General features: G+C 35.8%; 50 protein-coding genes. 39 read left to right on the forward strand and 11 right to left on the reverse strand.

All coding sequences use genetic code 11. From position 1 onward, the window contains the following. Window positions 1–326: 326 nt before the first annotated feature. The 5 genes from IEV85_RS21620 to IEV85_RS21640 all read right to left on the reverse strand — a co-directional run bounded on the left by IEV85_RS21620 (window position 327) and on the right by IEV85_RS21640 (window position 7,851). On the reverse strand, window positions 327–1,562 hold the full coding sequence (locus IEV85_RS21620) for a TraB/GumN family protein (protein WP_188467359.1): 1,236 nt from the start codon (window positions 1,560–1,562) through the stop codon (window positions 327–329). A gap of 444 nt (window positions 1,563–2,006) precedes the next feature. Then, window positions 2,007–2,780: a hypothetical protein gene (locus IEV85_RS21625; RefSeq protein ID WP_188467360.1), complete on the reverse strand. Its 774-nt coding sequence runs from the start codon at window positions 2,778–2,780 to the stop codon at window positions 2,007–2,009. 1,688 nt (window positions 2,781–4,468) lie between these two features. Beyond that, window positions 4,469–6,010 (reverse strand): vanadium-dependent haloperoxidase, encoded by a 1,542-nt coding sequence (locus IEV85_RS21630; protein WP_188467361.1) that lies wholly within the window; start codon window positions 6,008–6,010, stop codon window positions 4,469–4,471. A 7-nt stretch (window positions 6,011–6,017) separates the two neighbouring features. Then, a complete protein-coding gene (locus tag IEV85_RS21635) occupies window positions 6,018–7,031 on the reverse strand; it encodes a transporter (RefSeq protein WP_188467362.1) in 1,014 nt (337 codons plus the stop codon). Between the two features lie 286 nt (window positions 7,032–7,317). Beyond that, complete coding sequence (locus tag IEV85_RS21640; RefSeq protein WP_229712688.1) at window positions 7,318–7,851, reverse strand: hypothetical protein; 534 nt, start codon at window positions 7,849–7,851, stop codon at window positions 7,318–7,320. Between the two features lie 188 nt (window positions 7,852–8,039). Here IEV85_RS21640 and IEV85_RS21645 point away from each other — a divergent pair, with 188 nt between their 5' ends. Together IEV85_RS21645 and lacZ are read left to right on the forward strand one after the other, a co-directional pair. Next, window positions 8,040–8,921, forward strand: a complete 882-nt coding sequence (locus tag IEV85_RS21645) for a DUF808 domain-containing protein (RefSeq protein WP_188467364.1) — start codon at window positions 8,040–8,042, stop codon at window positions 8,919–8,921. 369 nt (window positions 8,922–9,290) lie between these two features. Continuing rightward, a complete protein-coding gene (lacZ, locus tag IEV85_RS21650; protein WP_229712689.1) occupies window positions 9,291–12,392 on the forward strand; it encodes a beta-galactosidase, LacZ type in 3,102 nt (1,033 codons plus the stop codon). 152 nt (window positions 12,393–12,544) lie between these two features. Here the strand turns inward: lacZ and IEV85_RS21655 are convergent, their stop codons facing one another. After that, on the reverse strand, window positions 12,545–13,558 hold the full coding sequence (locus tag IEV85_RS21655) for an LLM class flavin-dependent oxidoreductase (RefSeq protein WP_188467365.1): 1,014 nt from the start codon (window positions 13,556–13,558) through the stop codon (window positions 12,545–12,547). A gap of 533 nt (window positions 13,559–14,091) precedes the next feature. Between IEV85_RS21655 and IEV85_RS21660 the strand changes: the two genes are divergently transcribed. From IEV85_RS21660 to IEV85_RS21690, 7 genes are all read left to right on the forward strand, one after another. Then, the gene (locus tag IEV85_RS21660; RefSeq protein ID WP_188467366.1) at window positions 14,092–16,401 is read left to right on the forward strand and encodes a TonB-dependent receptor plug domain-containing protein; all 2,310 of its coding nucleotides are present in this window, start codon (window positions 14,092–14,094) and stop codon (window positions 16,399–16,401) included. Next, window positions 16,398–17,768, forward strand: coding sequence for an HmuY family protein (locus IEV85_RS21665; protein ID WP_188467367.1), 1,371 nt, complete (start codon window positions 16,398–16,400; stop codon window positions 17,766–17,768). The genes IEV85_RS21660 and IEV85_RS21665 overlap by 4 nt, the downstream gene beginning before the upstream one ends. Continuing rightward, window positions 17,768–18,211, forward strand: coding sequence for a DoxX family protein (locus IEV85_RS21670; protein ID WP_188467368.1), 444 nt, complete (start codon window positions 17,768–17,770; stop codon window positions 18,209–18,211). The genes IEV85_RS21665 and IEV85_RS21670 overlap by 1 nt, the downstream gene beginning before the upstream one ends. After that, window positions 18,208–19,146 carry a DUF6607 family protein gene (locus IEV85_RS21675; RefSeq protein ID WP_188467369.1) on the forward strand — a complete coding sequence of 313 codons (939 nt, stop codon included), beginning with the start codon at window positions 18,208–18,210 and terminating at the stop codon, window positions 19,144–19,146. The genes IEV85_RS21670 and IEV85_RS21675 overlap by 4 nt, the downstream gene beginning before the upstream one ends. Window positions 19,147–19,360: 214 nt before the next feature. Beyond that, window positions 19,361–20,035, forward strand: coding sequence for a DUF7255 family protein (locus IEV85_RS21680; protein WP_188467370.1), 675 nt, complete (start codon window positions 19,361–19,363; stop codon window positions 20,033–20,035). A gap of 143 nt (window positions 20,036–20,178) precedes the next feature. Further along, window positions 20,179–20,880, forward strand: coding sequence for a winged helix-turn-helix domain-containing protein (locus IEV85_RS21685; protein ID WP_188467371.1), 702 nt, complete (start codon window positions 20,179–20,181; stop codon window positions 20,878–20,880). A 136-nt stretch (window positions 20,881–21,016) separates the two neighbouring features. Continuing rightward, window positions 21,017–21,739: an SDR family oxidoreductase gene (locus tag IEV85_RS21690; protein ID WP_188467372.1), complete on the forward strand. Its 723-nt coding sequence runs from the start codon at window positions 21,017–21,019 to the stop codon at window positions 21,737–21,739. 51 nt (window positions 21,740–21,790) lie between these two features. Here IEV85_RS21690 and IEV85_RS21695 read toward each other — a convergent pair whose 3' ends face one another. Then, on the reverse strand, window positions 21,791–22,915 hold the full coding sequence (locus tag IEV85_RS21695) for an AMP-binding protein (RefSeq protein WP_188467373.1): 1,125 nt from the start codon (window positions 22,913–22,915) through the stop codon (window positions 21,791–21,793). 250 nt (window positions 22,916–23,165) lie between these two features. On the opposite strand from IEV85_RS21695, the gene IEV85_RS21700 reads away from it, so the two are divergent. The 15 genes from IEV85_RS21700 to IEV85_RS21770 all read left to right on the forward strand — a co-directional run bounded on the left by IEV85_RS21700 (window position 23,166) and on the right by IEV85_RS21770 (window position 38,371). Beyond that, window positions 23,166–23,642 carry an Lrp/AsnC family transcriptional regulator gene (locus IEV85_RS21700; RefSeq protein WP_188467444.1) on the forward strand — a complete coding sequence of 159 codons (477 nt, stop codon included), beginning with the start codon at window positions 23,166–23,168 and terminating at the stop codon, window positions 23,640–23,642. A gap of 8 nt (window positions 23,643–23,650) precedes the next feature. Next, the gene (locus IEV85_RS21705) at window positions 23,651–24,157 is read left to right on the forward strand and encodes a phosphoribosyltransferase family protein (RefSeq protein WP_188467374.1); all 507 of its coding nucleotides are present in this window, start codon (window positions 23,651–23,653) and stop codon (window positions 24,155–24,157) included. Between the two features lie 105 nt (window positions 24,158–24,262). After that, window positions 24,263–26,017, forward strand: a complete 1,755-nt coding sequence (locus tag IEV85_RS21710) for a hypothetical protein (protein ID WP_188467375.1) — start codon at window positions 24,263–24,265, stop codon at window positions 26,015–26,017. 189 nt (window positions 26,018–26,206) lie between these two features. Beyond that, window positions 26,207–28,162, forward strand: a complete 1,956-nt coding sequence (gene thrS, locus IEV85_RS21715) for a threonine--tRNA ligase (RefSeq protein ID WP_188467376.1) — start codon at window positions 26,207–26,209, stop codon at window positions 28,160–28,162. Window positions 28,163–28,260: 98 nt separating this feature from the next. Beyond that, entirely contained in the window at window positions 28,261–28,812 is a 552-nt protein-coding gene (gene infC, locus IEV85_RS21720) for a translation initiation factor IF-3 (protein ID WP_188467377.1), read from the forward strand. Window positions 28,813–28,840: 28 nt separating this feature from the next. Beyond that, window positions 28,841–29,035 (forward strand): 50S ribosomal protein L35, encoded by a 195-nt coding sequence (gene rpmI, locus IEV85_RS21725; protein ID WP_188467378.1) that lies wholly within the window; start codon window positions 28,841–28,843, stop codon window positions 29,033–29,035. A 109-nt stretch (window positions 29,036–29,144) separates the two neighbouring features. After that, entirely contained in the window at window positions 29,145–29,489 is a 345-nt protein-coding gene (gene rplT / locus IEV85_RS21730; RefSeq protein ID WP_188467379.1) for a 50S ribosomal protein L20, read from the forward strand. A 194-nt stretch (window positions 29,490–29,683) separates the two neighbouring features. Next, a complete protein-coding gene (locus tag IEV85_RS21735; protein ID WP_188467380.1) occupies window positions 29,684–30,094 on the forward strand; it encodes a hypothetical protein in 411 nt (136 codons plus the stop codon). 113 nt (window positions 30,095–30,207) lie between these two features. Then, on the forward strand, window positions 30,208–31,092 hold the full coding sequence (locus tag IEV85_RS21740; protein WP_188467381.1) for a YihY/virulence factor BrkB family protein: 885 nt from the start codon (window positions 30,208–30,210) through the stop codon (window positions 31,090–31,092). 248 nt (window positions 31,093–31,340) lie between these two features. Beyond that, window positions 31,341–31,919 carry a DUF4136 domain-containing protein gene (locus IEV85_RS21745; RefSeq protein ID WP_188467382.1) on the forward strand — a complete coding sequence of 193 codons (579 nt, stop codon included), beginning with the start codon at window positions 31,341–31,343 and terminating at the stop codon, window positions 31,917–31,919. A gap of 195 nt (window positions 31,920–32,114) precedes the next feature. Beyond that, the gene (mnmA, locus tag IEV85_RS21750) at window positions 32,115–33,248 is read left to right on the forward strand and encodes a tRNA 2-thiouridine(34) synthase MnmA (RefSeq protein ID WP_188467383.1); all 1,134 of its coding nucleotides are present in this window, start codon (window positions 32,115–32,117) and stop codon (window positions 33,246–33,248) included. Further along, window positions 33,217–33,897, forward strand: coding sequence for a hypothetical protein (locus IEV85_RS21755; protein WP_188467384.1), 681 nt, complete (start codon window positions 33,217–33,219; stop codon window positions 33,895–33,897). Before mnmA ends, IEV85_RS21755 begins: the two co-directional genes overlap by 32 nt. A gap of 116 nt (window positions 33,898–34,013) precedes the next feature. After that, a complete protein-coding gene (locus IEV85_RS21760) occupies window positions 34,014–34,685 on the forward strand; it encodes a hypothetical protein (RefSeq protein WP_188467385.1) in 672 nt (223 codons plus the stop codon). 205 nt (window positions 34,686–34,890) lie between these two features. Then, complete coding sequence (locus IEV85_RS21765) at window positions 34,891–36,573, forward strand: sodium:solute symporter family protein (RefSeq protein ID WP_188467386.1); 1,683 nt, start codon at window positions 34,891–34,893, stop codon at window positions 36,571–36,573. Between the two features lie 55 nt (window positions 36,574–36,628). Then, a complete protein-coding gene (locus IEV85_RS21770; protein ID WP_188467387.1) occupies window positions 36,629–38,371 on the forward strand; it encodes an OmpA family protein in 1,743 nt (580 codons plus the stop codon). Between the two features lie 68 nt (window positions 38,372–38,439). Here IEV85_RS21770 and IEV85_RS21775 read toward each other — a convergent pair whose 3' ends face one another. Then, entirely contained in the window at window positions 38,440–39,315 is an 876-nt protein-coding gene (locus tag IEV85_RS21775; protein ID WP_188467388.1) for a DUF2911 domain-containing protein, read from the reverse strand. A gap of 59 nt (window positions 39,316–39,374) precedes the next feature. Here IEV85_RS21775 and IEV85_RS21780 point away from each other — a divergent pair, with 59 nt between their 5' ends. The 5 genes from IEV85_RS21780 to IEV85_RS21800 all read left to right on the forward strand — a co-directional run bounded on the left by IEV85_RS21780 (window position 39,375) and on the right by IEV85_RS21800 (window position 44,375). Then, window positions 39,375–39,989, forward strand: a complete 615-nt coding sequence (locus IEV85_RS21780) for a DNA-3-methyladenine glycosylase (RefSeq protein ID WP_188467389.1) — start codon at window positions 39,375–39,377, stop codon at window positions 39,987–39,989. Between the two features lie 43 nt (window positions 39,990–40,032). Then, window positions 40,033–40,860 carry a universal stress protein gene (locus tag IEV85_RS21785; protein ID WP_188467390.1) on the forward strand — a complete coding sequence of 276 codons (828 nt, stop codon included), beginning with the start codon at window positions 40,033–40,035 and terminating at the stop codon, window positions 40,858–40,860. 254 nt (window positions 40,861–41,114) lie between these two features. Further along, a complete protein-coding gene (locus IEV85_RS21790) occupies window positions 41,115–42,701 on the forward strand; it encodes an OmpA family protein (RefSeq protein WP_188467391.1) in 1,587 nt (528 codons plus the stop codon). Beyond that, window positions 42,676–43,347 (forward strand): TetR family transcriptional regulator, encoded by a 672-nt coding sequence (locus IEV85_RS21795; protein WP_188467392.1) that lies wholly within the window; start codon window positions 42,676–42,678, stop codon window positions 43,345–43,347. Before IEV85_RS21790 ends, IEV85_RS21795 begins: the two co-directional genes overlap by 26 nt. Before the next feature lie 62 nt (window positions 43,348–43,409). Continuing rightward, window positions 43,410–44,375, forward strand: coding sequence for a deoxyhypusine synthase family protein (locus IEV85_RS21800; RefSeq protein ID WP_188467393.1), 966 nt, complete (start codon window positions 43,410–43,412; stop codon window positions 44,373–44,375). A gap of 202 nt (window positions 44,376–44,577) precedes the next feature. Here the strand turns inward: IEV85_RS21800 and IEV85_RS21805 are convergent, their stop codons facing one another. After that, window positions 44,578–45,699 (reverse strand): MFS transporter, encoded by a 1,122-nt coding sequence (locus IEV85_RS21805; RefSeq protein WP_229712690.1) that lies wholly within the window; start codon window positions 45,697–45,699, stop codon window positions 44,578–44,580. Window positions 45,700–45,991: 292 nt separating this feature from the next. Here IEV85_RS21805 and IEV85_RS21810 point away from each other — a divergent pair, with 292 nt between their 5' ends. The 5 genes from IEV85_RS21810 (at window position 45,992) to IEV85_RS24950 (ending at window position 50,642) form a co-directional block, all read left to right on the forward strand. Then, the gene (locus IEV85_RS21810; protein ID WP_188467394.1) at window positions 45,992–47,818 is read left to right on the forward strand and encodes a sensor histidine kinase; all 1,827 of its coding nucleotides are present in this window, start codon (window positions 45,992–45,994) and stop codon (window positions 47,816–47,818) included. 489 nt (window positions 47,819–48,307) lie between these two features. Beyond that, window positions 48,308–48,706: an acyl-CoA thioesterase gene (locus IEV85_RS21815; RefSeq protein ID WP_188467395.1), complete on the forward strand. Its 399-nt coding sequence runs from the start codon at window positions 48,308–48,310 to the stop codon at window positions 48,704–48,706. An 88-nt stretch (window positions 48,707–48,794) separates the two neighbouring features. Then, the gene (gene yaaA, locus IEV85_RS21820) at window positions 48,795–49,562 is read left to right on the forward strand and encodes a peroxide stress protein YaaA (protein ID WP_188467396.1); all 768 of its coding nucleotides are present in this window, start codon (window positions 48,795–48,797) and stop codon (window positions 49,560–49,562) included. A gap of 55 nt (window positions 49,563–49,617) precedes the next feature. Further along, window positions 49,618–50,493 (forward strand): alcohol dehydrogenase catalytic domain-containing protein, encoded by an 876-nt coding sequence (locus tag IEV85_RS21825; protein ID WP_229712691.1) that lies wholly within the window; start codon window positions 49,618–49,620, stop codon window positions 50,491–50,493. After that, entirely contained in the window at window positions 50,493–50,642 is a 150-nt protein-coding gene (locus tag IEV85_RS24950) for a hypothetical protein (protein ID WP_229712692.1), read from the forward strand. Before IEV85_RS21825 ends, IEV85_RS24950 begins: the two co-directional genes overlap by 1 nt. 3 nt (window positions 50,643–50,645) lie before the next feature. Here the strand turns inward: IEV85_RS24950 and IEV85_RS21830 are convergent, their stop codons facing one another. Both IEV85_RS21830 and IEV85_RS21835 read right to left on the reverse strand, forming a co-directional pair. After that, window positions 50,646–51,368 (reverse strand): tetratricopeptide repeat protein, encoded by a 723-nt coding sequence (locus IEV85_RS21830; RefSeq protein WP_188467397.1) that lies wholly within the window; start codon window positions 51,366–51,368, stop codon window positions 50,646–50,648. Between the two features lie 134 nt (window positions 51,369–51,502). Beyond that, on the reverse strand, window positions 51,503–52,369 hold the full coding sequence (locus IEV85_RS21835) for an alpha/beta hydrolase (protein WP_188467398.1): 867 nt from the start codon (window positions 52,367–52,369) through the stop codon (window positions 51,503–51,505). Window positions 52,370–52,572: 203 nt separating this feature from the next. Here IEV85_RS21835 and IEV85_RS21840 point away from each other — a divergent pair, with 203 nt between their 5' ends. The 5 genes from IEV85_RS21840 (at window position 52,573) to IEV85_RS21860 (ending at window position 57,654) form a co-directional block, all read left to right on the forward strand. Beyond that, window positions 52,573–52,977, forward strand: a complete 405-nt coding sequence (locus IEV85_RS21840) for a hypothetical protein (RefSeq protein WP_188467399.1) — start codon at window positions 52,573–52,575, stop codon at window positions 52,975–52,977. Between the two features lie 46 nt (window positions 52,978–53,023). Continuing rightward, window positions 53,024–55,528, forward strand: a complete 2,505-nt coding sequence (locus IEV85_RS21845) for a PIG-L family deacetylase (protein ID WP_188467400.1) — start codon at window positions 53,024–53,026, stop codon at window positions 55,526–55,528. 208 nt (window positions 55,529–55,736) lie between these two features. Continuing rightward, entirely contained in the window at window positions 55,737–56,186 is a 450-nt protein-coding gene (locus IEV85_RS21850; RefSeq protein ID WP_188467401.1) for a MarR family winged helix-turn-helix transcriptional regulator, read from the forward strand. 44 nt (window positions 56,187–56,230) lie between these two features. Beyond that, window positions 56,231–56,584 (forward strand): DoxX family protein, encoded by a 354-nt coding sequence (locus tag IEV85_RS21855; protein ID WP_188467402.1) that lies wholly within the window; start codon window positions 56,231–56,233, stop codon window positions 56,582–56,584. A gap of 68 nt (window positions 56,585–56,652) precedes the next feature. After that, window positions 56,653–57,654 (forward strand): alpha/beta fold hydrolase, encoded by a 1,002-nt coding sequence (locus tag IEV85_RS21860; RefSeq protein WP_188467403.1) that lies wholly within the window; start codon window positions 56,653–56,655, stop codon window positions 57,652–57,654. Window positions 57,655–57,671: the final 17 nt, after the last annotated feature.

Genomic DNA, 57,671 nt, shown 5'->3' on the forward strand with positions numbered 1-57,671 from the left:
AAGGGGGCAGGGGGGATTTATTTGGGACTGAATTGTTTAACCTGAATATACACAATAGACCTCGTCACTGCGAGGTTTTCTTCATGGGGAATCCATAGTAAACCGTGGCAGTCTTAAGAAAGACAAGCAAAACGTCTTACATTCCAAATCAAAAGATTGCCACACATGCATTCTGTTCGATTAAGATCGAAAGAATAAAATGTTCGCAATGACTATATATATTGAGATGTTAGCAATTTTCAAATGTCTAACAATTATAAATTGTCACGAGGACGAACTCCCTCTTTTTCTAAGAGAGGGTTGGGGTGAGTTGTTTGAAAAGGTGCCTACATCTCCTCCAAAGGAATTTGCGGTCTCGAGTCACTTATTAAAACAGCATAATCAATAAAATCTGTGGTACCTTTTCCTTTCAATGCCTTTCCATTGCTGCGCTTCAAAAAGAGCTTTACTTCCAGTAAGTCACTTCCTTCATTATAAGGTGAATTTTCCTGGTTTAATCGATAAAGCGTCAAATCTGATAGCTGCGTTTTCTTGAGTCTCTTGATACCTTTAAAGTACTCTTTCCAATAATCTCCAATGCCGTAACCTTTTTCTATAGTGTAGGTCTTGTAATTTCCCTGCTTGTCATACACCTTTTCCCATAGCACTTCGCTTTTGGTCAGGTAGCCCATCACGGTAATTACCTTATTTCTATCATAAACTTTATGCTCAATCAATCTGGTGAAAAATGAAGGGTAGTCTCTTTCACGATCTTTTTCAATATGGAAAAAACCGTATTTGAAAAACTGTTTTTTTTCGCTTAATTGATAGCGATCCTTTAGCTCCATATAATTATCAAAAATAATTTCTTCGCGGCTTTTTTGCCTATCTAAAACGTATTGGATGTTTTTTAATATATGATGAAAGATGACAGTGTCTTTTATTTTAGAAATGTACAGGTTCTTATTTGCTTCATAATCGTTGATAAAGCTTTTTAATAGCTTTTGATTTTCTTCACTTCTTGTACTAAAATTAGCTTCTTTATCTGCCAATTTAGCTTGTAGCGCTGCTCTTTGTTCCCAATTTTGAATGCTCTCTGAAAGGTATAAAATATGTTTAATGGGGAATTTAAACTCAGCAATTACATCAAAACCAATTATCTTAATAGGATTACTAGCGTATTTTTGATTTAATGCCCTTAATTTTTTCCAGTGTTCAAATGTTTCAATTGTGCCCTCCTGACTTACGATGGTCTGAAATCCCATCACCAATTCTTTTAAAAGTGCTTCATCTCCGGTTTCCAGGTATTGTTGAAAGAAAAATGCCTGACTGAAGTTGGTTTCAGGTACGTAATACTCCATAATACCTTGTTGTTTCAAGGTCCGGATCAGCTTCATTTCTGCCTCATAAGTTTTAGCGCTTCCATGGTAAGCCCCAAATCCTATAATTTTAAAGTCCTCCTGGGGAAATTTAAATTCATTTGAAGTTAAGTCAAAGCGATTATCTTTTAGATAGCTTGTTTTAGATTGTCCTAAAGCCTGCAAGCTAAACAGTGTCAGTACAAGAATGAGTAATTTGTGCATGGTAAAGGATTGATAGTTGAGTTGATTTAAATTGTTATTTTACTAAGTACAGACACAATAGTGTGAAAATAAAATTAGAGTTATTTTTAACTATTTTACTCATTTATAACAATTTTATATGCTAATCTATAAGATTTTATTAATTGAAAATTAGCGATAGCCCAATACATAATGCAATTATTATGATAAAACAACAAAACTTACTAAGCAACTTTTAAATTCCGGCTTAGGTGGCCTTTGACTAAACATATTACTTATAGGTTCGTGTTTTCCCTTGAAAATATCATATTAAAATCATCAAAACCTTTATTATTATTATTATTATTGGATGTTCAATTATGAAGGTTCTATATTAGGAAATTCAAAGCTTAAATGCTTTCTCTTATAAATACAAAATAAAAAAAGCGAGCCATAAGCCCGCTTTTCAGTTTAATAATATTTTTTTCAATTGAAGCCACCCGTACCACAAACACCTATCACCCCCCAATCTTCTAGCTCGGTATCAGAGCAAGTTGTACCTGAACTACTTGCTCCATATACGCTAACCTGAACTGTTTCCACCTTATTAGTGCAACTCACAGGAATTATTATTTGCTCATATCCTAAAGAATTAGTGTAGCCAACATGATTGGAAACAGAACCATTCTGATAAGTAACAGTAAAATAACTACCTGTTACAGACCAACCAGAACTAATAGTAGTTGTTGCATAAAAAGCAACCTCATCATCTCCTAAGGCATTTACTTCAAATATACCATTAATGCTAATTCCACAAGTAGGGACTGGTGTAGCACATTTCAGAATATCAAATGTTACTGAACAATTGGGAGCTCCAGCACCTAATACTGTTACAGTGCCACCGGTAAAACCACGTCCAAATCTTAGAGAAACGGTATTTGAGTTTTGTCCACTTACAATTGAAATACTTCCACTATTCACGGTCCAGGTAATATTAGGATTTGATGTGGTAGTTGAATAGGTATAAGTTAAGGTTTGTCCGGAAGATGCACAATCAGGACCTGTAACTCCGCAACCAAATGAATTTGCAGTAAGTCGGCTAGTTGTAGATTGTGATACTTCTCCTGGAAAAAATACTTGCTCACCATCAGTTGATTCAGTTATCTGTGGCTCAAATTCCATATCTAAGACTTCAGAATCACAAGAAAGTAAAAAAGTAAATAATAGAATTGTTAGGGATAAAAATGATAATTTTTTCATGACTTTAATATTTAGGTTTTAGTTAAAATAAAATGAGATAGCTAAAAATTCTTAAAAAAAACAGTTTTAATACATCTTTCATTCTCAATGTAATAGATACTAAAGTAAAATCCTATATAATTATCTAAAAATCAATGTAAAATATCCAATAGAGCATCGCTAAGAAGATAAAGAGGGAAAACCAAAAGATAGCTTCCAAGGCAGTTAGTAAACAAAACTGATTGTCTTTTTAAATTGGCTTACTTGGCTTTACACTCTTAAAAAGAGCACTCATAAATTTTTCCGCTGCTCTTCAAAATTTTCTGGCTTGAATTAGGATTTATTTAAAAGGGAATTCCAATGCTTATTACTAACTTTCAAAATTTCCAAGGTCGTTCTCCCCCTTTCTTAAAGGGGGCAAGGGGGATTTATTTGGGACTGAATTGTTTAACCTGAAAATACACGATAGAACTCGTCACTGCGAGGTTTTCCTCATGGCTTTATGGAAGCCATAGAAAACCGCGTCAGTCTTAAGAAAGACAAGCAAAACGTCTTGCATTCCAAATCAAATCAAAAGATTGCCACACATGCATTCTGTTCGATTAGCATCGAAAGAATAACATGTTCGCAATGACGGGTACGATTTAATACTGAAATCTGAATTAAATTTCATTGAATTTTTAATTTTAAAAGATGCATTTGGTTGACAGAGAGCTTAAAAGTAAGGGGATTCTGGATATTACCCTCGTGCCTCGGTAAATTCCAGAATGACGCACTCTTTTTGGAGATTGTAGGAAAAATTCAAATAAAATATAATTATCAATAATAGTGAGATTGAACTCCCTCTTTTTCTAAGAGAGGGTTGGGGTGAGTTGTTTATAGAATTACAGAATAGTATGTTCGCAACTTCCAGAAAGTTAATGTTTTAACCACTAGCTATTAATTTGCACGTCATTCCCGAGCAGTCGGGAATCTTATGATTTCAACAGTGGTTGAAATATCATATAGTTCATCATACTTACTTGACAACACTGCCTCGCACTGTTAAAGAGATTCCTGATATTTCCCTCATACCTCGTAAAGTTCTGGCCCACCAGCCCTTTGGCTTGAATGACCATTTATATAAAAGGCAATTCCAATGCTTATTACTAACTTTCAAAATTTCCAAGATCGTTCTCCCCCTTTCCTAAAAAGGGGGCTGGGGGGATTTATTTTGGAGTGAATTGCTTAACCTGAGTATACACGATAGAACTCGTCACTGCGAGGTTTTCCTCATGGCTTTGTGGAAGGCATAGAAAACCGCGTCAGTCTTAAGAAAGACAAGCAAAACGTCTTATGTTCCAAATCAAAAGATTGCCACACATGAATTATTTCAATTGACATTGAAATAATAGCATGTTCGCAATGACGATATATATTGACATGGTAGCAATTTTTAAATGTCTAACAATTATAAATTGTCACGAGGACGAACTCCCTCTTTTTCTAAGAGAGGGTTGGGGTGAGTTGTTTATAGAATTACAGAATAGTATGTCCGCAACTACAAGCTCTTTTTCAATATTTGTGGGAATGATTTAGTTTGCTGGTGCGAGTTTTCAAGTCATTGTTCTCTTAAAAGGTAATAATTTTAAACAAACCCACCTGTTGTTGTAAACCGAACAGGTGGGTATGATTGATAGAATATTTTATAATTTGATTAATGGAGGCGTTTAATCTGCTCCGTCATTTCTTGCCTTATTAATGGTATATTCAGCTACATCTTTACCTTGATCCGTCCCTACTGTCGCATCAAAAGTCCAGTGGATTCCACCATAGACCCTGGAAATAGCTGCTTCTTCTGCCCATGCTCTTACTATTGATGCTTCTTGTGGGAAAATGTAAGCAAGCACCTCGGCTCCTGCAGCAGAAAAAACACTATGCCCAGAAGTGTAAGATGGAAAATTCGGAGTTCCCGCAATGGTTTTAAATCCCTCAATCACCTGAATGGGCCTTGGGTAATGATAATAGTACTTGGCATCCCAGCAGCTTATGCCGCCATCCATCATGGCCATATTCAGATAAGCAAAGGTTCTTGCAGACCTCAAGGGGTTAAGTCGGTACTTTACGATGAATTCTTTGGCAAATTCATTCCAGTGTCCGGGAGGAGTATAGGTACCCAAACCGTCTTGCCAGAAGTTGGCAATTCTTCTTCTTTCCTTTGTAACATTATCAGCATAACTCTTGAGCTGAGATACATCTGCTTCATATGCTGCAGAACCTATGGCTGGCGGAGGAATTGGACGTGTTTGCTCAACATTTTCTACACTCCACATCTGAACCCTGCCAAAAAGCGGAGTTAAACCCACCGGCCGCTTAGGGATTTCTACATTAACCCAATGCCATCCAAAACGCGCTTGTGCCGCTGAAGCAAGTGAGTCTGACACTGCTTTAGGTGCCTGGGCATTTTTCATCCCATCACTCGCAGCCCTGGCGAGGGCTATGGTAGAGATGGCATCACCAATCAGCTTTCCTGCTTCAATATCACTTTGAAGGTGTGCACCTGAAAGCAATAAACTTCTTAGATGCTCTGTTTCTTTTTCGGCCAGGTACTTAGCTTCCAAAGGAAACATTTGCGTTAAAACTTTCCTGGAAGCCGTAGCAATCACAGCACCATCTGATGGGTAGGAAATATCGCTATTATCATTATAAGCAGTCACAATGCTTTCATCCTGAATAAAGGGCGCTGACCTATCATAAGTATATTTATAGTGCCATGCCGAAATCAATCCATCATACTGTGCTACAGACAAATAAGCAAGCACACGTACAGCGTACGGTGGATGTGCAAATGGAAATGCCGGTGGGCCATTCGGGTTGGCCGGATTAGGTAGAGTATAGCTTCCATCCTCATTCGGACCCGGAATAAGGTTATATTTGGCAATAAGCTCCAATGCTATTTCATTCCATCGGATAATAGGATTTTGTGTCCAATAAGTTACTGCATTTGCATCAGCCTGAGACATCTGTGCCATTGCTGTTTTTAGATCTTCCAGCTCCTGAAGGTATGAAGCGGAGTTAACAGGGTCTGGTGCAGGAATACTGATTGCATCACCGCTTTCTATCAGGATAGGAGTCCAGTTACCTCCATCAGGTTCTGTGGACGCAAATTCATAACCTTCTATTTTGTAATAATTTGGTAATTCTTTCTCGCAGCCGTAGAGAAAAAGCAATGTCAATCCGCTTAATAAAAGCTGTATAGTTTTATTTTTCATGTCGAGGTTATTTTCGGTAATTAAAGAAATAGGTAGCTCCAAATCCCGTGGTATTCATTTCAGGTACATTTCTGCCGGCTACAATCCGATTATGATATGCTAAAAATCCTAAGCCTTTGAGTTTTGGAAAGAAGTAGTGTGCAAATACTCCCACACGATCCATATGCACCTTGTTAGTGGGTTGCGGAGGGTTATAAGGCCTTATATCGTCTCCGCTTAATGATCGGGAGCCCAGGTAGGACAATTCTATTTGAAGCGCATCGGAAAAGAGCCACTTTCCAATTACTGCTTCTGCAGTAATGGCACTGGGAACATCCATCCACGGGGTATAGTAACTACCGTTATTGTAATAGTATTCTCTTTCCGCCTTGGCATATCCCCTCCATAAATAAGTTCCTGCACCCCTTAAATACCAGTCGCTATTATGTCTGCATTCTAAAATAGCCCTGTAGGATAATTCAGGAGTGCCTAAACCAATACTGTAAGGCATATAGTCAGGCAGATACTGGGAAACAGGGATTGAAAACCCAATAGTGGCGAGTCCGGCAAGCCTTCCATTCCCCAATTGTTTATTCAACCATCTGTATTTTAGCGCAACGGTCAAATCCTGAAAACCACTTGCTCCTGCAAACTTTCCGCCATTTGGGTGAGTGGATTCCGTTTTTATATAAGGTACACCAGCATAAAAATTAAGGTTATCAAGAATGCCGACAGCCACCATTGATAGTATACTGTTGCGCTTAACCATGGCAATGGTTTGGTTCTCGCGCTTCAATTCTCCTTCCCAGTAATTGTCAAAACTTGAGTAGTTATAATCCAGCAAGAAGCATATCTGCTTTGAGTTCATCATTAGCGCATCGCTGGGCGTTTGTGCCTGTAGGGAGATGCTTAGATACATGGCTGCAAAAAGTAGGGAAGCTATTTTTTTCGAAGGTGGGACTAGTGTTAAGAATAACAATTTTTGTTCCTGTACCTGATATATCCGGCACATACTTAGTTTAGATAATAGGAATTTTTTCATACTAATTCGATTTCAAAATGAGAAGAATAAGGAAAGCAGATTAAATAATTTTCATCACATCCTTTAGCTTAATGAAAAACCTTTAAGGGTTCAGAGAATGTCATATATACAATCAAGAGTGGCACGCATGTTGACTACAAAACGGACATCCGGGATGAGTTGATATATGAAAATTTCTCACTGAGATTGAGATAGAAAAAATGTAATTACTTTTCCTGAAAATAAGGTCTTAATTGCCTTTTAGAGGCAGATTACCTAATCTGAAATTAAGTCCTTTTTAAAAGAATTAAACAAAAAATTCAGGAGGAGGAGTAGGTATATCGTTTGGCAGGGTCAATACTAAATCATCATACTTGGGTTGAGTGGATTGATTTAGGGTACCATTCTGGTAAAACTCAAAATCTTCATGAGATTCTATAAAGTTCAAAAATATATGAGAGATGAAGTATCCTAACTTTTTGGAGCTTTCTTTATTGAAATCATTGATCTTAATCTCCCTGATTTGATATTCATATGTAACTTCATTTTGAGCAACCTTAAAATATAGTTCTTCGCCCTCCACCTCATGGGTTACCACAAAAGGAGCCCCATAGCCCATTCTTACATATGAATGAAGACTAATTTCTTCTAATTCAATATCATTAGAAACCCCGAGTGCTGAAGTAACTTTATCCGATAATTTAAGCTTGCGCTCTGAAAGTTTTTGATCCACCCAAACTTGTTCCACTAAATCAATGGTAATAAGTCCAAAGAACCATTGTAAGGATATTAATGAGATTAAAAATATGGAAAATACTTTTTTCAATAGATACGATTTCATATAAATTTATCCAAAAGATTTTGAAAAGCAAACATTCATTCCTCGAAAAGTGAAGTTTTCAGTGATTATTTGAATGAACTTTTTAAGTAATATTGTTTCACTTAACAGCTGCAAAAACGTTTATAACAAATTCATCTTCCGTTTAAACATAAATTATTTAATTTGCCTTTTAAAATAAATGAAATAATATGGCTTCAGGATTTTTTGCCCTCTTAGATGATGTGGCTACGCTGATGGATGATGTGGCAACCATGGGCAAAATTGCGGGAAAGAAAACAGCAGGTCTTTTAGGGGATGATTTGGCGGTGAATGCTGAGAAAGCTTCCGGTTTTATGTCCAAAAGAGAGCTGCCTGTACTTTGGGCTATCACAAAAGGGTCACTGCTCAATAAACTCATCATTTTGCCGATAGCCTTTCTGCTCAGTGCATTTGTTCCTTCAGCCATCACAATTATCTTAATAATTGGTGGATTGTATCTTGCTTATGAAGGCGCTGAAAAGATTTACGAATTTTTGGTGCCGCATGCCCATGAAAAAAAATCGCCATTAGCTAAAGAAATGACTGAAGAGGAAATTCTTGCGGTAGAAAAGGAAAAGGTAAAAGCAGCTATCATTACTGATTTTATACTTTCTGTAGAGATTATTATTGTAGCCTTGGGTACAGTTACAGAAGAACCTATTGGCGTACAAATAGGAGTGGTCTCTGTTATTGCGCTTTTGGCCACTGTAGGTGTGTATGGTCTTGTGGCACTTATTGTGCGTATGGATGAATTTGGTCTTAAGCTGATCAATTTAAATGAAGAGGATAATTCTTTTTCAGACAAGGTAGGAAGAATTTTAGTGGCCGCTTTACCTAAGGTGATAAAGGGACTTTCTATTATCGGAACAATAGCGCTTCTGTTGGTTTCCGGAGGTATATTTGCCCATTATGTACCATTTATCCATCATTGGGAAGAAAGCATCCATATGCCGACCTTATTATTTGAATTTGTGGCAGGCCTTGTTATTGGCGCAGTAGTGCTGCTAGTAGTATTGGCCGGGAAAAAAGTATGGAAGTTAGTGAAGAAGTAGAGGTGCGTTCAACTCATTCAGCCTAAGGCTGACAGGCACTTCAACCACCAAATAGAGGTTGAAACCCTTCTCTTAGAAAAAGAGAGGGGAAAATTTATCGCAGATAAATCAGGAGCCTGCCAGCCTTTGCCTGGATGTGTTAAGTATGAGAGTAAAGCGAAAAGAATTTCATACGAAAAATCAAAGATTCCCGCCTCCCGATAACTGTTCGGGACAAGTTGCGCGGGAATGACGTTCTAATAGCACCAATATTTTCAAAAGATTTGCACTTGTGCATCAAAACCTATCTTTTATAAATGTATTCCGTACGTTTATTGGAATGCTAAAATAAAATCCGCATTTTTGAGTGTAGAGCATCCATAATCAATCATGCAAAATAAGATATTCATCGTTTTAGCTTTATTCATTTTTTGTACCACAATGGCTTTTGCCCAACAGCGGGAATGGCAGGATTTATCTGTCATAAGCATCGGAACGGAAAGGCCTCATGCTACTTTTACCCCTTATTCTAATGAAAAAGATGTGCTGGCAGGTAAGCCATCACCACATGTACAAACTCTAAATGGTGACTGGAAATTTCATTGGAGTAAAAATCCAGCAGGGAGGCCTGCGGACTTTTACAAAGAAGGCTATGACACTAGCGGATGGGAAGAAATTCCGGTACCTGGCGATTGGCAGATGTACGGTTATGGCTATCCGCAGTATACCAATATGGAATATCCCTTTCCTAAAAATCCTCCTTTTATTCCTGCAGAATATAATCCTGTAGGTTCCTATGTAACCACTTTTAGCATTAAAAAATCTGCGTTAGCACAAGAAGTATTGCTACATTTTGGAGGTGTTAACTCAGCTTTTTACTGTTGGATAAACGGGAAGAAAGTAGGCTATAGCGAAGGCAGTAAAACTCCTGCAGAGTTCAATATCACCCCTTTCATTAGAGAAGGAGAGAACATACTGGCAGTTGAAGTGTACCGATGGAGCGATGGTAGTTATCTTGAAGATCAGGATTTCTGGAGGTTGAGTGGAATTGAACGGGATGTTCATATTGTTACTGCTCCAAAAATTCGAATAAGAGATTTTTTTGCTACACCTCACCTGGAAAATAATTATAGAGATGGAAAGCTTTTGGTAGATGTTGAAATCCAAAATAGAAGCAGTCAAAGAAAAGTAAAACAAATTGCAGAAGTTACTCTTTTCGATGCTGAAGGAAAAGAGATAGAGCGTGTGAATAAGCAAGTGATTATTTCCAACGAGGAAAATACCCTTTTGGAACTTCAGGTTCCGAATGTAAAGCCCTGGTCTGCTGAGAAACCTTATTTGTATCAGATGGTGATTAATTTGAAGGATGCTAAAGGCAATGTGCTGCAATCTACAGGAAGTAAAGTTGGTTTCAGGGAAGTGAAGATAGCCAATGGTCAGCTGTTGGTAAACGGTCAGCCGGTGCTATTGAAAGGTGTAAACCGACATGAGCATGATGAGAGATATGGTCACGTTATTTCAAGAGAGTCGATGTTGAAAGATATTGAACTGTTTAAACAAAATAATATCAATGCAGTCAGAACTTCCCATTATCCCAACGATCCGCTCTGGTACCAGCTGTGCGATGAATACGGTATTTATGTAATTGATGAAGCCAATATTGAAACGCACGGCTTTGGTTATGATGAAGATAAAACTCCCGCCAACAAGCCTGAGTTTTTGGAACCCCACCTGGACCGCATGAGGCGCATGGTAGAAAGGGATAAAAATCATCCTTCCATCATCATATGGTCTATGGGAAATGAGGCAGGAGATGGCCCGGCCTTTATTCAGGGTTACGATTGGATTAAACAAAGAGACAGTTCCAGAGTGGTACATTATGAACGAGCAGAAAGGGGCAAGGAGTTTAAAGAGAGGCATTCAGATATTATTTCATGGATGTATGCACGAACCTCTGGCATAGAGAAATACTATATTGGCAAATATCCTGACCGACCTTTTATCTGGTGTGAATATTCCCATGCCATGGGCAACAGCAATGGTAATCTGGTGGATTTGTGGGATTTCGTAAGAAAGCATAAGCAAGTGCAGGGTGGATTCATCTGGGATTGGGTAGATCAGGGATTATTAAAAAAAGATGCAGATGGTAACGAATTTTGGGCTTATGGAGGTGATTTTGAGCCTGAAGATGTATACAATGATGATAATTTTTGCCTGAATGGGTTGGTAAACCCGGATAGAAGTCCGCACCCGGCATTGGAAGAGGTAAAGCATGTGTATCAAAATGTTCATGTAGCTAAAACTGAAGCTGGTGAGATAGAGATTTATAATGAAAATTTCTTTACCAACCTGAGTGAATTTGAAATCAGCTGGGAATTATTAGAAGATGGTGAGGTTATTCAAAAAAGAGAAATTGCAGACTTTAAATTATTGCCACAGCAAAGAAAAACTTTGAATATTGACCTCAATTCCGCTGATTTAAAATCCGAAAGCGAGTATTTTGTCAACTTTTACGTACGCCAAAAGGAGACAGCTCCTTTTCTCGAAAAAGGCTATCTGTTAGCAAGTGATCAAATCCTTTGGCAAAACGGAGAGACAATAGCTGAGTCCAAATCAGCCAAAAAATTAAAGACGAAAGATAGCAAAGAAAGTATCACAGTTTCAGGAGAATCATTTGCCATTGTTTTTGATAAAACTTCAGGTCAACTTACTTCCATTAAAAATGGACAAAGCGAATACCTGAAAGAGCCTTTGTCCTTTAACTTTTGGAGGGCAGCTACTGATAACGACTTTGGAAATCAAATGCCCAAGAGATTAAGCGTTTGGAAAAGCTCCACCCAAAATCAAAAGATCACTTCAGTAAAAGTGTTGGAGAAAACTAAATACATGGTTAAAGTAGAGCAGCAGGTAAGTTTTGATAGCTTACAATCTCTAGGGAGCATTATATATGAGATCTCCGGAGATGGCTCCCTCAAAGTGCAGGTATCTTTTGATTATAAGGACAAGGATTTGCCCGAGCTACCGCGTTTTGGAGTGACAATGATTTTGTCTGATCAGTACAAAAATGCAGAATGGTATGGACGTGGGCCCCACGAGAATTATTGGGACAGAAAAGCATCGGCTTTTGTAGGCACATATCAGATGCCTGTTGAAGATTTAGATTTTGCTTATATAAGACCACAGGAAAACGGCTACAGAACGGATACTCGCTGGCTCAAACTGACTGATGGAAATGGAAAAGGCATGTTGATCAAAGGTCAGCCTGTGTTTAGCTTCAGCGCCCATCATAACCTCACTTCAGATTTTGATGCAGGTATGGAAAAAAAACAAAGACATTATACTGACATTCAACTCAGAGAGTTGATTCAGCTTAATATCGACTACCACCAAATGGGAGTGGGGGGAGATGACAGTTGGGGAGCAAGACCATGGGATAAATACACTTTAAAAGCCCGGAATTATAGTTATAGTTTTGATATTATACTTAAATAAATATAAAGCACTACTTCTGATAACGTCATACCGGAAAATTAAGGCTTGATTTTTAAAAGTCTTAATTTATCCGGTATCTCGTCATAAATTGTATTTAATGAATTTCAGAGATTCTCTCCCTTATTGAAGGTAAAGGGGGGGTAGGTAGATCACTAAACGTTCACACTCTCCAGTTCTTTCATAATGTCAGCAAACATCAGGTAAGATTTTATTCGGTCGCTATGATCATAAATATGCGAAACAACCATTAATTCATTTACCTGAGTAGCTTTCAGAAATTCTTCTGTCTTATTTTTTACATGCTCCTTATCACCTATAAATGCATATTTTAGCATCCTCTGAAAAGCCGGATTCATAGCTAATTCTTTCAGATCAGCAGTCATTTCAGTGGGCGGCTGCATATAATCAATATTATTTGTCATCACTCCCAGCATCATTTTGATTAATGAAGTCGAAACCTTCTCAGCTTCTTCATTGGTATCTGCAGCTATTACATTAACACAGGCTATAGTGTAGGGTTCCTGCAATTGTTCGGAAGGCTGAAATTCATTGTAGTAGATGTTTAGAGCCTCCATGAGTTGCGCAGGTGCAAAATGACTGGCAAAAGCATAAGGTAAACCATTTTTTGCAGCTACATGCGCGCTATCTGTGCTGGAACCTAAAATGTAAAGAGGAACATCAACGCCCTCAGCCACCGTAGCTCTTACTCTGGCGCCTTCATTATTTTTTGCAAAATATTGCTGTATTTGATTTACCTCATCAGGAAATCGGTACACAGACTGCATCCTGTCCGAGCGGATGGCATGTGCGGTTGTTTGGTCTGTGCCTGGCGCTCTCCCAAGGCCTAAATCAATTCGGTTGGGGTAGAGGTTGCCTAATGTACCAAACTGTTCAGCTACAATTAAAGGGGAATGGTTAGGTAGCATTACACCACCGGATCCTACTCTTATTTTTTGCGTGCCACCCGCAATATGGCCTATAAGCACAGAGGTTGCAGAACTGGCAATACTTTTCATGTTATGATGCTCTGCCAGCCAAAAGCGATGGTAACCGGCTTCTTCTGCTTTTTGGGCCAGGTTTAAAGCTTTTCGAAATGATTCTTTAGGTGTTTCTCCTTTTGCGACAGTGGCTAATTCCAAAATGGAATAAGGTATATTTGAATTCATCAGTTTGTCATAAATTTGTATTATAAATCTAAGTTTGATTGGTCTTTGTATTTAAAACTTAGTAGAACATCATCTCTTCCGATACATCAATCCAGGCAAAAAGACTGGTTCTAATAAATTTAAATCTTTAAAGTGCAGGCTTAAACTTTCAATAGGAAGCCGGATTTTTAATCAAACTCAGTTTATAAGTTTTTTAAAATATTGAATACTTATTGATAACCGTTTTACGATCCTGCATCCAAAAAGTTAAAGTATTTTAGTTTACCGATTTTCATTCTAATACTGCTTCAAGTAGTTCTGATCTAAAGTTACTTTGATTGCTGTATAGATCAGGCCTTTTGTCTCAAGCCTTTAATTATTATTTTAAGTTTTATGCTTGGTTTCGTCTTTTATGAATCCTGAATAGTTTAAAATTAACTCAGCCCCATTCACTACTACTAGTTAACGTAATTTTCACTACTAGTAGCTATTGATAAATAATTGGGGAAACTACACCTTTGCAGCATTATTTATATTAAATCTAAATAAAAATAATGAAGAAAGTAGCAAGAATAGTATGTGTAGTAAGTGTGGCACTCTTAATAAGTCGATTGGCTGTCGGACAGATATCTATTCTTGTGGAAGACAATGCAGGTAAGCCGATTCATGATGCTATTGTACAGGTAACTGCTTTCAATCAACCTGCTAACAAGGGTGAAATGCTCTGGACTAACCAGCAGGGAGTTGTTAACACTGGTATTAATCCTTCCTTTATCATTGAAATCTCAAATCTTGGGTACCATACTTTGCGGGATACCATTAGAACAGCCACTTCAACAGTTGTCTATAAACTAGCGCCTAAAAAAAATTACCTCAAGGAAGTGGTTGTAACAGGATTGTATGAAGCCACTTCTGCAAAAAATGCAGTATACCAGGTGCGTACGGTAGATGCTAAAGTTATTGCCTCAATGGGAGCTAATAGCCTGGAGGAAGTGCTTTCCCAGCAATTAAATATCAGGTTTTCAAGAGATAATGCCATTGGAAACGGAAGTATTTCAATGCAGGGCTTAAGTGGTCAATATGTGAAAATCTTAATCGATGGAGTGCCTGTTGTGGGCAGGTCAGGAACGGCCAATGAAATTGATGTGAATCAGATTGATGTACAAATGATTGACAGGGTAGAAATTGTTGAGGGGCCAATGGCTGTAAATTATGGTGCTGATGCTTTAGCAGGAGTAATTAATATAATTACCAAAAAGGGAGGGGATCAATCTCTTTACCTTAAGGCTTCTGTACAGGAAGAAACAGTTGGAAAAGAATACAGCTTATGGGATGAAGGTATCCATAATTATTCCGTAAGTGTAGGTGGTCAGCTGCTTCCAAAGCTCAGTGCAGATGTACAATCCCGCTGGATCAGGTTTGGAGGATGGACAGGGGTAGGAGAAGGACGTGATAAAGAATGGTATCCTAAAAATCAATGGCTGAATAATGCCGGTATTACTTTTACTCAGTCTAACTGGCATCTAAGGTATCAATTAAATCATCTGCAAGAGGAAATCTTCAATCTAGGCACTCCGAATACCAGTAATCCTCTTAAAGATCCTTTCGCTTTAGATCAAAAGTTCTTAGCCAAAAGATGGATGCATCAGTTACAGGGAGAGTTTAACTTAGGCAAATGGAAATTACATTCTGCCAATTCATATACTGAATATGAAAGATTAAGTGCTCAATATAATACTAATCTGATAACCAATACGGAAACGCCTAGTCAGGCAGCTGATCAGGATACTATTTTTTATAATTCCTGGTTTAGTAGAAATACCTTTCAAGGACAATTATTTGCAACAGGCAGGATCATGGCCAATGCTCAGCTAGGTTTGGAGGCAAAGTACGAACAAGGCGGAGGTACAACCTTATCTGATGGTACAAAGGAAATGTACGATGTAGCTCTTTTTGCTTCTTCAGAAATTAAAATTCATGATCGACTGAAGGTGAGGCCCGGAATCCGCTACACTTATAATAGTAGCTTCAAAACATTGCCTACTCCGGCAGTAAATATTAAGTATGATGTAAGTTCGGAACTTCAGCTTCGTATGGGATATGGAAGAGGATTTAGAGCACCTTCAGTGAGAGAAATGTATCATGAATTCATTGATTCCAATCATAACATCATCGGAAATGAAGCACTTACTCCTGAAACTTCTCACAGCTTTACAGCCAATATCGATTATCATCCTTTTAATTATCTAAAATTAAGTATTGGGGGATTTCATAATAACATTAAGGATAAAATAGGCTTTTTTACACCGGAAAGGGCTGATTTGGCAACTACCTATCGAAATATAAGCACTTTTAAGACCCAGGGCATTAATTCCGCACTGCAATACACCTCTGCCAGCTTGAATGCACAAATTGGAGCTTCCTATATTGGAAGGTATCAAAAACTCAATGAAGATGAACCTGCTACAGTTCCTGAATTTATCTATTCGCCTGAGGTCAACTTTTCATTGCAATATGAATTTGAAAAAATAGGCCTTACCCCAGCTGTATATTACAAGTTTACAGGAGCTAATAAGGATTATCGCTTAGTTACCAATGAGGAGGGAGAGAGCGTGCCTGAGTTACAAAAAATTGATCCCTTTCACTGGCTTGATCTAACCATCACGCAGTCTTTTTCCTCCAACCTAAGCATGAGTGCAGGTATAAAAAATATTCTGAATATCGAAACTGTCAATAATAATCTCAGAAGTGGGGGAGTACATGGCGGAAGTCAGACTGCCCAAACTTCAGTGGCTTACGGAAGATCTTTTTTTATAAGAATGCAATATCAATTTTCAAAATCCATAAAATCAATAAACAAATGAATATTAAATTTAACTATTTACTAATTTGCTCACTGATAAGCATGCTATTGCTTGCTTGTGATGATGAGGATGAAAAATTACAGCCATTTTCCGCTAATTTTTCAAACACCGAAATAGGTTTTTCCAGTGAAGAATCAGAGAAAACTGTTGATATAGTGTTTTCGCGCACCACAACAGTGGCAGGAGTGGTAAATATCACTATTAATGCAGGCTCATTAACCTATGGAGAGGATAATGATTTTTACACATCTCCTGCAGCAGAAAATGGCAGTCTTCAGCTTTCTTTTGAAAGTGGAGTAAGTCATGTCAGCTTTACTATTCATAAAGGAACTTCTTTAAATATAGCTGAAAATGTATCAATAAGTTTTGAATTGCAGGAATCAGGCGACCTGTTCCAGATAGGAGCAAATAAGCAAATAACGGCAGAATTTTCAGAAAACTTTGTTGCTAGTTCCGGAACAGCTACGCTGGATGCGGGAGGTGCAGAGTTTCCTGTTGTAGCATTTTTTGACATCAGTAAAAATAAACAAACAAGGGTAGGTAAATACTCATGGGATTTAGGGTTCTATACAGGTGCTGAAAATTATGTAACAGTTAACAACACTGCTAATATAATGGCAAGACCGTTGGATAAAACGGACTTAAACAATGTTACTGCAGAAGATACAGTAGGTTTTGCCAATGTGATGACTGTTGGATTTACAGGTACTTCCGAAGGAGCTTTCTGGATTGATGATCATACAGGAGATTTATCAGCTACAGCATTCGGAGAAATTGCTACTTCTTCAGATCAGGCAAAAGTATTTATTGTGAAACGCGATGGTGAAGGCCGGAGCTGGAAAAAAGTAAGAGTATTTGCCAGCTCTTCAGGTTATACTATTGAATATGCGGATATCTCCTCTGATTCATTTGAGACTGTTGAAGTAAGCAAAGATGAAGCCTTCAATTTCAATTACTTCGATTTAGATAATGGGGAAGTTAATGTAGCTCCGACTAAGGATTCATGGGATTTTATGTACAGTAGCTATGCAGTCAGATACTCAATGGGTGGTTCTGCCACACCTTATGGTTTCAATGATTATATCATAATCAACAGAAACAATACTGAAGTAGCAATGGTGATGACAGAAAATTTAAGCTTCGAAGATCTTGATCTTTCCGATGCAGAAGAATTAGAATATAATTCCAATATCAATGTGATAGGTTCCGATTGGAGGTCAACCTTTGGTGGTGCGGCAGTCTTTGATGATCGTTTCTTTGTAATTAAAGACTCTCAGGATAACTATTTTAAAGTCGATTTTACTAAAATGACCAGCGAGAGCGGTGAAAGAGGTTATACATCGCTAAAATTCAAACTTCTAGATTAATGAAAAAAAGTATCAGCATCTTTTTCATCGTGGTAAACTTATGTTTAGGTGCGCTCTTTGTGTATGCCGGTGTTAGGAAATTTATTCCTAATCCGGCTCGCAAAGCTGCAACTGAACAAAGTGCAGAGCCACCAGCGCACGTAATGCAAATGAAAGCATTTATTGGAGGTTTGAAGGCACCTGAATACTTCTGGCCTATGCTAGGTATAGTAGAAATAGTAGCAGGCCTGCTACTATTGAGCCAGTTTTTTGCATTGGCAGGTGCATTTTTACTTCTTCCGGTTACCTTGAATATTTTCTTATTTCACTTGTATTTAAAGCCGGATGATACTGCGGGCTTATTTATGAGTGGTCTTTATCTCCTGGGTAACCTGTTGATTATATTATCTGATTACAAGAAATTAAAAACTGTTTTTTTTACACCTAAAACACTAATTCAATGAAAAATTTATTTATGCTTTTAGCCTGTATAGTAGCAACTTCTGCTATGGCTCAAAAGAAGAAAAAAGATCAGGACATTCAATCTATCAAGGATATGTGCGGATGTTATGAAGTAGAATTCAACTTTGCTGAAACATTTTCGCCAGACAAGGACTATCAGTTTCATGATAACTACAGATCAGGTGCTTTGGAATATGTATTTCCAATAGAGCAGGACGATGATAAAATTGTTTTACAACATTTACTGATAGTAGGTGACACTATGATTATCAAACACTGGCGTCAGGATTGGCTTTATGAAAACAGAAATCTTTATGCCTTTCATAAAGATAACACCTGGAACTATGTAAAACTCCCTAAATCTGAGGTTGAAGGCCAATGGACTCAAAAGGTTTACCAGGTAGATGATGGTCCACGCTACGAGGCATCAGGCTCGTGGGTACATGTTGATGGTAAAAATTATTGGGAAGCTTCTTCTGATGCTCCATTACCAAGACGGGAATTTTCTAAAAGAAAGGATTATAATGTAATGGCAAGAACCAATCGTCAGGAAATAACTTCTTACGGATGGTTGCATGAGCAGGATAATAAAAAAATTCTTCGCGAAGGTGACGAGGACAAACTTTTAGCCTGGGAAAAAGGCTGGAACACCTATACTAAAACTGAGGATGCTAAGTGTAATGTTGCAAAAGAGTGGTGGGATAAATATGCCGGCTATTGGGCTGATGTAAGATCAGTTTGGGACGAGCTTTTCGCCAGTAAAGAAACGATCTCCATAAAGGGAAAAGTGGACGATAAAGTGTTATTTATGCAACTATTTTCCCTACAAGACGATCTAATAAATGGCAGATCATATGATTCAACCGTAGCCAAAAATAAGATTAGAGAAACTATCCAGAGATACTTGAATACTGATCAAAGACTGGGATTAAAATAATATTTTATAAAGTCCTCACCTGGGACCGGGGATGAACGCTTATTCCGGTCCCTATGAGGCACAATTAGTGTTGTCATAGGAATTATAGCTTTAAAATGTACAAGTATTTTTAATATGTAATACTTAAAACTTAGCTTACTCTTTCATTTTAAATCTCTGATAAGCCTCTTAACTTTGTCAAGAGGTTTTTTATTTTATTTAAATTAAACGAACGTTGGTTAATAGTTTACCTACCCCCACAGAATGGAATGCAATAATGCAGTATTTGGAAGACGCTGAAATACGCAATGAAATCCATACCTATTTAATAGATGTGGACAAATTGACTCAGCATTCCAGGGAACTCATTCGGGAAGCCATCGAAGAAATGGAAGGAATTCAGGCTGACTTTCATTCTCTCAAAATTTCTTTTAATACAATTTACCTCTTTGAGCAAGATAAGCATCTTGTGTATGAGCCGGATTATTTGTTCAATCGCTACAGAATGATCACCTTGAGGTCAGCCTTATATAATAAATTTCAACCTTTGGATGTTCAGAAAGTAAGGAATTACTGCAGAACTAAAGAGGGTGAAGCATTAAAATCGGGCTTAAAAGACGATATTTGGTCGTACTCAAGTGGAGAGAAGGTATTCGGAGTTTCTGAACAGCCAGGCGACTTTACCGGTAAGGGTTCCAGTGGTTGGAAGTTCTTGGCACTTTCTCAACTCATGGCTGATTGCTTTTTTTATGAAAAGGGTATTTTTCTGAGAAGAATTACACCTTATGATAACCTGATGTTTGAAGGGAAGATTATTCAGATTGGCCAACCATTAAAGCTAAAAAATGTACAATATAAAAGACCCTTAATAAATTTTATTGCCCGTCAATTAAAGCATGATTTATCTTAAAGTTACCAATTAACCTATATTTCATATCCTATATTAAGTTTATTTTAAGTCCAGATTATATTCTGTTTAAGTTGACAGTTTCTATTTCCTGAATTACTCAAAACGCACTTTATTAGATAAGTCAAATAATAGTGAATGAAGTAATGCTTACAAGAAAAATGGCAGTGATTGCCGATGATGATAAAGAAACATTAAGAAATTTGGTAAGTACACTGGAGGATGATGGTTTCGAGGTTGCACTGGCATTGGATACTAACCACGCTATACAATTAATAAAAAAAGTTAATCCTGTTCTGGTAATTTCAGAAATAGGGAAGCACAATTACGATGGGCTGTATCTATTTGAATCTTTTAAAAAAGAAGTACGACTTGCTAACCATTTAAAAATGGTTATTCTGACTAACAATGCCGATGAAAAATACGAGATATTAAGCTTTGAGTCAGGCATTGATGACTTCTTGATAAAGCCATTAAGAAAGAATGCTTTTAGAAAGCGTATTACAAGGTATTTCAAAGAAGAAAAAGCACCTCAGAAATCACCCAAAAAGCAGTATCAAATCAGAGATTTATTTTTCAATATCACTAATAAATCAATTCATAAAATACCCAATCAGGAAGTAATTCCGATACAAGCTAAAACATTTGATATTTTATTGTTTCTGGCACTGAACCACGATCACATTTTTTCAAGAGAAGCACTTATCAATGCCATCTGGCCGGTTAATTCTAAAGTAACGGCACGCTCAATTGATGTTCATATCCTAAAAATAAGACAGTTGTTAGGAGAAGGTTATATTAAAACAATCAAAGGTGTAGGCTATATATTTCTAAAAAGTGAGGAATAATGCGCTGAAGAGTAATAATTCATGCAACCCTATGCCCCAAATTCAGTTTTTACCTGAAGTAATCATATAAAATCAGGCTTCTGGCTAATAGAAGTTGCCGGAGTAGCTTGTAATCATTTTAAAATCATTCAAATTAATGGAAAGTATAAAAGATAAAGTTGCGCTTATAACAGGCGGAAGTAAAGGCATCGGTTATGGAATTGCAGAAGCTTTACTGGCGCAGGGAGCAAAAGTAGCTATAACAAGTCGTACGCAGGAAACAGCATTGGAAGCTGCAGAACAACTTAAAAAAACTTCTGGAAATAGTAATGTACTTGGCTTGCAAGCTGATGTAAGAAATTATAAGGACCATAATGCTTGTGTTGATGCAATCGTGCAAAAATGGAGTAAAATAGATATTGTTATTGCAAATGCTGGTTTAGGACACTTTGGTTCAGTAGAAGATATTACACTGGAGCAATGGAGTGAAGTGATTGATACTAATTTAACAGGAGTGTTTTACACCATAAAGTCTACAGTTGAAGAACTGAAAAAACAAAAAGGCTACTTTATTACAATATCCAGCCTTGCAGGAACCAACTTTTTTCCTGGAGGGTCTGCCTATAATGCTTCTAAATTCGGACTTACCGGCTTTACGCAATCAGTGATGTTGGATTTGCGTCAATCAGGAGTAAATGTAAGTACAATTATGCCGGGTTCTGTAGCTACATACTTCAATAATCATGAACCCAATAAAGATGATTACTGGAAAATTCAGAAGGAAGATATGGGACAGATTGTAGTAGATTTATTAGAAATGAACCCACGTACTTTACCAAGCAAAATTGAAGTTAGGCCTAGCCAACCCCCTCAAAAATAATGGCAAATAATGTACTATTAGAATAAATAAACATATTTGAAAGCCTGCACATTAAGCAGGCTTTTGTTTTGTAAAATCAATCCCCGCATTCATTAAAGTTTCATTCCTGTTAATTTTGCCGCTTCCTGTATAGGAAAATTCGGGTATAAAATAAATTTCTTTGGGCTGGTGATAAGGAGCTAAGTTTTCTTTAAACTTTGGCCGGATGCTTTCTTCCTCGACTTTTCCCTCAATAGCTAAGCAGAGACGGCTTCCAAATTTACTATCGGGTTGTCCGAACACAAAAAAAGCATTATTACTATTAATTTGTTTAAAAACCTCACTAAGTGTTTTTTCTACCTGCTCAGGATGAATCTTTATTCCTCCTGAATTGATTACAAAGTCATAACGCCCAAGCCACTCAAATTCTTCTTTGTTGTAAAGTTTTACAATATCATTTGTAACCAGTTGAGGAATACCGGTAATTGCTTCTGCTTCAATAACCAGACAATCTCTTTCATCAGTAGAAATCATTACATTTTGTAGCACTTTAAAATGTGCTTCTGCATTTGCATTAATATGTTTTAGGGCAATGTGCGATACTGTTTCAGTCATACCATAGGTACTGTAAACAGGAGCATTGATGTGTTCTTTTATTTGATGAGCGAGTGCATCCGACACAGGAGCTCCCCCTAAAATAATTGCTTTTGACTGGTTTAGCAGGTTTATACCTTCAGGGAAATGGTTAATTATCTGATCTATTTGATAGGGTACAAAAGAGAAAAAATCGATTTTTTCTTCATTAGAAATGTCTTTTAAAGGATTACCGGATACCTCACCAATAATTAAATTAAGGGAACCTAATAAAGCCCTCACAACCATCATTTTGCCACCAATGTATTTCGGACTAATGCTTAGCAATGCAGTGTCTCCGGCATTTAAAGCTAAAGTTTGTAAGGTTGCCTTTGCACTCGCTTCCATTTGTGCCCTTTTAATCTTGATTTCTTTAGGCTTTCCGGTAGAGCCTGAACTGTGCTGAGAAAACTCCTCTTCGCCATTCAACCACTTATTGGCTAATTCGAAGACTAGCTCTTCAGTATTATTAATGAGGGGCAGTTTAGCTAAGTCTTGAATTGCTGAAACGGCTAACTTTCGTTCTTCAAATTTAATCCAGTGCTGTAAATCTATATGCGTCACGTATCTATTTTATACTTCCGGTTTTATTTAATATTGATGTGTTTCTATTCAAGCAAAATTCTCAAAAAAACCAATAGGAAAGATAATTACATGGTAATAATTTAAAAGAATTAAGATTTTTTCTAAAAATTACGTCTCTTTTGGTCATTTTCAGTTAAAAGAAGAGTAAACTTTACGTTTTTGATATCTAAAATGAAGTTTTTGTTGATAAAATGCTTTATTTTTGCGGAAAATAAATAGTAATAAATACATGCAACCCTTCAAGTTAGACAAAATCGACAGAAAAATCTTAGATATTCTGCAAGCAGATGGCAGAATTACAAATTCTCAACTTTCTAAAGATATTGGCCTCTCCCCAGCCCCGACACTGGAACGTGTTAAAAAGTTAGAAAACACAGGAATAATCAAAAGCTACCATGCAAAATTAGACACTGAAAAAATCAACCTTGGTGTAAGTACTTATGTAATGGTTTCTCTTAAAGCACATAATAAGTCTAATATAGATAAATTTATTGAAGCAATTGATTTGGTGAATGAAATTATTGAGTGTCATCATGTTACTGGTTCAAGCGATTTTATTCTTAAAGTGATTACTCAGGATATTCCTTCATATCAGAAATTAATGTTAGAAAGAGTAAGTGAAATTGAAGTGGTAGATAGTATGCAATCAATGGTAATTTTATCTACATTTAAGGATAGCAAAGTGATGCCAATTCCAACAAACTAATTATTTCCATGCCAGATAAGAATAACCGAATTTTAGCGCATCAGCAGATTGAGAGTAAGATAAAAAGAATGGCTTACCAAATTCTGGAAGATAATTTTCGTGAGCAAAAAATTTATTTGGCAGGCATTAAGGGAGGTGGCTATAAGCTTGCAGAATTATTGCAGTTAGAATTGAATCATATTAGTTCAATGGATACCATTTTGGTTGAAGTAGCTATCGATAAGGAAAAGCCCTTGTCATCTCCCGTAACTTTAAATGCAGAAATAGAGTCTCCTGAAACTTCAGTTGTTGTTTTAGTAGATGATGTACTAAACTCCGGCAAAACTATGATATATGCATTAAAGCCGTTTTTAGCATTGCCTTTAAAGAAGATTGAAACAGCTTTTTTAGTGAACAGATCACATAGGTTATTCCCTATTTCCGCAAAATACACTGGTATAGAACTCTCTACAACCCTGCAGGAACATATTAATGTTTCATGGGCTCAGAATAATTTTTCCGTCTTCTTAGTCTGACTTTTAAGGTATTATGCCTTCTGTTATTATTGGATAATTTATCCTTTAACATTATAATAATTGATTTTTTTTGTATTATTTCGTGTGTAAACCTTTATTTATACTATGCGAAAGAATATACACTATCTATTTTCTTTTACCCTTGCTCTCATTATTTGTATATCGGGCTTCTCAGGTTTCTCCCAGAAAGTAAAGTACAAAAACTTATTTCCTATACTTCAGAGTAAAGACTATATAACTGCTGAGCCATTATTAATAGCCTATTTAAAAGACACTAAAGATGAAGCAAATCCATACTTTTACCTGGGGGAAATATTATCAGGAAAGTTGGATAGCACGGTGATTTTTCCAACATCAGGCACCTATGACTCTATAGCTGATGTTGCCATTTCAGCATATAAAAATGCCATTTCATTGGTGAATGATAAAGAAGTGCGCAAGAATGATGAATATTATATGGCGTACAATAGAAGAGATTTAAGGACAGGAAAATTTGGTATAAAAATCTCGGATATTCACCTGGATTATGAAGAAAAAATAAATTTTATTACAAAAAGAAAAGCAGCTGTAGCAAAAATTCATCTGCAAAAGAAAGAGACTGACTCAATCGCCACCTCCCTTAATAAAAATATAAGTGAATTAAAATATAAGTTTCAGGATGAACAGTCATTCTACTTTCGATCCACTAAAGAAGATTATCAACATATTAAACTTATTAATTCGGAATATGTAGCACTGAAAAAATCTATTGAGGATTATATATCCCTGGTTAAATCACTCAATAATAGTTTATATAATCCTGAGTTACAAGAAAAACCTGTTGTCAACTGGAATGAGCTGAGTGTGCAGAAAATTGATTTAGAAAGTCCTGCCATCTCACTTTTGGCTGTAGATGGACTGCTTGATAAAAAATTAAACCTTGTTCAAGATGAAATTATGCCCCTGAAAGATTTGCTGATAAAGACCGATCAGTATTTAAACAATATTATCTTAATTCATCAGAACATCAGTGATTCATCAGAAATTAAAACAGATACCATTCCTTCTTTACTAAAGAAGAAGTTAGAGCAGGCAGGCGCTAATCTACTGCCTCTAAAAATACTTGAGTTTAAACAGATGAAAGCTGAAGCCTCCCTCTTATCCAACGAGCAATTGTATCCTGTTTTAAAGGATTCTGCAAATGTATACCAGAGAACAAATATACTTTCCCGCTATAAGTTGAAGCTAGAAGAGATGCTTGAAATGATAAGTTCTATCCGGAAAGCCACAAATGACAAAGTAGTAAAAGACTATAGTTTTTATTTCAGTGAGCTAAAACCTTCATTTGAAGGTTATTTTGAAACAGAACAGGCAATTATTAAGAAAAATCTGGATGATGTAACTCTGCAATCTTCGCAATTGGAAGCCGCAAGCCAATCTTTTATTTACATGAATGATACCATTTACCTCAATAAAGATATTGCTGAACTCCGTCAGTCAGAAAATAGTGTGCAGAGCATTTCTGAAAAAGAAGACGCATTAATAATAGCAGGCACATTATCGGATGCTCCTTTTGTAGCTATTGCAGGCTTTAACATGCAGGTTAAGCAGCTCTTTAAATTGGATTCTTCTGCGAATTTTCATCGTATCATTAAAGTGGAGGATAATTATCTCCTTATAGTAAAAGGAGAGAAAACAGAAATTGTACCGCAAACCTTAGTTTTACTTTCTCCTTCTATTGAGAAACAATGGAGCTACAAATTTACTGCTTCAACTTTGGCTCACTCTGCCAAAGTTGAAGCAGGGATTTTCTTCATTTATGATGAAGATGGAGCAGTATTAAAAACCTTAAACTCTTCAGGAAAGGAAATTGGAGGATAATGTAAAATAGTTTTAAGGTCTTTTCATATACCTCACATTTTTATAATGGACTGGGTAAATAATAATGCTAAAATCCTTATGTATTGTGTTCTAATTCCTTCAAAATTCGCATATTTGTGGTCTGGTTATACCAGAGAACACTTTGGGCTTAATTTATTTAATTAAGCTGTCCTATTTGAATAAATATTTATGAGTAATAAAATAAAAATTACTTTGCCGGATGGCACTGTAAAGGAATTTGATAAAGGTGTATCAGGTTATGATATAGCAATGAGTATCAGTGAAGGGCTGGCCAGAAACGTTTTGTCAGCCAAAGTAAACGGACAAGTGTGGGATGCCACAAGACCTATTAATACGGATGCTCATGTACAATTGCTTACCTGGAACGATCCTGAAGGGCAAAATACTTTTTGGCATTCCTCTGCGCACCTTTTGGCAGAAGCCCTGGAAGAATTATATCCGGGAATTAAATTTGGAATTGGTCCGCCCATCGAAAATGGCTTTTATTATGATGTTGATTTCGGTGATAAAGTTCTGGAAGGTACTGAATTAGAAAAAATTGAGCAAAAGATGCTTGATTTGGCACGCCAGAAAAATGAGTTTCTTAGATCTGAAGTGTCTAAAAAAGATGCCTTAGATTACTATAATAAAAAAGGCGATGAGTACAAGCTGGAATTGATAGATGGGCTGGAAGATGGAAGTATTACTTTTTACCAGCAAGGAAACTTCACTGATTTATGCCGTGGACCGCATATTCCTAATACTGGATTTATAAAGGCTGTAAAGCTTCTAAATATTGCAGGTGCTTACTGGAGAGGAGATGAGAAGAGGAAGCAGCTTACCCGTATTTATGGAATTACTTTCCCGAAACAGAAGGAGCTGAAGGAATATCTTGAACTTTTAGAAGAAGCCAAGAAGAGAGATCACAGAAAATTAGGCAAAGAAATGGAGTTGTTCGCTTTCTCGGAGAAAGTGGGCATGGGCTTGCCACTTTGGCTTCCCAAAGGAACTATGCTGCGTGACAGGCTAGAAACTTTTTTGAAGAAAGCTCAGGTAAAAGCAGGTTATAAGCCGGTAATTACTCCTCATATTGGTGCAAAGCAGCTTTATGTAACCTCTGGCCATTATGAAAAGTATGGGAAGGATTCTTTTCAGCCTATAGCGGCACCAGGTGAGGAAGGTGGCGAGGAATATTTACTAAAACCGATGAATTGCCCTCATCACTGTGAAATTTATAAAACAAAGCCAAGAAGTTATAAGGATTTACCACTTCGTTTAGCTGAATTTGGCACTGTATATCGATACGAACAAAGTGGGGAATTACATGGGTTAACCCGTGTGAGAAGCTTTACACAGGATGATGCACATATATTTTGCAGGCCTGACCAGGTGAAGGATGAGTTTATTAAAGTAATTGATTTGGTATTGTTTGTTTTTAACTCATTAGGTTTTGAAAACTTTACCACTCAAATTTCTTTAAGAGATCCTGAAAATAAAGCGAAGTATATTGGTAGTGATGAGGTCTGGGAAAAGGCAGAAAAAGCCATCATAGAGGCAACTGAAGAAAAAGGTCTAAAAACTATTGTTGAGCTGGGAGAAGCAGCATTTTATGGTCCGAAGCTGGACTTCATGGTAAAAGATGCATTAGGAAGAAGCTGGCAGTTGGGCACAATTCAGGTAGATTACAACCTTCCTGAGCGTTTTGAGTTAGATTATATAGGTGCTGATAATGCAAAACATAGGCCTGTAATGATTCACAGAGCTCCATTTGGTTCTCTGGAGAGGTTTGTGGCGGTATTAATTGAGCATTGTGGCGGTAATTTCCCATTGTGGTTATCACCGGAGCAAATTGCCATATTACCTATTTCCGAGAAATATGCGGAATATGCTAATAAGGTGTATTCAACTTTGGAATCTAATGATATCACAGGGTTTATCGATCACAGAGATGAAAAAATTGGACGTAAAATCAGAGATGCGGAAGTGAAGAAAATTCCTTACATGCTTATAGTAGGAGAGAAGGAAGCGGAGGAAGAGAGAGTTTCTATAAGAAAACATGGAGAAGGTGATGTTGGCGAAATGAGTTTGGAAGAATTCACTAGTTTTTTTAATCAAAAAGTTACAGATAGTATCAGTAATAAGTAAAAATTTAAGGTATTAGATTGTTAGAATTTTGTAATCCAAAATTTATAACGATATTTGCCATTTATTAAAATAAAACGAAGGAGGTAACAATTAGTAAAATGCGTAAAAAAGGCAGCTACCGACCCAGAGGAAGGGAAGAAGAACCTTACAAGGTAAACAGTAGAATCCGGGCCAGAGAGGTTCGTGTAGTTGGAGACAATGTTAAAGTGGATGTATATTCGCTTGAGGAAGCTTTAAAAATGGCTGAAGAACAAAGTCTGGATTTAGTTGAGATTTCACCAAAGGCTGATCCGCCTGTTTGTAAAATTATCGATTATTCGAAATTTAAGTACGAGCAGAAGAAAAAGCAGAAGGAAATTAAAGCTAAGGCTCAAAAAACGGTTATAAAAGAAATCAGGTTTGGTCCTAATACGGATGATCATGATTTTAATTTCAAATTAAACCACGGTAAAAAGTTTTTATCCGAGGGTTCTAAGCTTAAAGTGTATGTTCACTTTGTAGGTAGAACAATTGTGTTTAAAGATCGCGGAGAGCTTTTATTATTACGATACGCATCTGAATTGGAAGAATTCGGAAAAGTGGAACAGTTACCTAAGTTGGAGGGTAAAAGAATGACGCTTTTCATTGCTCCTAAAGCAGCATCTAAATAAGTAAACAATTAAATAAATCTATATAAAAATGCCTAAAGTAAAAACTAAATCAGGCGCGAAAAAAAGGTTTAAATTGACTGGAAGCGGCAAAATTAAAAGAAAGCATGCTTATAAAAGTCACATTTTAACCAAAAAGGAAACTAAGCAGAAAAGACGCTTAACCGATATGGGACTTGTTCACAAGACTGATATGGGAAGAGTAAAAGATATGCTTAACCTCTAATTTTCGCAAGAATACAAAAAGAACGAAGGTTCAATGTTAAACCGGGATCATTGGTTTGTCAAGTATTAACCTGAAAGTTAATCGCCAATTTCCAAAAAATTAAAAAGAAATGCCTAGATCAGTAAATCATGTAGCCTCAAGGGCTAGAAGAAAGAAAATCCTCAAATTTGCCAAAGGCTTCTGGGGTAGAAAGAAAAATGTTTGGACTGTTGCTAAAAATGCCATTGAAAAAGGATGGTTATATGCATACAGAGACAGAAAAGCAAAGAAAAGAGAATTCAGAAAGTTGTGGATTCAAAGAATTAATGCCGGTGCGAGACTTCACGGAATGTCTTACTCTCAATTTATGGGTGGTGTGCACAAAAAGGGTATTCAATTAAATAGAAAAGTATTGGCTGATTTAGCAATGAATCATCCTGAAGCTTTCAAAAGTGTTGTAGAGCAAGTGAAGTAATCAACAACTTTATTAAAATATAAGACTAAGCCTTTCCTCACCGAAAGGCTTTTTTTATGTCTGCAATAACCCCCTCCAGCAGAGTTTATTACCAGTACCCATTCCTAAAAATAATGCTACAAATAAAACTTTGTCCAAACGACTTCGTATTTTATTCAGTATGTAAAAACATCACGAACTAAATTTTTTAAACTATGAAACTATTATTTAAAACCTTTGCGACTACTTTTTTATTCGTAAGTGTATTGGCATGTAATAACAATACTCAAGAGAATGATCGATCTGATTTGGATTCTGATCCTGAAATCATTGAAAATGATAATACTTTAGCCAATAATTATAAAGCTGAAAGAGAGGAGTGGAAAAGACGAATCAATGAAGATATTGATGATATTGAAAACAGAATGGAGAAGGTAGGGGATGATTCCGAAATAGAAGCTAAGCTTGAACAGGCTAAGCAAAACCTGGAAGATAACCTTGACAAAGTTGAGAAATCTTCTGAAGATAACTGGAATGAAGTTAAAGAAGATATTAGTGATGCTTACAATGATGTTAAGCGTGAACTGAACAGAATGGCGAATGATATTGATGAAGCCGTAAACTAAACATCATATGTCTTTCATTATGTGATGAAAGAATTTTCAAAAAAACCGAATGCCTATGCTTTCGGTTTTTTTATTATAATACATTTTTAGAAACTGAAATAGCTATTGATAAGATGGAAATTAAAGGATTGCTAAAATTAGTGCCCAAAACATTAAAAGATCTAAAGGATAAAAACCCTCTGCAATTAGCTTCCTCCACAGCATTTTTCAGTTTATTTGCAATTCCACCTATTATAGTAATTCTTGTTACAATTTTAGGTCTCTTTATTAAGCCTGAATATTTAAGTGAAGAAATTTTTTCCAGATTAAGCGGAATATTGGGGAATACTGGCACTGAGGAAATTAAGAGCATTTTTAATAATTTTCAAGGATGGGCAGAGAGTACATGGACTTCCATAGGTGTTTTCGTCTTTTTAATATTTATAGCGACTAATTTATTTTTTTTGGTTCAATTAAATATTAATGAACTTTGGGAGGTGCCTTCACTTACTCTACAAAGATTTCGGTTACACCTCAAAGGCAGGTTAATTTCTTTTGCTCTGGTACTTATAGGAGGAATAATTATTCTTGTTTCTATTTTGTCAGATGTAATAGTTGCCTTTGTAGGTGATTATATTAACCAGCTTATTCCTGATTTAAAATCAACTATGCTGGATTTAATTAGTGTAGCCTTCTCACTTGTAACTTTTACAGCATGGTTTACTCTGCTTTTCAAGATTTTACCCAATGCAAAGCTACCCTGGCGTCCTGCTATTGTCGGTGGAGCAATTTCTTCAATTTTGTTTAAAATTGGCCAGTTATTAATAGGACTGATATTAGTTAAAAGTAATATAAAAGGAGTTTTTGGTGCCTCCAGTAGCATAATTCTGGTGATGCTTTTTGTTTTTTATGTCTCCTTCATTTTTTATTTTGTTGCTATGTTCATCAAAAATTTTGCTGACTTTATAGGACAGCCTATTGAAGTGCCGGATAAGGAAAAAAAGAAAATGGAAAAGTGAGTTCTTTTCTCATTACAGAATTTCTTACTATTTCTTATTTCTTATTTCTGATTTAGCTTTGAACAATCCTTCATAGCTCAAATAAAGTCGTCTGGAAATAATTATATTAGTGTTAGGTTAAAAAATGCCATAATGGCCTTCAATCCTTTTTTACCACGTCAATTTTTAAATTTAGGTGCTTTTAGCTAAACCCTATCTAGTATCCGTAGTATACTAATACATAGACTTTTAAACAAAAATTTAGTATTATGAAAAATTTACTAGGATTATTTTTTGCATTTCTATTTGTTGCAAATGTTAACGCACAGACCATCTACACAGAACTGAGAGATGGGGTTATTGATAAAGATTTTGATTCTTTTAGTATACTTGACCCAACAAAGAAACCTGAATCAAAAACTAAAGAAGCACTTATTATTAGTGATGATTACGTAGCTAGTATTACTGCTTATACGGATCCTAATTTTCCTTCTCCTGAAGTGAAAAAGCAAGTTGAACACGCTATAAAGCATGAATTGATCACAGATGATTATAAACATAAAAAATCCGGTGGTGAAATGTTAGTGTCATATTTTATTTTCAGTAAAGATGGTAAGTTAAGAGGTGATTTTACAGAAAATGAAATGACAAGCATTGACAGAGCAGAGGAATTTGATGTTAAAAAGGGAACTTTACTAATTTCCGTTATTGATAAAGAAAGTGGACAAACTGTATGGTCTGGTTTTAGTGATGGAGCTTTTGCCAGCACAAGTCCTATGAATGATAACCAGGTGATAAAAACTGTATCCAATATTATGGATTACATGGCGCTTGAAAATGCTTATTAATTAAGTTAATTTAGTTTAGGGTAAAAAGGGTTTGTTTTATGCAAGCCCTTTTTATTTGGTATTAAATGAATATTAGTTAAACATTTGATATTTCTTCCTTAACTTTGCACTTTCTATTATCTTACTATGTTAATAGAATTTCACAAATAAATGTTTCACCCAAGCAGGACTGTGAATCCTGTGAAAACGTGAGTAATGACAAAAAAAGGAAGAGTATTAGTAGCCATGAGTGGTGGTATTGACAGCTCATTGGCAGCAGTTTTGTTACATGAACAAGGCTATGAAGTTATTGGAATGACCATGAAGACCTGGGATTATGCTTCCTCAGGCAGTTCCAAGAAAGAAACAGGATGTTGCAGCCTGGATTCCATCAATGATGCCCGTAACCTTGCGGTTAATCTAGGATTCCCTCATTATATTCTCGATATCCGGGAAGAATTTGGCGATTATGTCATCAATCATTTTACTGATGAATATTTAGCAGGAAGAACACCTAATCCTTGCGTGTTATGCAATACACATATCAAATGGGATTCTTTATTGAGGAGAGCAGATAAATTGGGCTGTGATTACATTGCCACAGGGCATTATGCTAAAGTAAGGCAGGAAAACGGCAGGTATGTAATTTCACGTGGGAAGGATTTAAACAAAGATCAATCTTATGCCTTATGGGGTGTATCTCAGGAAAGTTTAAGTCGTACTATTTTGCCTCTCGGAGATTTGACAAAACCGGAGATTCGTAAGATGGCTGAAGACAAAGGTTTTTATGAGTTGGTGAATAAATCCGAGTCTTACGAAATATGCTTTGTGCCAGATAATGATTACAGGGGCTTTCTGAAAAGAAGAGTTGATGGCTTAACAGAGAAAGTGGCTGGTGGAGAGTTTGTTCTGGAGGATGGAACGGTTGTAGGAACACATGAAGGTTATCCGTTTTATACAGTTGGCCAGCGAAAAGGATTGGGAATAGCTCTTGGATATCCTGTTTATGTTACTGAAATCCAGAAAGATAAGAATAGGGTAGTGTTGGGTACCTTTGACGAATTAGAACGAAATGGCATGTATGTTAAGCAACTGGTAATGAGTAAATATCCTTCATTATCTGATCGCCTCGATACAGTTACTAAAGTAAGGTATAATGATGATGGTTCTCCTGCAGTTATTGAGCAGGTAGGAGACACAATGAAGGTTTACTTTGGTACGGGCGTTTCTGCTATTGCTCCGGGACAGGCTGCTGTTTTTTATGAGGGAGATGATGTTGTAGGAGGGGGCTGGATTCACTCTGCTTTCAGACAAAAAGATGAAGAAAAGAAATTATCTCTTTCTATTTAGTATTTTATTAGCAGTATTATCTGCTTGTGAAAGCGCTACTGTAGAGCCCAATTCTAACAGATTGGGCTTTCAGTTTTTTCCTCTTTCTTTATCTCAAAGTAATATTTTTGAGGTAGAAGAAATTAATTACAGAAATGATGGCACCGTTGATACCTTTTATTATCAGTTGGAGGATGTATGGGTGGACTCACTAGCTTCTGATAACCAGATAAGATTACAAGGCTACAGATATAAAGTCAGTAGAGACGGATCAAGAGAAATCTTAAGCACTATTGAGAAATTCAGAACTCCGCATATTGCAGTAGAGAAACTAGGTAATGAGCAGGAAGTTAAGTTGAGTTTCCCTGTAAGGGAATCTTTACAATGGAATGCTGCACCTGCAGAGCAAGAAGCCGATACTTATACTTTATTTAAAGTCTTTCAGCCTTATACACTTGAAGATTCTGTATTTGATAGAACTGTTCAGGTAATTCAAGAGGATAATGGGGACTCAGTAATCGCTTATGATCAACGCATAGAAGTATATGCCGAAGATGTAGGCCTCATCTATAAAATATCATCACAATTAGAGTTCTGCAATGAAACAGAATGCCTCGGCTTAAAGCAAATTGATTTTGGTCAAACTGTAAAGCTGAGCAGAAAGTTTTAATTTTTCAGTTCAGTCATTTGTAGTGCTGTTTCATCCCATCTGTTTGAGCGTTCAGTAAGAAAAAGTATTAGCTGATTTAGCATATCTATAATTTAGTATCTTAATTACTCGAAAATATGGAAAAGATACTCTTAATTACTCATGCATCAGCTGGCTTTATTACCTTGGTTACTGGTATAATAGCCATGATATTTCCTAAGCGATTGAATATTCATAGGCCTTCAGGTAAAGTTTTCTATTATGCTATGTGGTACGTGGTAGTCACTGCATTTATCCTTTCTGTGCTTAAGTCAAACCTCTTTCTGTTCATGATAGGAACTTTGGTGTTTTATACCAATACAATGGGTTTGCGGTGTCTTAAGCTTTATAAAAGCACTAAAACAGTCATTGGATGGAAAGAATGGAGCATCTGGATTATTACATTTTTATTAATTGCGTCTGTTCAAACATATATTATTACAAAAATCGGATTCAGGATAGATGGTGCATTTTTGGTTTTGAACATTTTTTCTGTGATTCTTATTTCAAATCTGATTCAGGATTTACGTCTGTTACTCACTAAGAAAAATCCCAGAAAAGATTTTCTACTGGCTCATGTGGGTAAAATGGGAGGTACTTTTATAGCCGCAATTACAGCAGCACTTGTTCAAAATGTACAGTCTGAACCTATATGGATTGCCTGGTTACTTCCAACTGCTATTTTCACACCTGTAATTGTCTATTACAGCCGAAATATACGGTCAGGTAAGTTTTGGTCTAAAAAGAGAAAACCCGTAGAAAAATTATAGCAGCTTTTTGAAAGGATTATACCACTCACAATATTCTGTTTTTTACTTTCTGAAAATTAGGTTATTTTTCCAACATGGAAAGTAACAATGAAATTGATAAAAATAAACCTCCTGTTCTCGGTAGCTGGAAAAATTTCTATTTTTTGGTAATTGGGATACTTATTTTCCTGATAATCACTTTCTACTTTATAACCCAATATTATAAATGAGTAGTATTGATTGGGTTGTTCTATTTGGTACACTAATACTCATTGTAAGTTATGGAGTGTATAAATCTCGTGGAAGCAAGGACATTAATTCCTACCTGAAAGGGGGGAATGATATGAAGTGGTGGACTATAGGACTGTCGATTATGGCTACACAGGCCTCGGCTATTACTTTTCTTTCCACACCCGGACAGGCGTTTCAGGATGGAATGGGTTTTGTTCAATTCTACTTTGGCTTGCCAATAGCAATGGTTATTATTAGCATTTGGATTCTGCCTATCTACTATAAACTTAAAATTTACACAGCTTATGAATACCTGGAAGGAAGGTTTAATTTGAAAACCAGAGTGTTAGGTGCGTTTTTGTTTTTGATTCAAAGAGGGTTGGCAGCAGGAATTACCATTTATGCACCAGCAATTATACTTTCTACTATATTAGACTGGCCTCTTTTTTACACAAATCTTATTATTGGCGTATTGGTGATTATCTATACAGTAAGTGGTGGAACAAAAGCTGTTAGTCAAACTCAAAAGCATCAAATGATTATTATGATGGGAGGGATGATAGTTGCAGGTATTTTCGTAGTTCGCATGCTGCCTGATTCTATCGGAATAGTGGAAGCCACTAACCTGGCAGGCCACATGGGCAAACTGAATCTGATTAATACGGAACTCGATCCTGATAACAGGTATACTTTATGGACAGGTTTGTTGGGTGGTCTTTTTGTGGCACTTTCATATTTTGGCACTGATCAATCGCAGGTAGCACGTTATCTTTCGGGTAAAACACTAACCGAAAGCAGGCTTGGATTGATGTTTAATGGGTTATTGAAAATTCCTATGCAATTCATTATTCTATTTATTGGAGTAATGGTATTTGTATTTTATCAGTTTAATCAGTCCCCTCTATTTTTTAATGAATCTGCTGTAGCGCAAGTTTATGCTAACCCTGAGAATAAAGAGAAGTTTCAATCTATAGAAACAGCTTATGCTAACATTTTTGAAGAAAAAAGAGATAAAGTTGAGACTCTTGCTCTTTCTGAAGATGATACTGAAATTGAAAGACTAAAAGAAGATATTAAAAATATAGAACAGGAGGAAGAAAAACTGAGAGACGAAGCTAAATCAGTTATACAATCTACCAATCCTAATTTGGAGACGAATGATACTGATTATGTATTCATTAGTTTTGTGATGCAATATTTACCTGCAGGAATCATAGGATTGTTACTAGCGGTTATTTTTTCCGCAGCAATGTCTTCTACAGCTTCAGAGCTGAATGCATTGGCTTCCACTACTATTATTGATATTTATAAAAGAAATATTAAAAGGGATGGAAGTGAGAAGCATTATTTAGTGGCTTCTAAGCTCTTTACTCTTTTTTGGGGACTTGTAGCAGTATCATTTGCTACTTTTGCCGGGTTGCTTGATAATCTGATTCAAGCTGTAAATATTTTAGGTTCAATATTCTACGGAACTATACTGGGTATTTTCTTAGTAGGTTTTTTCATAAAAAGAATAGGTGGAGATGCTGTTTTTATTGGAGCCTTAATTGCTCAGGCAATCGTGTTGTATTTCCATTTTTATACTGATTTAGCTTACTTATGGTTCAATGTTGTAGGCTGCGGTGCAGTAATTATCATTTCCTGGTTTATTGAAATAATTAAAAATAGAAACAGTTAGTACATGTATTTGCTTATCTCACAGCGTGTTTGTATTTTTCTAAATATTTATGAATATGTTTATAAAGTATTTATTTGGTTTTTCCATGATCTTTTATGCTGCCATAGCAGTAGGTCAGAATACTGAGTTAGCAAATATTTACCTTGAACAGGCAGATCAGGTATATTCTGAAGCAAAAGATGCAATTGAAATTGCTAAAGAAATATATGTACAGGCGGCTGAAGCGGACACCATGCATGTAAGAGCTAATTATATGGCTGGTCGTCTTTATCTTGAAACGGTTAACAGAGATTACTCTACAAAGTACTTTGAGCGCGTCAAACGTCTTGATCCCAAATATAAATTTAATATTGATTATTTACTTGGCAGAGGATATCAGTATGGCTTAGAGTTTGATATTGCCTTGAAATATTTTGAAGCTTACAAAAAGCGTTTGCTGGCCAATCGGAGTTACCGTGGCAATGACGTTACCTCTACCTCAGAGGTAAATGAGAGGATTGAGGAATGTAAAAATGGTATGGAAATCATCGATATGCCCTCTCTTTACACTATTGAAAATGTTGGAGAAAATGTTAATTCTGCCTGGCCGGATTATGCTCCTGTATTAAATGAAGATGAGACAGTTATGATTTTTACTTCAAGAAGACAGGAAGGAAATACTAATGAAAACGTAGATAAAGATAATTTCTATTTTGAGGATATTTTCATTTCGAAACGAAAAGGTATTACATGGTCCAAAGCTAAAAATATAGGTAGCAACATAAATACGCCTTACCATGATTCAAATCTCTATCTTTCCAGAGATGGGAAGGAGCTTTATATCTATTCCGATGTAGGTAATGGGGATATATTTTATTCTTCGGAAAATGCAAATGGTGAGTGGAGTAAACCTAAACCCATTCCCGGACGGATTAATTCAGCTGGCTTCTCAGAGCAATCAGTTAACATCAGTGCTGATGGAGAGTTCCTTTTATTTGCTTCCAACAGACCGGGTGGGTATGGTGGATTTGACATTTATGGGTGCTATAAGGAAGATGGAGAGTGGAAGAGACCTTTCAATATGGGACCGGAAATTAATACTAAATATGATGAGGACGGGCCTTTTATAGCCAAGGATGGCGTAACAATTTACTTTAGTAGTAAAGGGCATAAGGGGTTTGGTGGTTTTGATGTGCTTAAGACCAAATACAATGACAAGACCCAAAAATGGGATAAGCCTGAAAACCTTGGCTATCCGGTAAATACAGTTGATGATGAGGTTTATTTTAATCCCACAGCGGATGGGAAAAGGGGATATCTTGCATCTGTACGGGAAGAAGGCCAAGGCTTTACAGATATTTATATGGTTAAATATACAGGAGATCTTGGTGTAACAGCAAAATCCAGAATAGTAGATATTAAAAAGAAGGAAAATAACTTTATTTCAGACGCAGATTTAAAAACAAAACAGTTGATTGATTCAGTACTAAACATTTCAGCTTATCAGGTATATTATGAAGTGAATTCAGCTGAAATACTACCTGAATTTGAAGGCAAGCTCAACGATATGGCTAAATTCCTGAGGGGACATCAAAATCTGGGAGTTCAAGTATCTGCTTTTTCATCTTCTGATGGTAATTTGAAGTTTAACCTTGAATTATCTAATAAAAGAGCTCAGGCTGTTGTAAACTATTTTAAGAAGAACGGAATAGAAGAAGATAGACTTGCCGCGAGAGGTTTCGGGGTTTTAAGCGGGTCAGAAACAAAAACAAGAAAGGCAGAAGTGAAAATAATGGATCTCTCAAGGTTTGGAGAGTAGTAAAAAAAAGCCCCTACTTTCTATGTTAAAAGCAGGGACTTTTGAAAAATATTGAAAACTACTGTTAATTACTTACCCAAGCCGGCAATCAAATCCTGATTTCTCTTTACATAACCAAAATCACCACCTTCATTTGCTTTTGCAAGCGCCATTGATTTTTCAGCAGCTTGTTTAGCCTCTTTATTTTTACCTAGTTTAGCAAGAATTTGAGCTTTTAAATGTACATTCCAAAATTGCTGGCTATTGTTTCCTGCAGCTAAATAAGTATTTACCCATTCTAAAGCCTGATTGAGATCTTTACCTGTATTATAATAATAGTTAGCGGCTGCAATTAAATTAGAAGGGTTCACTTTTGTATTCTTCTCAATCTGCGCCATTACAATCTCGTCATAAGTTACTTCTACAGGAACTTTAACTGACTGATTTTCCCACATAAAATGGATGTTGGCCTTTGTACTCTCTGTGTTTAAATCAGAAATCTGATAAGTTAGGGTTTCAACAGGCTCACTCAATTTCTTTGGTGTTACTTTTGCCGAAAGCACTTCATTATCCATATTATACCCGCCAACGTTTCCTCCTAATGAAAGATCAGAGTATAATTTAAACTCCCATTGATCTTTGCCAGGAGTCATGAAAATTAGATAATCTCCTGCTTTAACATCTTTGCCTGCTACTTTTGCATCTGTGCTTAAGCTTAACACAGTCCCACTATTGGCACCTGCTCTCCACAGTTGTCCATAAGGTTGCAGGTAATCACTACCTTCACCAAAAATAGCTCTTCCTTTTACGCTTGGTCTGTAATAACTGATAGAAATATCAGTTAAGCCCACTGTAGTTTCTGTTTTTGCCTTAGCCGATGGCTGAGGAATAGCAATTTGAGCTTTTACAGCCTGAAAAGTTGCAAAAAGAGCAACTAATCCCATAATTAATAATTTTTTTCTCATAGTGTTTATAATTTTGCTTTTAATAGATGCGGTTAACGAAGTAAATTTATAAAAGTTAAATGATTAATTCCGATAAAAGACTAACTGATTCATTTTACTTGAGGAGCGATGTTGTTCAAATTGCCAGAGAACTGTTGGGTATGAAAATTTTCACTTTTACTAATAATGTGATTACGGCAGGAATCATTACTGAAACAGAGGCTTATTCAGGAATGAATGACAAAGCTTGCCATGCGCATTTGGGTAAGTTTACCAAGCGCACTTCAACTATGTATGAAAAAGGTGGTAGTGCTTATATATACTTGTGCTACGGGATCCATCATCTATTTAATATCGTAACTAATATAGAAGGAAAGGCTGATGCTGTTTTAATAAGAGCGATAGAACCTATTGAGGGAGTTGAGGTAATGCATGAAAGAAGGTCTGTCAAAAGTAAATCTATTAAGCTAGGTTCCGGCCCCGGTAAATTAACCCAGGCATTAGGAATTACAAAGGACCTGAATGGCATTGATTTAACTGAATCAGAAACAATTTGGATTGAAAGAGGAGATAAGGCTATACACCCTAATAAAATAATAGCTGACAAAAGGATAGGTATTGACTATGCTGAAGAAGATGCACTTTTACACTGGCGATTTTATATCAGCCAAAATAAATCTGTAAGTAAGTTCTAAATGCAGAAAAAAAAACATATATTCAATTAAACCTAAAACTGTAATGGATAAAGTATTATGTCCTGTCGATTTTTCCGAGTATTCTTTGAATGCTTTGGAATATGCTGCAAACCTATTGCAAATTAGAAAGGGTAATTTAACTTTACTTCATATTTTTACAGAAGAGGAATTTTCTAAATCTGTTAGAAGTGATCATCCTGAAAATAATTTCTCCTCCCTAAAAGAACATGCTTTAGAAAAGTTAAGGCTTTTGTCAGAAGACACTGAAGATACATTTAATATCAATTGTACTTATAACTTATCCATAGGAGGAGTTGATAAAACAATTGCAAATTATGCGGAAAGTAATGATTTTGATTACATAGTCATGGGGACTTTAGGATCAGGTTACAATCAACAAACAATTATTGGAAGCCAAACAATGCGTACCGTAGCAGAAGCAAAAACCCCTGTAATTACTGTTCCTATCCAATCATCCTTCATTAAGCTTGAATCTGTTATATATGCTTCTGATTATTCAGATTTAGATAAACTTACCATGCAGAAGTTAGTGAGCTTTATCTATAACTTTCATAGTAGAATAAGATTTGTTCACGTAACCCATACCAAAGACAAAACAACTGAGAAAAATTATGAGACCTTTAAAGACGATTTAGAAACTTTTTTAGGATATGATAAAATAAGTTATCATTTAATGGAATATAAAGAGGATATAAGTCATGGTATTCAAGAGTTTGTAAATGAACACCATGGTGATCTTCTAGTTTTGCTTAAAAGGAAACGAAATTTTTTAGATAAACTGTTAAGCTCAAGTGTTTCAAAAGAATTATCATACTTTAGCACCAGGCCATTATTAATTTACAAAGAGTAAGCTTTTGGTAAAAGAGCAATCACTGCTTCAGACCCACTTTATTAAAATACCGGTTATTAAATATTAGTATTATTGTATATGTTGCAACACTTTAATAAATTTAATCGATTTTTCGGATTGAAAAGCAACAGAAATAATAATAATAAAAAAATATTACCTGTCTATCAATCGTTTAAAGATTTACAAATACATATTGTAAAGTTTTACTTTTAGTAAAATTTATCATAAAGCATAAGAATGCTATTTTTAGGACCATGAAGCTATTACTTATATCAACTTTTATATTTTCTTCTACTATACTGTTAGCACAGAATCTTAAGAAACCTCAAATTATAGACTCCCTTGAAAGCAAGTTTGATGATATTTCACCTGTAATCTCACCTGATGGAGAAACGCTGTATTTTACTAAAGCAAAGCATCCGGAGAATTCAGGTGGAGAAAATGACCCGGGTGATATATGGCAGAGTAAAAAAGTGGATGGAAAGTGGTCCAGAGCAGTAAAGATGAAAGGACCTGTTAATAATGCATTTTATAATGCGGTTATAGGAATTACAGCTGATGGCAATATCATGTATGTTGTTGGGAATTACGATAGTCCCAGAAAAGAGGGAGTGTCCTTTTCGCGCAGAATAAATGATAGTTGGAGCGAGCCAAAGGCAGTGGATATTCCTTATTTCAAAAACAAGTCAGATCATCTGTCCGGTAGTCTTTCACCTGATGGTAAAATAATGGTTTTGAGCCTTGAATCTTTCGGAACAACAGGAAATGAAGATATTTACTATACATTTCGTAAAACAATTGATCAGTGGACTGAATTAAGAAACCTTGGCGAAGACATTAATACAAGTGCTCAGGAGTATTCCCCTTACCTTGCAGGCGATAATAAAACATTGTTTTATAGTTCAAACGGGTTAGGAGGGGCAGGAAGCAGAGACGTGTTTTATAGCACCAGGCAGGATGCCACATGGACGAGTTGGTCCGAACCTGTAAATCTCTCAATAATTAATTCAGAAGGTGCAGATTGGTATTTTAAACTAATTGAAGGCACTGATGAGGCGCTCCTTGTAAATACTTTGAACAGTACGGGTTTGGGCAATCTTTTGATGGTGAACAAGCCTGAAGAAATAGGTGAATTAGAAGCTGCAGTAGTAGAAAAAGTGGTAGTAGAAACTAAGCCTGTTATACCTTATAAAAGTAATAAAAATGATTCACTTGATCGCACTAAGATAGAGATCTCTTTTAATATTATTGATGGGCTTACAGGTAAGCAATTAACCCCTCAAATAATAGTAAAAGGTGTAAATGAGATGAAAAAGAGCTCTTTTTCTGAAATTATATTGTCTGCGGGTTCTTCCTATAAAACAAGTCTTTTCAAGGATTCCACATATAAAGTGGGTATTGATGCCGAAGGCTACCTGAATGAAACAAGAAACATTAAAACTGACACAATTGAAAATAATGATGTAATAGTATTGGAGCTTGTTAAGTTAGAAAAAGGTACAACTATACAATTGCAAAGTGTTCTTTTTAAAAGAGGCACCTCGGAAATGCAAGAAAGTTCTTTCGAAGAATTAGATAGGGTAGTAAGTATGCTTAAAAAGAATGAAAAAGTAGAAATAGAACTTTCAGGACATACAGATAATACAGGGAGTTCAAAATTAAACATTAAGCTTTCACAGGAACGAGCAGATGTTATTAAAGAGTATTTAGTAGGTAAGGGGATTGATGATAGCCGTTTGAAGAGTAAAGGATATGGAGGGGCTAGACCAATTGCCAGTAATAAATCTGAAGCTACCAGAAAATTAAACAGAAGAGTTGAATTTACAATTACAAAAAATTAAACCACTAATGGTGAAAGAGGAGTTTTCAGTGCGTGATAGAAAGGCAGCCAAATTAAAATTGCTTATTCTTTCTCATACTAAGGAATTATTAGTCAGGAAGAATTTTAATGACATTCATGTAACTGAAATCTGCAAAAGTGTTGGAATTTCAAAAGTGACTTTCTTTCGATACTTTCCTCAAAAAGAAGATATTCTGCTCTATGGAATGAGAATTTGGGCCTTCGAAACTTCTATCAAAATTAAAGATAAAGCACTGGAAGGTTTAAAAGCAGTAACTTTTATCTTTGAAAGATACGGTGAGCTCTGTGAGAAGTATAATTCAATGGTACTTCATTTAATAAAGTACTATGCAGTGGCTGAAACAGTTCTTAAACCTATCAGTATAAAGAAAGCAGAAAAAACACTTCTATATCCTCAAAATGCAGATATTCAAAATTTTGAAGTACTCGCATTTGATAAGTTACTTGAAAAACATTTGCTGGAAGCAATTTTTAAAACTGAAGTAACGCGAAGTTCTGATGTAAACGATATGGTCAGAATGCTATTAACCATTACTTATGGGTCGATTTTAGTTGCTAAGATGAAGCAATTACCAGTGAAGGCACTATTAAAAAAGAACATAACCGCTGTACTTGAAACTTTTTAACAGGCACTGATACTTCTTTAGACCCTCATATATTTTCTTTATTTTTGCAGAAACCTTATATTATGGAAATAACAAAATTCTTAAAACACAATTATAGACATTTCAATGCTGCAGCCCTTATTGATGCAGCTGAAGCATATAAAGCACACGTTGAATCTGGCAAGAAGATGATGATTACCATGGCAGGCGCCATGTCAACTGCCGAATTAGGTATATCTATGGCGGAGATGATCAGACAAGATAAAGTTCAAATTATCAGCTGCACGGGTGCTAACCTTGAAGAAGACTTAATGAACCTTGTTGCACACTCGCACTACAGAAGAGTGCCTAATTACAGAGATTTAACCCCTGAGCAAGAATGGGAGTTACTGGAGAAAGGACTTAACCGTGTAACTGATACCTGTATTCCTGAAGAAGAAGCCTTCCGAAGATTACAGAAGCACATTTTCAAGATTTGGAAGGATGCTGAAGACAAGGGTGAGCGGTATTTCCCACATGAATTCATGTATAAAATGATTCAGTCAGGTGTGTTGGAAGAATACTATGAAATAGACCCGAAAGACAGTTGGATGTTGGCAGCAGCGGAAAAGAATCTTCCTATGGTAGTACCTGGTTGGGAAGACAGTACAATGGGTAATATCTTCGCCAGCTATTGTGTAAAAGGTGAGTTAAAGCCATCAACAATGAAATCAGGTATCGAATACATGACTTTTCTGGCAGACTATTATAAGAAAAATGCTGGTACAGAAGGGATTGGCTTTTTCCAAATAGGAGGGGGCATAGCGGGTGACTTCCCAATATGTGTGGTACCAATGCTTTACCAGGATTTAGAATATACTGATGTGCCTTTCTGGAGCTACTTCTGTCAGATTTCAGATTCCACAACAAGCTATGGTTCTTATTCTGGCGCTGTGCCTAATGAGAAAATAACATGGGGTAAATTAGATATTAAAACTCCTAAATTTATTGTAGAGTCTGATGCTACTATAGTTGCACCGTTAATGTTTGCCATTATTTTAGGGCAATAGACACTCAATATTAATAAGAGAGCCATTTTCAGATTACCATCCGGAAATGGCTTTTTTTTCTATAAAGTTATTTCTCACTGTTAGTCCTTTTCAACATTTATGAAGGCTCCCACAATTAAAACAAGTAACATAGTGGCTGCTGAAAGCATAAAAATTCTTTGCTCAAGGTAACCGAATATAAAACCTCCTGCTACCAAGCCAATTATACTGGCAAAACTCCCAAAGCTGCTGGCAAAACCCTGTATAGCCCCTGTTGATTTTTAGTGCCTTTTGTGGAAAGAATTGAAAGGAAGGAGGGCCACATTAAACCATTTCCTAAACCGAATAATACTGCTCCCACATATATAATTATTGTATTCGTAAAAGTTAAGCACCCAAACATCAGGATTAAAAGAATGCTTCCTGCCACAAATAATTGTTTTTCATTAAAATGATCATTAAGATAATTGAGCCCGGGACCCTGAGTGAAGATCATTACCCCTGAAAGGACTGTGAAAAATGGCCCAAGCTGAGAAGGATCCCATTGAAGAATGTCTGCCGCATAAATGGGAAAAGTGGCGTAGAAGAAATTAAAAGCTAAAAATATCAGAAAATAAAGTACCATCATGATGGGTACATCTTTTACTTTCCAAATTGCAGGTTTAGAAGAAGGTAAATCAGCAGCACTATTATCATCAGGCTCTCCACTTTTACTTTCTTTTAACAGAAATTGGATAATAAAAACACCTACCAAAGAGATGAATGCAGATAAAATGACGGTTTTAAGCTCTCCCGATGCTGTTGCAGCAATTAAACCTGACAACACTGGCCCAACAATAAATCCCAGATTCATGGCGGAAGACATCTTTCCAAAGTTTTTCTTCCTGGTTTGGGGAGTGGAAATATCTGCCAGGTAGGCATTTGCCACAGAAATATTTCCGCCTGTCAGCCCATCAAAAGCCCTGGCTACAAATAATATCATTAAAGGAAGTGTAAAGAGAATAGCGTCCTCTTTAAATGTAAATTCAAAAAAGGTTATGTGTGGAACAAAAAAAGCTACAATGAATATGAGCCATGAAGCTAGCGTGCCTATCTGGCTTAAGAGTAGTATTTTCCTTCTACCTATTTTATCGGACCACTTTCCCAGTATGGGGCCTCCAATTAACTGAAATGCAGGATAGACGGCTCCCATAAGTCCGTAAATGATTTCATTACCACCAAAATCACGAACCAGGTAAACCAGAAAAGGTAAAATAACGCTGTAACCTAATGCACCAATAAAATTGACGGTAAGTAACGGGAGGATGGAAAACTTTTTGTCACTTGAAATTTTATCATCACTCATTTCTGCATTTTCGCTTAGCATAATTGGCAATAGGAAGTTGTAAATACTTCAAGAAATATACTTATTAATATTTGTACAATTGGCACAATTGATATAATCCGGACAAATGCTTATCTCTAACAAGAAAAATTAATATTTGTATTTAATATTGTTATGTTTAATAAGCCTGTAAAAATAGTTAAGGAATGATTTTAGTTAAAATCATAATATTTAGATAATTTGAAAATACAAATATTTAATAAAACCTCTCTTATATTCGTGCGAATTAATTCTCTCAGTTTTAGTATTAAGTATGTTTATTAAGGTCAATTCTATAAGAGGTAGAATATTTTTGGGTTTTTTGCTTATCATACTTTTATCACTAATCATTTTCCTACTTAATTACTCTTACCTGGTAAGGATTGATTCCATTCGTAAAACGGAGAGAGAGCTAAATAATATTGAGTTAAAAACTTTAAGAGTTATTAAGCTCGATAATGATTTCCTGGATATTGAGTCCATAAATGCAAGTTATTTTGAAACCAGGGAGAGTGTTTTTTTGGATAAGCGGGATAGCTTGATGTCCCAATTATTTGACGAACTAACCACACAACAGAATCAAAATAGCGATTATTTTTCCATCCGAAACGGCCTAAGAATTATTTCTGCCACATTAGAAACGTATAACAGTAAATTTCGAGTGCTTGCAGACAATGTTTATCAACGGGGTTTCAAAGACTATGGCTTGGAAGGTGAAATGCGTGAATATGCTCACCAGCTAGAGGATCAGGAGTCTGTTGATCTTTCACTTGTGCTTTCGCTTAGAAGACATGAAAAAGATTTTTTCTTAAGAAATGATCAGGCTTATATAGATGCTTTTAACAGTTTAGCCCAGACAAATATCTTAAAGTTGGAAAAGCAAAAGGCAGATAGTGCAAAGCTGCGGCTATTGAAATCCTATGTAAATTCTTTTAATGAGTTGGTAAAAGTTCAAAAAACTATTGGACTCAATAGCAATGAAGGCCTAAGGAAGGAATTGAATGATTTAACAATCTCTTTAGGAGAGGATTTTGCACATCTTTCTGAATCCACTTCAGGGCAATCAAATTTTCTAATTAAGAGCGTTTTCATTGTATTTGTAATTAGTATAGTTGTGTGCCTGATTATTGCTTTAGTGGTGAGTTATTTTCTGTCTGCTAAACTTTCGGACCCAATTAAAAGACTTTCTGGCATTATGGAAAAGTATATGAATTCTAATGACAAATCTATTGATGATTTTCAAAGTGGTATCACCAAGCCAGCCAGGGAGATAGAAAAGCTTTCTGATTCTTTTTTTATGCTAATGCACCAACGTGAATATCAGTTGAATGAAATAGAGTCAAAATCTCAGCAAATGGCCTTGAAAAATGATGAGCTGGAGAAATTGAATGATGAATTAGATAAATTTATTTATAGTACAGCACATGATTTAAGGTCTCCTTTGTCCTCTATTTTAGGCCTTATCAATTTACTGGAATATGATACTTCACATAAGAGTAAAATAGAGTATGCTGAAATGATGAAAAATAGCATTTCTAAAATGGAGCTATTTATAAAAGATGTAGTAGATTACAGTAAAAATAAAAAGTTAGAAATAGAAAATGCTCCGCTTAATATCAGGAAGTTAATTGAGGATGTCCTGGAAGAACATCGATTTATACCTTCTTATAAATATATGACCATTCAAACATCGATTGAAGGTGACGGAATAGTGTACACTGACTATAATCGATTGAAAATTATTTTCAACAACCTAGTTTCCAATGCTATTCGGTATTCAGATTCAGAGAAAGAAGAGCGTTTTATTCATATTAAAATATCCTATACTGAAGGGTATTTCAAGATGCTATTCGAAGATAATGGACAGGGAATAAGTGAATTACATTTAAAAAAGATTTTTAATATGTTCTACAGGGCCAATGAAAAGTCTGAAGGCTCAGGCCTGGGCCTGTTTATATTAAAAGAGACTATAATGAAGTTAGAAGGGAACATTAATGTTAATTCTGAATTAAAGGTAGGTACAGTTTTTGAAATTAATATTCCTAATAAAGTTCCAAAAAATAATGAGCCATTACAACTTAAAATAGAGCCTGTTAGGTAATTACACGGGAATCAATGATATATGTATGCGAAATTTAAAAACCAATGATTACTCATTGTGTAATCTAATTTTAGATTCTATATAAAGAGTTTAATATCTGGCTTATTTAAAAGTTCAAATATGGACATACTACTGTTCATAGATGTACAATGTATAAATGATATTTGTTTTATGTATCTAATTTACAGTGAGTTATGAAATGGTATGGTAGTTGGTTTTTCTAAATAAAAACTTATTATGACAAGCTTACTACTTTTTTGCATTTTATTCATTCTATGTTGGCCATTAGCTATCCTATTATTAGTGCTTTATCCTTTTATATGGCTGCTATCAATTCCATTTAGATTATTAGGAATAGCTGTTAATTTCTCATTCTCACTGATTGAGTCAATTCTTCTCTTTCCCTTCCGATTAATAAGGCGCTAGTTTTTGTCGATTTTCTTTTTTTTCAGTGATTAAGCTACTAACATTGCTCAGTAATTTAATCAGATGGAAAAAGGATTTATCAAAGAAGTAATTATTCAGCCCAGTGATTTTGATCAGATGGGACATGTGAATAATGTAGTTTATCTTCAGTGGGTTCAGGATGTTGCTGAAGCACACTGGAAGAGCATTTCTGATGAGGATTTATTAAAAGAATTTGTGTGGGTTGCCTTGAGACATGAAATCGACTATCTCAAAGAAATAAAACCAGGAGAAACCATTATTGCGGAGACTTTTGTAAAATCTATGGAAGGGGTGAAGTCAGAACGACATACAGTAATATCATCAGCTGATTCTGGTCAGGTAAAATCCAAAGCAATTACTTTTTGGTGTCTGCTTGATGCTAAAAGTAAGCGACCTAAGCGAATTCCGCAGGATCTTAAAGATTTATTCATAGCTCTTTAAAATAAATCTAAGGACTAAAAATTCTTCGTTTAAATATGTAAGCCTAAACAAATAGACGATTATTTTGTCATTCTAAATAAAAAAATAAATGATTGCAATACTTTCCCCGGCCAAAAGCCTTGATTTTGACAAACAATTTAATTTAGAAGCTACTAAGCCACGTTTCTCTGCAGAAACAAATCAATTAATTGAAGTTTTGAAAGCTAAAAGCAGTGCCGAAGTACAGGAATTAATGAGCATAAGTGAAAAGCTGGCAGAGTTAAATGTAGAGCGGTATGACAATTTTAAGAAAAGAACACCTAAATATGCGAAACAAGCTGCATTAGCTTTTCAAGGTGATGTATACCAGGGAATGCTTGCAGAAAATTTTAGTAAAGAAGAGCATGATTTTGCACAACAACATATTAGAATCTTGTCTGGTTTATATGGTTTGTTGCGTCCTCTTGATCTGATTCAGCCTTACCGACTGGAGATGGGTACTAAGTTGAAAATAGGAGAGCATAATTCACTTTATAGTTTTTGGGAGGATAAAATTGCTAAACAGCTTATCAAAGATTTAAAAGAACAAGAAGATAATATTGTAATCAACCTTGCTTCCAATGAGTATTTTAAAGCAGCAGATAGAGATATCTTAAAGAAAAAAGCTCAGTTGATTGATGTTGAATTTAAGGATTACAAGAATGGAGAGCATAAAATTATTTCCTTTTATGCCAAGAAGGCTCGTGGTATGATGGCAAGGTTCATTGTGAAAAATAAATTGACAAAAGTAAATGAGCTTAAAGCTTTTGATACAGAAGGCTATTATTTTGATGATAAGGATTCCAATGAATCTTTACTTGCTTTTAAAAGAGATTGATCTGTTAAACATCCGCTTTCTCAATTTTTCTTCTTTTTGACCTACTTTTGCAACTATGATCAAGAAAAAATCTTATAGAATTAATAAAGCCGGCAATATTAAAAGATTGAAACTGGTTGAAGAGGCTATAGTAAAGCCTGAATCTAACCAGGTACAGGTTAAAATTCATTCTATTGGACTTAACTTTGCAGATATTTTCGCCATTCTTGGTTTATATGGAGCTACTCCAGAAGGCAGTTTTATCCCCGGTCTTGAGTATTCAGGTGAGATTATTGAAACTGGAGATGGTGTTGACAATTTTAAAGTAGGGGACAAGGTAATGGGAGTTACACGCTTTGGTTCTTACACTTCTTGTATCAATATTGAGGCAAATTATGTGACTCCTATTCCTAAAGGTTGGTCTTTCAATGAAGGGGCGGCATTTTTGGTTCAGGCATTAACGGCTTACTATGGTTTATATTACCTGGGAAACCTGCAAAAAGGAGCTACTGTGTTAATCCATAGTGCTGCAGGAGGTGTTGGCTTACTTGCCAATCGCATGGCTCAAAAAACCGGTGCTTACACCATAGGTACTATAAGCAGCGCTAATAAAATTAAACTCTTAAAAGCGGAAGGATATCAGGATTATATTATACGTGATAAAAATTTCAGGTCTAATTTAGAGAAATCTTTGATTGGGAGGGAGCTCAACCTGATTATGGAATGCATAGGTGGTGAAGTATTTAAAATTGGCTATGATTTATTGGCACCACAAGGTAGGTTGATAAACTATGGTTCTGCAAGGTATGGCGATAACAGTAATTCACCCAACTGGTTAAGGCTTGCATGGCTTTACCTTAGGAGACCAAAAATTGATCCTCAGAAGATGATTGAAAGTAATAAAGCGATTTTAGGCTTTAACCTCATTTGGCTCTATGAAAAAAAGAGTTAATGGCGCAGATCCTTAAGGAACTGGAGAATTTGAGCTTGCCTGCTCCTCACATAGGACATGTTTTTAAGTTTCATGAAATGCATAATGCAATAAAGCTTTTTCAATCAGGTAAAACTACGGGTAAAGTAATTATTGAGGTAGATCATTAAAGTCTATTTTCCTGAAATTTTATCCTTAAAAAAGGTCCAAAATTCTCTTCTTTCATCTTTGGACCTCACTAGCCCTTTTAATGTATCCACCATTGTAGAGCTTAATTTTTTGGATGCCGGTTTAATTTCCGGAAGCGGTTCAGGTGATTTTTTCTGCAAGGGGACAGACTGATCCGAAGTATGACTTTCTTCCTTTCGCATACCAAAGTTCTGAGGATCCAGTGCTCCAGCTTCTTCAAAATGCTTATCGGCTTTCTTTCTATAGCCCATTTTTTCAAGTATTAAACCTAAATTGTTGTGAGAGATAGCATCTTCCGGATCAAGTTCTAAAGCCTTTTGGTAGTCCATTTTTGCTCCATCTAAATCTTGCAAGCCATCTTTAATAAATGCTCGGCTGGCATATCGGTAAGGGTTTTCAGGCTCCAGTTCTACGGCAAAATCAAAATCAGCTATAGCTTTTTCCGGGTTTTTAGCCATATAATGAATTAAACCTCTTTCTCCATAATAATGGGCTTCATTAGGAACAAGGTTGAGTGTTTTCGTTAAATCCGCTAAAGCAGCATTAAAATCTTTTAATTTAAAATAAGCTTTCCCACGTTGATAAAATGCGATGGGGTTATCTGGTATTTGCTCAATATATTTTGAATATAAATGGATTCCCTGTTTAAAATCACCTTTTTGACAATATGATGCCGCTGTTTCTAACAAAATACTTACTTCCTTCATCTCTATCTTAATTCTATTCCTTCAATTGCTTTTTAAAGCTTCAAAATTAGTTAAGTATTTAACTCCATGACAAGAAAAATGATTAGGAATCTTTTCTTTTTTTGAAAAGCTCTTTTCAACATTCCCCTCAATTGTTACTTGCTTTTCTTTGTATTAGAATCTTCCATGAAATCCAAAATCCAATCATACGCCCTGTTGCGAGTATTGAAGAACTGCAGGATCATGGGGATATGTCTTTTATGCTTTTGAAGATGAAAATTAGGTTCTGGTACGTAGTTCTCATATTCGGTTAAGAAATCTTCTGTGGTTGAAATAATACCCGGTAAGGTTTTTCCTCCCATCATAATTAAAAGAGGTGGGTCATTGGTATCTATAAAGTAAATAGGAGAGGATTCCTTCCATTTTACGGAATCATTTGTAAAAGCTTTGAGATAAGAAGTACCCGGTGCATATCTTTTCATTCTGAGATAACTGTACATATCCAAACCTGCCGCATCAATAAGAATGGCTCCTATGAGCGGATTTTTCATTCCTAAATTTGTGATATATTCTTCCTTTAAAGTTATTAGAGCAGCAATATGTCCCCCGGCTGAATGGCCTGAAATAAAGATTTTATCCGGATTTCCTCCATATTCGGAGATATTTTCTTTTACCCATTGAACAGATTTTGCTGCGGCAGTGGCCATGTCATCAATTTTGTACTCAGGGCTTAGTGGATAATTAATTATAACAGTTACAATTCCTTTTAATGCCATTCTTCTGCCCAAAAAACCATAAAGGTCTTTATTACCAGAGTTCCAGCTACCACCATGTATAAAAATCAATACTTTATCATCTCCACTAGCCTTTTTGGAAGCAAAAACATTTAGCTTTTTTTCAGGCAAAGAGTCAGAGAAATCTTTTGACAGATAAGTTATGTCCTTATGCTTTTTAACGGATAAAAGTGTGCACGATGATGTGAATAGGGTAATCAATAGAATGAAACTTAGTGATTTAATCATATTAATGTAAAGAATAGAAATTGCAGTTAACCGTTTACTTCTTATAGACAAGGTTTATATTTATTTCAATTCTATTCACTACGAAGAAACAGATCATAATAGATTATTTAAATAGCTAAAATATTATTTAGCCTGTTCTCAAATAGGTAATAAGTGTATGATGGTTTACATTTGAGAGGTCAATTAAATACATTATTCAAATTATGGGAAATAACAAGGTACAACCCTGGATGAGAGGGTTTTTACTAATTGGTTCTGTTTATAATATTGCCTGGGCTATCTTTCTGTTTTATTTACCTGGTAGTTACATTAAATGGATTACTGAAGGAGCTCAGCAAATTAATAAATGGGTTACCTATCAAGCCATAGGAGTAGCTATTATAGGTGTTTTTATGCTAATGGCTGCACTTTATCCGCTTAAATATCGGTTTCTATTAATTGTGGCACTGTTAGGTAAATCTTTAGGGGGGCTTATAGTTTACCTATTGATTATGGATTCAGTAGTGACTAAGAAATTTATTTTTCATTTGTTAATGAATGATTTGATATGGGCAGTTCCGCTCATTTTTATCACCGCAGCTGCATTCAAATCACAAAACGACCGTTAACTAGTATTTGTCTTTAATTTTATAAGGGAAGATTTAAAATTGTAGCATGATTACACGATTATTAAAAGCATCATTAGTTTTATTATTTTCTTTAATATCTGTTAGCTTATCGAAAGGGCAATATGAGCAGGAATACTCCTCTTCAGATATTTTACATGAACTTCAGAAACTACAAAACACCACACGGGTGCTTTACATTGCAGCCCATCCTGATGATGAAAACACCCGTTTGATAAGCTATTTAGCAAATGGTAAAAAATTTGAAACTGCTTACTTATCTTTAACAAGGGGAGACGGTGGCCAGAATGTGATAGGGCCGGAATTAAGTGAAGCGCTGGGGTTAATCCGTACGCAGGAGTTGCTGGCCGCCAGGCGAACAGATGGAGGTAATCAGTTTTTCACCAGGGCGAATGACTTTGGTTATTCCAAAAATCCATCAGAAACCTTTAATAAATGGGACAAGCAGGCCGTTCTTTCCGATGTAGTGTGGGTAATCAGGAATTTTCAGCCTGATGTAATCATCACACGTTTTAATGAAACACCAGGCACCACCCATGGCCACCACACGGCTTCAGCTATTTTAGCAAGAGAAGCTTTTACCAAAGCTGCAGACCCTAAAGTTTTTCCTGAACAGTTGCAATATGTTGAAGCCTGGAAAACGAAAAAGCTCTATTGGAATACATCTTCATGGTTTTTCAGTCTTGACAAAGAATTTTCTGAGGAAAAATACAGTAAAGTAAATGTTGGAGAGTACAATCCTGTTTTAGGCTCTTCCTACACTGAAATTGCAGCCAAAAGCAGAAGTCAGCATAAGTCGCAGGCCTTTGGCTCATCAGGTCAGCGTGGCAAGGAAATAGAATACCTGGAACAGTGGGAGGGAAGCCCGCAAAATTCAGCACTTTTTGAAGGAATTTCCACAGGATGGGGCAACTATAAAAATGGAAAGCAAATAGCTTCCATAGTAAACGAGGCTATTGCTGACTATAATCCGTTACAGCCTTCAAAAACTATTCCGCAGCTAATTCAACTTAAAAAGCTTTTAAAACAATTACCGCAAAGTGCTGTAAAATCTAATAAGCTTTCTCAAGTGGATCAACTGATTTTAGAAAGTAGTGGTTTTTATAATCTGTTATATAGTGAGAATAATTACGCTGCTCCGGGTGATAGTGTACTCATTAATTTAGAGATAGTTAATCGTTCAGACGTAGATATTCAACTGGAAAAAGTGATTATTCCTAAAGTTTCTTTTCAACAAAAGTTTGAAACTAAACTCTTGAATGATGAAGTAATAAATAAGCAGATAGTAGTTAAAATAGCATCTGACCAGTCTTATTCCAATCCTTATTGGTTAAATGAAGATGAGGTGAATGGTCTGTACAAAGTAAATGACCAGCAAAAAATAGGTCAGCCCGAAAATGCTGCGGCAATTCATGCACAAATCACATTGTTAGTGAATGGAGAGAAAGTGGAATTGAATTCCCCTTTAGTTCATAAAAGTAATGACAGAATAAAAGGAGAAGTAATTCAGCCTTTTTATATACTGCCTGAAGCTTCAATAAGCTTCTCTGATGAAGTCTTTATCTTCACGGAGCAATCTCAGGTTAAGGAAATAGGAGTAAGTGTTAAAGCTTTAAAAAATAATGTATCCGGAAAGTTGGAAATAAAAATCCCTACAGGTTGGGAGCTTATTAACGATAACTCTTTGAGGTTTAATTCTTTGGATAAAGATCAAACCAGAAATTTTAAAATAAAAGTAAGGAGTGGCACAGAAACAGGTAAATTTTCTATCAATGCTGCCCTGGTTTTAGATAATGGTATTACTATAAATAAAAAAGTGCAGAAAATATCATATGATCATATACCGGATCAGGTGATCATAAGAGAAGCACAATCCAAAGTTGTTTTAGCAGATGTTAAAATAAAAGGTCAGCTAATTGGTTATATAGAAGGAGCAGGAGATGCAGTAGATGAAGCTTTAAAAACGATGGGATATTCTGTAGAATACATTGATATTGCTGCTGTATCAGTATCAGATTTAGAAAAATACGATGCTATAGTAGCAGGTATCAGAGCTTATAATACCAATGAGGCTTTACAAAATAATTATTCAAAATTATTAGCCTACACAAAAGCAGGGGGAACTTATGTAGTGCAATATAATACCAGCTATAGTTTGCCTGATAAGGAGTTTTGGCCATATCCGCTTCAAATTTCGAGAGATAGAATTACTGTTGAAGAAGCAAAGATGGACTTTTTAGCGCCTAAGCACCAGGTTTTAAATTACCCGAATGATATAAAAGCGGAGGATTTTGAAGGCTGGGTTCAGGAGCGGGGCTTGTATTTTCCTGGGAATTGGGATGAGCAGTATCAGCCAATATTATCAGGGGCAGACCCGGGAGATGATACATTTAACGGAGCTCTTTTGGTAGCCGATTATGGAAAAGGAAAGTTTGTTTATACAGGTATTAGCTTTTTCAGGGAATTGCCGGAAGGCGTGGCTGGAGCTTACAGATTATTTGCCAATTTAGTAGCTCCGGTAGGTGTTAAATAAGATAAATCCATATTCATCAAATATTTAGGGCCATTAGTCGATTAGTTACATATAAATATAAACATTTTACATACTTTCGTGTATAATGTAAGGACATTGCTGATGTACTATCTGTTTCTACAATTAAAAAGGTTGATATTTTAGAAACCCTCCCCTGAAACTCAGTAAAAATCATTGAAAATTTTTTAATTAATTAAAGTAAGTAGAAATGAAATTAGAAGAAGAAATTAAACAATTTAAGTTTGAAAATGAGAAGCAAAAAGCCATTCTCAATATTATATATACTGCTAACTGGATTTCTTCCATACAACATAAAATATTTAAAAAACATAAAATAACAGCACCACAGTATAACGTTTTACGCATACTACGAGGTAAATATCCTGACCCTCTTACCGTATCATCCATTCAGGAAAGAATGTTGGACAAGATGTCTAATGCATCTCGTTTAGTAGATAAACTGGTAGAAAAGAATTATGCTGAAAGATCAACTTGCTTATATGACAGGAGACAGGTGGATGTGGTAATCACTGAAAAAGGTCAAAAACTTTTGAAGCTCATTGAGCCTGAGTTAAATACTTTTCATGATGATAATATGATTTTATCAGAAAAAGATGCAGAACAGGTAAATTTGGCCTTAGATAAAATAAGAGGATAAAATTTATTATATTGGGTTTATTTAGCCAATATAATATTTTTATCATGAATATTTTACAAGAAACAGGCAGGATTTTATTTGCCTTGCCAATGGTTATTTTCGGGGTATTTCATTTTGTAAACACCAGAAGCTTGCAAAATGTGGTACCCTCTTTTATTCCAGGAGATACCTTTTGGGTATACCTTACCGGAGCAGCTTTAATTGCTGCAGGAATTAGTATTTTAATTAAAAAGCAGGTTGCCATAGTTTGTAATCTACTTGCCATCATGCTACTAACATTTGTATTACTCATTCATTTACCTTCCTTTTTAAATGGTAATACAGACGTGCTTACGTCAGTACTTAAAGATACCTCCCTTGCCGGTGGAGCCTTTGTATTAGGCAGAACTTTTAAATAAATTTTTTCCTATCAGACCATTCCTGAAAAAGATATATCTTAGCAATTCTATAATTGCTTAATTTGTATATGAAAAAGATTCTCAAAAAGGTTGGTTTAATATTTGTATCCCTGGTCATTATCCTGATAGCTATATTTATAATGGGGCCTAAATTAAGACAACCTGTTTTTTCAAATGAGTTACCGCCTATTGATATTGAACTTAGTGAATTGAATAAGTATGTAGAAAGCAAAGAGGTGGTAAGTGGTGAAATCAAAACTGATAATGAGGCAAGATTAATCTGGCATGATTCCTCGATGGAAATGACTGAATATGCGCTGGTGTATCTGCACGGATTTGGTGCCTCTTACAGAGAAGGCTACCCTGTTAATATGGCTCTTGCCGATAGTTTAAATGCTAATCAGTATTTAGCAAGGCTTGCAGGACATGGATTAGTAAAAGAAGATGCATTTGTAGGGTTAACCGCTGAGGCATATATGGCTTCTGCTTTTGAAGCTGTATCGATAGGAAAGAAATTAGGAAGAAAACTAATTCTTGTAGGTACTTCTACCGGTGCTTCTCAGGCTCTGTACATTGCATCGCAATTTCCTGATGTTGTAGAAGCTTTAGTTTTATATTCCCCTTATATTGAGCTTGCTGATGTTGGTACACAAGGCCTGGTAAGAGGGCCATGGGCAGGTCAAATTATGGAATTTGTCTTTACGAAGGATGTCACTTATACAGAGCGTCCAGATTCAGTAGCAGCTTATTGGTCAACTTTTTATCATTACGATGCTTATTATTCACTTTTTTCCATGATTAAAGCAACTATGAACACTCAAACTTATCAGAAAGTAAGTTGCCCGGTATTTTTAGGCTATTATTATAAAGACGAAGAACATCAGGATGATGTGGTTTCTGTAAAAGCAATGCATAAGATGTTTGAATCACTGGGCACTGAAAATAAAAAACAAATAGCCTTTCCCGAAGCAGGGGATCACGTTATTGCTTCTTCACTTCGCTCTCATAGTTGGACGGCAGTGCAGGATAGTAGCTGGGCTTTCTTGGAGCAGAATTTATTACTTAATTGAGATTTTGTTAAATACTG

The sequence above is a fragment of the Marivirga lumbricoides genome (genome assembly GCF_014636295.1).
Taxonomy (GTDB): Bacteria; Bacteroidota; Bacteroidia; order Cytophagales; family Cyclobacteriaceae; genus Marivirga; species Marivirga lumbricoides.

Bases quoted from the DNA above. Each gene is read 5' to 3' on its own strand.
- IEV85_RS21620 (WP_188467359.1), bottom strand. From the start codon at position 1,562: ATGCACAAATTACTCATTCTTGTACTGACACTGTTTAGCTTGCAGGCT.
- IEV85_RS21625 (WP_188467360.1), bottom strand. From the start codon at position 2,780: ATGAAAAAATTATCATTTTTATCCCTAACAATTCTATTATTTACTTTT.
- IEV85_RS21630 (WP_188467361.1), bottom strand. From the start codon at position 6,010: ATGAAAAATAAAACTATACAGCTTTTATTAAGCGGATTGACATTGCTT.
- IEV85_RS21635 (WP_188467362.1), bottom strand. From the start codon at position 7,031: ATGAAAAAATTCCTATTATCTAAACTAAGTATGTGCCGGATATATCAG.
- IEV85_RS21640 (WP_229712688.1), bottom strand. From the start codon at position 7,851: ATGAAATCGTATCTATTGAAAAAAGTATTTTCCATATTTTTAATCTCA.
- IEV85_RS21645 (WP_188467364.1), top strand. From the start codon at position 8,040: ATGGCTTCAGGATTTTTTGCCCTCTTAGATGATGTGGCTACGCTGATG.
- lacZ (WP_229712689.1), top strand. From the start codon at position 9,291: ATGCAAAATAAGATATTCATCGTTTTAGCTTTATTCATTTTTTGTACC.
- IEV85_RS21655 (WP_188467365.1), bottom strand. From the start codon at position 13,558: ATGAATTCAAATATACCTTATTCCATTTTGGAATTAGCCACTGTCGCA.
- IEV85_RS21660 (WP_188467366.1), top strand. From the start codon at position 14,092: ATGAAGAAAGTAGCAAGAATAGTATGTGTAGTAAGTGTGGCACTCTTA.
- IEV85_RS21665 (WP_188467367.1), top strand. From the start codon at position 16,398: ATGAATATTAAATTTAACTATTTACTAATTTGCTCACTGATAAGCATG.
- IEV85_RS21670 (WP_188467368.1), top strand. From the start codon at position 17,768: ATGAAAAAAAGTATCAGCATCTTTTTCATCGTGGTAAACTTATGTTTA.
- IEV85_RS21675 (WP_188467369.1), top strand. From the start codon at position 18,208: ATGAAAAATTTATTTATGCTTTTAGCCTGTATAGTAGCAACTTCTGCT.
- IEV85_RS21685 (WP_188467371.1), top strand. From the start codon at position 20,179: ATGCTTACAAGAAAAATGGCAGTGATTGCCGATGATGATAAAGAAACA.
- IEV85_RS21690 (WP_188467372.1), top strand. From the start codon at position 21,017: ATGGAAAGTATAAAAGATAAAGTTGCGCTTATAACAGGCGGAAGTAAA.
- IEV85_RS21700 (WP_188467444.1), top strand. From the start codon at position 23,166: ATGCAACCCTTCAAGTTAGACAAAATCGACAGAAAAATCTTAGATATT.
- IEV85_RS21705 (WP_188467374.1), top strand. From the start codon at position 23,651: ATGCCAGATAAGAATAACCGAATTTTAGCGCATCAGCAGATTGAGAGT.
- IEV85_RS21710 (WP_188467375.1), top strand. From the start codon at position 24,263: ATGCGAAAGAATATACACTATCTATTTTCTTTTACCCTTGCTCTCATT.
- thrS (WP_188467376.1), top strand. From the start codon at position 26,207: ATGAGTAATAAAATAAAAATTACTTTGCCGGATGGCACTGTAAAGGAA.
- infC (WP_188467377.1), top strand. From the start codon at position 28,261: ATGCGTAAAAAAGGCAGCTACCGACCCAGAGGAAGGGAAGAAGAACCT.
- rpmI (WP_188467378.1), top strand. From the start codon at position 28,841: ATGCCTAAAGTAAAAACTAAATCAGGCGCGAAAAAAAGGTTTAAATTG.
- rplT (WP_188467379.1), top strand. From the start codon at position 29,145: ATGCCTAGATCAGTAAATCATGTAGCCTCAAGGGCTAGAAGAAAGAAA.
- IEV85_RS21735 (WP_188467380.1), top strand. From the start codon at position 29,684: ATGAAACTATTATTTAAAACCTTTGCGACTACTTTTTTATTCGTAAGT.
- IEV85_RS21740 (WP_188467381.1), top strand. From the start codon at position 30,208: ATGGAAATTAAAGGATTGCTAAAATTAGTGCCCAAAACATTAAAAGAT.
- IEV85_RS21745 (WP_188467382.1), top strand. From the start codon at position 31,341: ATGAAAAATTTACTAGGATTATTTTTTGCATTTCTATTTGTTGCAAAT.
- mnmA (WP_188467383.1), top strand. From the start codon at position 32,115: ATGACAAAAAAAGGAAGAGTATTAGTAGCCATGAGTGGTGGTATTGAC.
- IEV85_RS21755 (WP_188467384.1), top strand. From the start codon at position 33,217: ATGAAGAAAAGAAATTATCTCTTTCTATTTAGTATTTTATTAGCAGTA.
- IEV85_RS21760 (WP_188467385.1), top strand. From the start codon at position 34,014: ATGGAAAAGATACTCTTAATTACTCATGCATCAGCTGGCTTTATTACC.
- IEV85_RS21765 (WP_188467386.1), top strand. From the start codon at position 34,891: ATGAGTAGTATTGATTGGGTTGTTCTATTTGGTACACTAATACTCATT.
- IEV85_RS21770 (WP_188467387.1), top strand. From the start codon at position 36,629: ATGTTTATAAAGTATTTATTTGGTTTTTCCATGATCTTTTATGCTGCC.
- IEV85_RS21775 (WP_188467388.1), bottom strand. From the start codon at position 39,315: ATGAGAAAAAAATTATTAATTATGGGATTAGTTGCTCTTTTTGCAACT.
- IEV85_RS21780 (WP_188467389.1), top strand. From the start codon at position 39,375: ATGATTAATTCCGATAAAAGACTAACTGATTCATTTTACTTGAGGAGC.
- IEV85_RS21785 (WP_188467390.1), top strand. From the start codon at position 40,033: ATGGATAAAGTATTATGTCCTGTCGATTTTTCCGAGTATTCTTTGAAT.
- IEV85_RS21790 (WP_188467391.1), top strand. From the start codon at position 41,115: ATGAAGCTATTACTTATATCAACTTTTATATTTTCTTCTACTATACTG.
- IEV85_RS21800 (WP_188467393.1), top strand. From the start codon at position 43,410: ATGGAAATAACAAAATTCTTAAAACACAATTATAGACATTTCAATGCT.
- IEV85_RS21805 (WP_229712690.1), bottom strand. From the start codon at position 45,699: ATGAGTGATGATAAAATTTCAAGTGACAAAAAGTTTTCCATCCTCCCG.
- IEV85_RS21810 (WP_188467394.1), top strand. From the start codon at position 45,992: ATGTTTATTAAGGTCAATTCTATAAGAGGTAGAATATTTTTGGGTTTT.
- IEV85_RS21815 (WP_188467395.1), top strand. From the start codon at position 48,308: ATGGAAAAAGGATTTATCAAAGAAGTAATTATTCAGCCCAGTGATTTT.
- yaaA (WP_188467396.1), top strand. From the start codon at position 48,795: ATGATTGCAATACTTTCCCCGGCCAAAAGCCTTGATTTTGACAAACAA.
- IEV85_RS21825 (WP_229712691.1), top strand. From the start codon at position 49,618: ATGATCAAGAAAAAATCTTATAGAATTAATAAAGCCGGCAATATTAAA.
- IEV85_RS24950 (WP_229712692.1), top strand. From the start codon at position 50,493: ATGGCGCAGATCCTTAAGGAACTGGAGAATTTGAGCTTGCCTGCTCCT.
- IEV85_RS21830 (WP_188467397.1), bottom strand. From the start codon at position 51,368: ATGAAGGAAGTAAGTATTTTGTTAGAAACAGCGGCATCATATTGTCAA.
- IEV85_RS21835 (WP_188467398.1), bottom strand. From the start codon at position 52,369: ATGATTAAATCACTAAGTTTCATTCTATTGATTACCCTATTCACATCA.
- IEV85_RS21840 (WP_188467399.1), top strand. From the start codon at position 52,573: ATGGGAAATAACAAGGTACAACCCTGGATGAGAGGGTTTTTACTAATT.
- IEV85_RS21845 (WP_188467400.1), top strand. From the start codon at position 53,024: ATGATTACACGATTATTAAAAGCATCATTAGTTTTATTATTTTCTTTA.
- IEV85_RS21850 (WP_188467401.1), top strand. From the start codon at position 55,737: ATGAAATTAGAAGAAGAAATTAAACAATTTAAGTTTGAAAATGAGAAG.
- IEV85_RS21855 (WP_188467402.1), top strand. From the start codon at position 56,231: ATGAATATTTTACAAGAAACAGGCAGGATTTTATTTGCCTTGCCAATG.
- IEV85_RS21860 (WP_188467403.1), top strand. From the start codon at position 56,653: ATGAAAAAGATTCTCAAAAAGGTTGGTTTAATATTTGTATCCCTGGTC.